The 56,222-nt window shown below is 61.2% G+C and carries 54 protein-coding genes and 1 tRNA gene (1 of these 55 running past the window's edge); 30 read left to right on the top strand and 25 right to left on the bottom strand.

Features of this window, described 5'->3' with window-relative positions; genetic code table 11:
* The 8 genes from yegQ to ACFC20_RS11935 form a co-directional block, all read left to right on the top strand.
* A protein-coding gene (yegQ, locus tag ACFC20_RS11970; RefSeq protein ID WP_375193204.1) for a tRNA 5-hydroxyuridine modification protein YegQ crosses the window boundary here: on the top strand, positions 1-1,013 show its 3' portion. It extends 319 nt beyond the left edge of the window; 1,013 of the gene's 1,332 nt are visible here — the last part of the coding sequence; the start codon falls outside the window, past its left edge; its stop codon occupies positions 1,011-1,013.
* Between the two features lie 492 nt (positions 1,014-1,505).
* Entirely contained in the window at positions 1,506-2,954 is a 1,449-nt protein-coding gene (sufB, locus tag ACFC20_RS11965) for a Fe-S cluster assembly protein SufB (RefSeq protein WP_375193203.1), read from the top strand.
* A gap of 209 nt (positions 2,955-3,163) precedes the next feature.
* On the top strand, positions 3,164-3,937 hold the full coding sequence (gene sufC, locus ACFC20_RS11960; RefSeq protein WP_375193202.1) for a Fe-S cluster assembly ATPase SufC: 774 nt from the start codon (positions 3,164-3,166) through the stop codon (positions 3,935-3,937).
* 13 nt (positions 3,938-3,950) lie between these two features.
* Positions 3,951-5,237, top strand: coding sequence for a Fe-S cluster assembly protein SufD (sufD, locus tag ACFC20_RS11955; protein WP_375193201.1), 1,287 nt, complete (start codon positions 3,951-3,953; stop codon positions 5,235-5,237).
* Positions 5,238-5,243: 6 nt separating this feature from the next.
* Positions 5,244-6,497 (top strand): aminotransferase class V-fold PLP-dependent enzyme, encoded by a 1,254-nt coding sequence (locus ACFC20_RS11950; RefSeq protein WP_375193200.1) that lies wholly within the window; start codon positions 5,244-5,246, stop codon positions 6,495-6,497.
* A 13-nt stretch (positions 6,498-6,510) separates the two neighbouring features.
* Complete coding sequence (locus ACFC20_RS11945) at positions 6,511-6,864, top strand: HesB/IscA family protein (protein ID WP_375193199.1); 354 nt, start codon at positions 6,511-6,513, stop codon at positions 6,862-6,864.
* An 80-nt stretch (positions 6,865-6,944) separates the two neighbouring features.
* The gene (gene sufT, locus ACFC20_RS11940; protein WP_375193198.1) at positions 6,945-7,487 is read left to right on the top strand and encodes a putative Fe-S cluster assembly protein SufT; all 543 of its coding nucleotides are present in this window, start codon (positions 6,945-6,947) and stop codon (positions 7,485-7,487) included.
* Positions 7,488-7,952: a SufE family protein gene (locus ACFC20_RS11935; protein WP_375193197.1), complete on the top strand. Its 465-nt coding sequence runs from the start codon at positions 7,488-7,490 to the stop codon at positions 7,950-7,952.
* A 60-nt stretch (positions 7,953-8,012) separates the two neighbouring features.
* Here ACFC20_RS11935 and ACFC20_RS11930 read toward each other — a convergent pair whose 3' ends face one another.
* Together ACFC20_RS11930 and ACFC20_RS11925 are read right to left on the bottom strand one after the other, a co-directional pair.
* A complete protein-coding gene (locus tag ACFC20_RS11930) occupies positions 8,013-9,227 on the bottom strand; it encodes a flagellar assembly protein T N-terminal domain-containing protein (protein ID WP_375193196.1) in 1,215 nt (404 codons plus the stop codon).
* A gap of 6 nt (positions 9,228-9,233) precedes the next feature.
* Positions 9,234-9,779 carry an LPP20 family lipoprotein gene (locus tag ACFC20_RS11925; RefSeq protein ID WP_375193195.1) on the bottom strand — a complete coding sequence of 182 codons (546 nt, stop codon included), beginning with the start codon at positions 9,777-9,779 and terminating at the stop codon, positions 9,234-9,236.
* A gap of 267 nt (positions 9,780-10,046) precedes the next feature.
* Here ACFC20_RS11925 and traF point away from each other — a divergent pair, with 267 nt between their 5' ends.
* From traF to trmL, 5 genes are all read left to right on the top strand, one after another.
* On the top strand, positions 10,047-11,306 hold the full coding sequence (traF, locus tag ACFC20_RS11920) for a conjugal transfer protein TraF (protein WP_375193194.1): 1,260 nt from the start codon (positions 10,047-10,049) through the stop codon (positions 11,304-11,306).
* A gap of 82 nt (positions 11,307-11,388) precedes the next feature.
* Complete coding sequence (locus tag ACFC20_RS11915) at positions 11,389-12,510, top strand: multifunctional CCA tRNA nucleotidyl transferase/2'3'-cyclic phosphodiesterase/2'nucleotidase/phosphatase (protein ID WP_375193193.1); 1,122 nt, start codon at positions 11,389-11,391, stop codon at positions 12,508-12,510.
* A gap of 9 nt (positions 12,511-12,519) precedes the next feature.
* A complete protein-coding gene (locus ACFC20_RS11910) occupies positions 12,520-13,266 on the top strand; it encodes a pteridine reductase (RefSeq protein WP_375193192.1) in 747 nt (248 codons plus the stop codon).
* A 107-nt stretch (positions 13,267-13,373) separates the two neighbouring features.
* On the top strand, positions 13,374-14,552 hold the full coding sequence (locus ACFC20_RS11905) for an acetyl-CoA C-acetyltransferase (protein ID WP_375193191.1): 1,179 nt from the start codon (positions 13,374-13,376) through the stop codon (positions 14,550-14,552).
* A gap of 5 nt (positions 14,553-14,557) precedes the next feature.
* A complete protein-coding gene (gene trmL, locus ACFC20_RS11900) occupies positions 14,558-15,022 on the top strand; it encodes a tRNA (uridine(34)/cytosine(34)/5-carboxymethylaminomethyluridine(34)-2'-O)-methyltransferase TrmL (protein WP_375193190.1) in 465 nt (154 codons plus the stop codon).
* Positions 15,023-15,088: 66 nt separating this feature from the next.
* On the opposite strand, the gene secB is transcribed toward trmL, so the two are convergent.
* Together secB and ACFC20_RS11890 are read right to left on the bottom strand one after the other, a co-directional pair.
* On the bottom strand, positions 15,089-15,592 hold the full coding sequence (gene secB / locus ACFC20_RS11895; protein WP_375193189.1) for a protein-export chaperone SecB: 504 nt from the start codon (positions 15,590-15,592) through the stop codon (positions 15,089-15,091).
* A 146-nt stretch (positions 15,593-15,738) separates the two neighbouring features.
* On the bottom strand, positions 15,739-16,155 hold the full coding sequence (locus ACFC20_RS11890; RefSeq protein ID WP_091987752.1) for a rhodanese-like domain-containing protein: 417 nt from the start codon (positions 16,153-16,155) through the stop codon (positions 15,739-15,741).
* 148 nt (positions 16,156-16,303) lie between these two features.
* On the opposite strand from ACFC20_RS11890, the gene gpmM reads away from it, so the two are divergent.
* From gpmM to ACFC20_RS11870, 4 genes are all read left to right on the top strand, one after another.
* Positions 16,304-17,851 (top strand): 2,3-bisphosphoglycerate-independent phosphoglycerate mutase, encoded by a 1,548-nt coding sequence (gene gpmM, locus ACFC20_RS11885; RefSeq protein ID WP_375193188.1) that lies wholly within the window; start codon positions 16,304-16,306, stop codon positions 17,849-17,851.
* A 20-nt stretch (positions 17,852-17,871) separates the two neighbouring features.
* Positions 17,872-19,005: a murein hydrolase activator EnvC family protein gene (locus tag ACFC20_RS11880; RefSeq protein WP_375193187.1), complete on the top strand. Its 1,134-nt coding sequence runs from the start codon at positions 17,872-17,874 to the stop codon at positions 19,003-19,005.
* 96 nt (positions 19,006-19,101) lie between these two features.
* The gene (locus ACFC20_RS11875) at positions 19,102-20,514 is read left to right on the top strand and encodes a S41 family peptidase (protein ID WP_375193186.1); all 1,413 of its coding nucleotides are present in this window, start codon (positions 19,102-19,104) and stop codon (positions 20,512-20,514) included.
* A 32-nt stretch (positions 20,515-20,546) separates the two neighbouring features.
* Entirely contained in the window at positions 20,547-21,326 is a 780-nt protein-coding gene (locus ACFC20_RS11870) for a divergent polysaccharide deacetylase family protein (protein WP_375193215.1), read from the top strand.
* Between the two features lie 2 nt (positions 21,327-21,328).
* On the opposite strand, the gene hisF is transcribed toward ACFC20_RS11870, so the two are convergent.
* The 5 genes from hisF to ACFC20_RS11845 form a co-directional block, all read right to left on the bottom strand.
* Entirely contained in the window at positions 21,329-22,102 is a 774-nt protein-coding gene (gene hisF, locus ACFC20_RS11865; protein ID WP_091987764.1) for an imidazole glycerol phosphate synthase subunit HisF, read from the bottom strand.
* Between the two features lie 7 nt (positions 22,103-22,109).
* Positions 22,110-22,847, bottom strand: coding sequence for a 1-(5-phosphoribosyl)-5-[(5-phosphoribosylamino)methylideneamino]imidazole-4-carboxamide isomerase (gene hisA / locus ACFC20_RS11860; protein WP_375193185.1), 738 nt, complete (start codon positions 22,845-22,847; stop codon positions 22,110-22,112).
* Positions 22,841-23,482, bottom strand: a complete 642-nt coding sequence (gene hisH / locus ACFC20_RS11855) for an imidazole glycerol phosphate synthase subunit HisH (protein ID WP_375193184.1) — start codon at positions 23,480-23,482, stop codon at positions 22,841-22,843. Before hisH ends, hisA begins: the two co-directional genes overlap by 7 nt.
* Before the next feature lie 71 nt (positions 23,483-23,553).
* Positions 23,554-24,147 (bottom strand): imidazoleglycerol-phosphate dehydratase HisB, encoded by a 594-nt coding sequence (gene hisB / locus ACFC20_RS11850; RefSeq protein WP_375193183.1) that lies wholly within the window; start codon positions 24,145-24,147, stop codon positions 23,554-23,556.
* A 125-nt stretch (positions 24,148-24,272) separates the two neighbouring features.
* Positions 24,273-24,734 carry an SRPBCC family protein gene (locus ACFC20_RS11845; protein WP_375193182.1) on the bottom strand — a complete coding sequence of 154 codons (462 nt, stop codon included), beginning with the start codon at positions 24,732-24,734 and terminating at the stop codon, positions 24,273-24,275.
* Positions 24,735-24,939: 205 nt separating this feature from the next.
* Between ACFC20_RS11845 and ACFC20_RS11840 the strand changes: the two genes are divergently transcribed.
* The 4 genes from ACFC20_RS11840 (at position 24,940) to ACFC20_RS11825 (ending at position 28,733) form a co-directional block, all read left to right on the top strand.
* The gene (locus ACFC20_RS11840) at positions 24,940-27,123 is read left to right on the top strand and encodes an AsmA family protein (RefSeq protein WP_375193181.1); all 2,184 of its coding nucleotides are present in this window, start codon (positions 24,940-24,942) and stop codon (positions 27,121-27,123) included.
* Positions 27,123-28,190, top strand: a complete 1,068-nt coding sequence (gene mutY, locus ACFC20_RS11835) for an A/G-specific adenine glycosylase (protein ID WP_375193180.1) — start codon at positions 27,123-27,125, stop codon at positions 28,188-28,190. Before ACFC20_RS11840 ends, mutY begins: the two co-directional genes overlap by 1 nt.
* A 73-nt stretch (positions 28,191-28,263) precedes the next feature.
* Complete coding sequence (locus tag ACFC20_RS11830) at positions 28,264-28,536, top strand: oxidative damage protection protein (RefSeq protein WP_375193179.1); 273 nt, start codon at positions 28,264-28,266, stop codon at positions 28,534-28,536.
* A gap of 121 nt (positions 28,537-28,657) precedes the next feature.
* Positions 28,658-28,733 (top strand) — tRNA-Phe (locus ACFC20_RS11825).
* A 64-nt stretch (positions 28,734-28,797) separates the two neighbouring features.
* On the opposite strand, the gene ACFC20_RS11820 is transcribed toward ACFC20_RS11825, so the two are convergent.
* Positions 28,798-28,986 (bottom strand): hypothetical protein, encoded by a 189-nt coding sequence (locus ACFC20_RS11820; protein ID WP_375193178.1) that lies wholly within the window; start codon positions 28,984-28,986, stop codon positions 28,798-28,800.
* Positions 28,987-29,245: 259 nt separating this feature from the next.
* Here ACFC20_RS11820 and ACFC20_RS11815 point away from each other — a divergent pair, with 259 nt between their 5' ends.
* Both ACFC20_RS11815 and rhtB read left to right on the top strand, forming a co-directional pair.
* The gene (locus ACFC20_RS11815) at positions 29,246-30,208 is read left to right on the top strand and encodes a calcium/sodium antiporter (RefSeq protein ID WP_375193177.1); all 963 of its coding nucleotides are present in this window, start codon (positions 29,246-29,248) and stop codon (positions 30,206-30,208) included.
* A 3-nt stretch (positions 30,209-30,211) separates the two neighbouring features.
* The gene (gene rhtB, locus ACFC20_RS11810) at positions 30,212-30,832 is read left to right on the top strand and encodes a homoserine/homoserine lactone efflux protein (RefSeq protein ID WP_375183441.1); all 621 of its coding nucleotides are present in this window, start codon (positions 30,212-30,214) and stop codon (positions 30,830-30,832) included.
* A 21-nt stretch (positions 30,833-30,853) separates the two neighbouring features.
* Here the strand turns inward: rhtB and ACFC20_RS11805 are convergent, their stop codons facing one another.
* The 8 genes from ACFC20_RS11805 to dctP form a co-directional block, all read right to left on the bottom strand.
* Positions 30,854-31,267 carry a DUF4124 domain-containing protein gene (locus ACFC20_RS11805; RefSeq protein WP_375183442.1) on the bottom strand — a complete coding sequence of 138 codons (414 nt, stop codon included), beginning with the start codon at positions 31,265-31,267 and terminating at the stop codon, positions 30,854-30,856.
* A gap of 143 nt (positions 31,268-31,410) precedes the next feature.
* Positions 31,411-32,619 carry a glycolate oxidase subunit GlcF gene (gene glcF / locus ACFC20_RS11800; RefSeq protein WP_375183443.1) on the bottom strand — a complete coding sequence of 403 codons (1,209 nt, stop codon included), beginning with the start codon at positions 32,617-32,619 and terminating at the stop codon, positions 31,411-31,413.
* Positions 32,620-32,621: 2 nt separating this feature from the next.
* Positions 32,622-33,689, bottom strand: a complete 1,068-nt coding sequence (glcE, locus tag ACFC20_RS11795; protein WP_375193176.1) for a glycolate oxidase subunit GlcE — start codon at positions 33,687-33,689, stop codon at positions 32,622-32,624.
* The gene (locus ACFC20_RS11790) at positions 33,682-35,154 is read right to left on the bottom strand and encodes an FAD-linked oxidase C-terminal domain-containing protein (protein ID WP_375193175.1); all 1,473 of its coding nucleotides are present in this window, start codon (positions 35,152-35,154) and stop codon (positions 33,682-33,684) included. The genes glcE and ACFC20_RS11790 overlap by 8 nt, the downstream gene beginning before the upstream one ends.
* Before the next feature lie 107 nt (positions 35,155-35,261).
* The gene (locus ACFC20_RS11785) at positions 35,262-35,687 is read right to left on the bottom strand and encodes a heme-binding protein (RefSeq protein ID WP_375193174.1); all 426 of its coding nucleotides are present in this window, start codon (positions 35,685-35,687) and stop codon (positions 35,262-35,264) included.
* An 18-nt stretch (positions 35,688-35,705) separates the two neighbouring features.
* A complete protein-coding gene (locus ACFC20_RS11780; RefSeq protein WP_375193173.1) occupies positions 35,706-37,241 on the bottom strand; it encodes a TRAP transporter large permease subunit in 1,536 nt (511 codons plus the stop codon).
* Entirely contained in the window at positions 37,238-37,948 is a 711-nt protein-coding gene (locus tag ACFC20_RS11775; RefSeq protein WP_375193172.1) for a TRAP transporter small permease subunit, read from the bottom strand. The genes ACFC20_RS11780 and ACFC20_RS11775 overlap by 4 nt, the downstream gene beginning before the upstream one ends.
* Before the next feature lie 101 nt (positions 37,949-38,049).
* The gene (dctP, locus tag ACFC20_RS11770) at positions 38,050-39,075 is read right to left on the bottom strand and encodes a TRAP transporter substrate-binding protein DctP (protein WP_375193214.1); all 1,026 of its coding nucleotides are present in this window, start codon (positions 39,073-39,075) and stop codon (positions 38,050-38,052) included.
* A 373-nt stretch (positions 39,076-39,448) separates the two neighbouring features.
* Between dctP and ACFC20_RS11765 the strand changes: the two genes are divergently transcribed.
* The 6 genes from ACFC20_RS11765 to astE all read left to right on the top strand — a co-directional run bounded on the left by ACFC20_RS11765 (position 39,449) and on the right by astE (position 44,695).
* On the top strand, positions 39,449-40,207 hold the full coding sequence (locus tag ACFC20_RS11765) for an FCD domain-containing protein (RefSeq protein ID WP_375193171.1): 759 nt from the start codon (positions 39,449-39,451) through the stop codon (positions 40,205-40,207).
* 154 nt (positions 40,208-40,361) lie between these two features.
* Complete coding sequence (locus tag ACFC20_RS11760) at positions 40,362-41,132, top strand: ABC transporter ATP-binding protein (RefSeq protein ID WP_375193170.1); 771 nt, start codon at positions 40,362-40,364, stop codon at positions 41,130-41,132.
* Positions 41,133-41,233: 101 nt separating this feature from the next.
* Positions 41,234-41,986, top strand: coding sequence for a transporter substrate-binding domain-containing protein (locus ACFC20_RS11755; RefSeq protein WP_375193169.1), 753 nt, complete (start codon positions 41,234-41,236; stop codon positions 41,984-41,986).
* A 50-nt stretch (positions 41,987-42,036) separates the two neighbouring features.
* Positions 42,037-42,741 (top strand): ABC transporter permease, encoded by a 705-nt coding sequence (locus ACFC20_RS11750; RefSeq protein WP_375193168.1) that lies wholly within the window; start codon positions 42,037-42,039, stop codon positions 42,739-42,741.
* 15 nt (positions 42,742-42,756) lie between these two features.
* A complete protein-coding gene (locus ACFC20_RS11745) occupies positions 42,757-43,479 on the top strand; it encodes an ABC transporter permease (protein WP_091990895.1) in 723 nt (240 codons plus the stop codon).
* Between the two features lie 160 nt (positions 43,480-43,639).
* Entirely contained in the window at positions 43,640-44,695 is a 1,056-nt protein-coding gene (astE, locus tag ACFC20_RS11740) for a succinylglutamate desuccinylase (protein WP_375193167.1), read from the top strand.
* A gap of 16 nt (positions 44,696-44,711) precedes the next feature.
* On the opposite strand, the gene ACFC20_RS11735 is transcribed toward astE, so the two are convergent.
* A complete protein-coding gene (locus tag ACFC20_RS11735; RefSeq protein WP_375193166.1) occupies positions 44,712-47,738 on the bottom strand; it encodes an efflux RND transporter permease subunit in 3,027 nt (1,008 codons plus the stop codon).
* Positions 47,738-48,916, bottom strand: coding sequence for an efflux RND transporter periplasmic adaptor subunit (locus ACFC20_RS11730; RefSeq protein WP_375183408.1), 1,179 nt, complete (start codon positions 48,914-48,916; stop codon positions 47,738-47,740). The genes ACFC20_RS11735 and ACFC20_RS11730 overlap by 1 nt, the downstream gene beginning before the upstream one ends.
* Positions 48,917-49,082: 166 nt before the next feature.
* Between ACFC20_RS11730 and ACFC20_RS11725 the strand changes: the two genes are divergently transcribed.
* A complete protein-coding gene (locus tag ACFC20_RS11725; protein ID WP_375193165.1) occupies positions 49,083-49,718 on the top strand; it encodes a TetR/AcrR family transcriptional regulator in 636 nt (211 codons plus the stop codon).
* A gap of 3 nt (positions 49,719-49,721) precedes the next feature.
* Here the strand turns inward: ACFC20_RS11725 and astB are convergent, their stop codons facing one another.
* From astB to ACFC20_RS11700, 5 genes are read right to left on the bottom strand one after another with little or no spacing between them, the layout of a single operon-like run.
* Positions 49,722-51,062, bottom strand: coding sequence for an N-succinylarginine dihydrolase (gene astB / locus ACFC20_RS11720; protein WP_375183397.1), 1,341 nt, complete (start codon positions 51,060-51,062; stop codon positions 49,722-49,724).
* 14 nt (positions 51,063-51,076) lie between these two features.
* The gene (astD, locus tag ACFC20_RS11715; protein WP_375183398.1) at positions 51,077-52,552 is read right to left on the bottom strand and encodes a succinylglutamate-semialdehyde dehydrogenase; all 1,476 of its coding nucleotides are present in this window, start codon (positions 52,550-52,552) and stop codon (positions 51,077-51,079) included.
* On the bottom strand, positions 52,540-53,643 hold the full coding sequence (astA, locus tag ACFC20_RS11710; RefSeq protein WP_375183399.1) for an arginine N-succinyltransferase: 1,104 nt from the start codon (positions 53,641-53,643) through the stop codon (positions 52,540-52,542). The genes astD and astA overlap by 13 nt, the downstream gene beginning before the upstream one ends.
* On the bottom strand, positions 53,640-54,659 hold the full coding sequence (locus tag ACFC20_RS11705; protein ID WP_375193164.1) for an arginine N-succinyltransferase: 1,020 nt from the start codon (positions 54,657-54,659) through the stop codon (positions 53,640-53,642). Before ACFC20_RS11705 ends, astA begins: the two co-directional genes overlap by 4 nt.
* Positions 54,660-54,668: 9 nt before the next feature.
* Positions 54,669-55,883 carry an aspartate aminotransferase family protein gene (locus ACFC20_RS11700; RefSeq protein WP_375193163.1) on the bottom strand — a complete coding sequence of 405 codons (1,215 nt, stop codon included), beginning with the start codon at positions 55,881-55,883 and terminating at the stop codon, positions 54,669-54,671.
* Between the last annotated feature and the right edge of the window lie 339 nt (positions 55,884-56,222).

Raw genomic sequence — 56,222 nt, 5'->3', positions numbered from 1 at the left:
AGCGCTGGCCGGACCAACCCATCCATCTGTCGGTGCAGGCCAACGCGGTGAACTGGGCCGCGGTTGAATTCTGGCGTCGGCAAGGCATCCAGCGAGTGATCCTCTCCCGGGAACTGGCCCTCGAGGAAATCCGCGACATCCGTGACCGGGTGCCGGCCATGGAGCTGGAAGTGTTCGTCCACGGCGCCCTGTGCATGGCCTATTCCGGCCGCTGCCTGCTGTCCGGCTACATGAACCACCGAGACGCCAACCAGGGCGCCTGCACCAACGCCTGCCGGTGGAACTACCAGCCAGTGGCGCACCAGCAGGACCAGACCGGCGACCTCATTGCCACCACCGGCGGCGGTGAAGCACAGGAAATCGCACCGAAAGAAATCCTGCTGCAGGAACCCAATCGCCCCGGTGGCTTCATTCCCGCCTACGAGGATGAGCACGGCACCTACATCATGAACTCGAAAGACCTGCGAGCGGTGCAGCATGTCGCCGAACTGGCAACAATCGGCGTGCACTCCCTGAAAATCGAAGGTCGCACGAAGAGCACCTACTACGTGGCCCGCACCACCCAGGTTTACCGCCGCGCCATCGACGAAGCCGTGCAGGGCAAACCCTTCGACATGGCCCTGATGGACGAACTGGAGGCTCTCTCAAACCGCGGCTACACCGAGGGTTTCCTCCGCCGCCACCCGCCGAAGGAGTACCAGAGCTACGAACAGGGCACGTCCTTCCTGGGCACCCAGCAGGTGGTGGGCACCATTGCGGACGCCGACGACCGCTGGCTGACCATCGACGTCAAAAACCGGTTCGCCCCTGGCGATTCCCTGGAACTGATCACCCCGACCGGCAACCTCCGGTTCTCGGCCAGTGTCATGGAAAACCGAAACGGCCAGGCCATGGCGTATGCGCCTGGCAGCGGACATGTTGTCCGTATACCGAAGCCGGAGCGCCTGCCCGAGTCTCTCGATTTCAGTTATCTGACCCGAATCGATTCCGAAGAGCCCCGCAGCCTGGCTTAGACCTTGGTCGCGAATAGCCGGAGGTTGGGCATGTAGGGCAGGGGGATTCTCCCAAAACCCTGTCTTGCCAGGGATGGCAAGACGGAGCCCCCAGGGATGGGTTTACGGCGTGTTTTGGGAGAATCCCCCTGCCCTGCATGCTTCGCCCGGGCGAAAATTTCTGCAGAACAAAGCTATCAGCACCATTGCCAGCCCCTTAGTGCCCCATGGACCGATTAAGGTATAATCAGCCCACGCGCAAATTAATACCTGACTAAAATACTCTGGTATTGTATAATCGCTCGCCAGAAGCAGACGGACCGGCTGTATTTATTATCGAAAGCCAGCGGCTTCCGTCATCCAAAAAGCGATTGCAGGGCGTACTCACCGGACGAGCGACCACTGCAACACCCGAACAGCTGATATCCGACCGGCGCCCGTCCCAAACGTGGCGAGGCAGCCGGCGAAACCAAGGGCCCAGGGCCCGCGATGAGAGAATACGGAGCGACGATCATGGCGACCACCGATAAAGAGGTGAACGAGCTGATCAAACGGGAATACGAGCACGGATTCGTGACCAACATCGAATCCGATACGTTCGAGCCCGGCCTGAATGAAGACGTTATCGCCCGCCTGTCCGGCATCAAGAAAGAACCGGAATGGATGCTGGAGTGGCGCCTGAAAGCCTACCGTCGCTGGCTCGAGATGGAAGAGCCGGACTGGGCCCACGTGGGCTACCCGAAAATCGACTACAACTCGATTTCCTACTATTCCGCGCCCAAGCGCAAGGAAGACATGCCCCAGAGCCTGGATGAAGTGGATCCGGAGCTGCTGAAAACCTATGAGAAGCTGGGCATCCCCCTGCACGAGCGTGAAAAGCTTGCCGGCGTGGCCGTTGATGCCGTGTTCGACTCCGTGTCTGTGGCTACCACCTTCAAGGAGCCGCTGGCCAAGGCCGGCGTGATTTTCTGCTCCATTTCCGAGGCCATCCGCGATTACCCGGAACTGGTACAGAAGTACCTGGGCTCCGTGGTTCCCCACGGCGACAATTTCTTCGCCGGCCTGAACTCCGCGGTGTTCTCCGACGGCACCTTTGTTTACGTGCCGAAGGGCGTGCGCTGCCCCATGGAGCTGTCCACCTACTTCCGCATCAACGCGGCCAACACTGGCCAGTTCGAGCGCACCCTGATCATCGCCGACGAAGGCAGCTACGTTAGCTACCTCGAGGGCTGCACCGCCCCGATGCGCGACGAAAACCAGCTGCACGCAGCGGTGGTTGAGCTGGTGGCCCTGGACGACGCCCAGATCAAGTACTCCACGGTACAGAACTGGTACCCGGGCGATGAGGAAGGCAAAGGCGGCATCTTCAACTTCGTTACCAAACGCGGCGCCGCCATCGGCAAGAACTCCAAGATCTCCTGGACCCAGGTTGAGACCGGCTCTGCGGTTACCTGGAAGTACCCCAGCTGTGTGCTGCGGGGCGAGAACAGCGTGGGTGAGTTCTACTCGGTGGCGCTGACCAACAACTTCCAGCAGGCCGACACCGGCACCAAGATGATCCACCTGGGCAAGAACACCTCCAGCACGATCATCTCCAAGGGTATTTCCGCCGGAAAGAGCTCCAACGCCTACCGCGGTCTGGTGAAGTTCGGTCCCGGCGCGGAAGGCGCGCGTAACTTTACCCAGTGCGATTCGCTGCTGATCGGCGACCGCTGCGGCGCGCACACCTTCCCGTACATCGAGAGCAAGAACAAGTCGGCCATCGTCGAGCACGAGGCAACTACCTCCAAGGTCAGCGACGAGCAGATGTTCCTCTGCCGCCAGCGCGGTATCGACCCGGAACAGGCGGTTTCCATGATCGTGAACGGCTTCTGTAAGGAAGTGTTCAAGGAGCTGCCCATGGAGTTCGCGGTCGAGGCCGGCAAACTGCTCGAGGTCAGCCTCGAAGGCTCTGTCGGTTAACAGAACGGCAAGCGCAAAAGCATAGCGGAAGCCGCCGGGCAGGCCCTTCCGGGATCGTCGAAATCAGGGATGATTTCGTCGAGCGTACAGGGACGTATCCACAGCGTATCCCGGAAGGGCCTGCCCGGTGGCTGACTCACCCGATCAAGCGGTCAGCAAGGCCAGGGTGAACATCAGAATTCAACGGTTAAACGAGAGAGAAGCGACAAATGCTGAGCATCAAAAACCTGCACGCCTCCGTTGAGGGCAAAGAAATCCTCAAGGGCATCAACCTGGAAATCAAGGCCGGGGAAGTTCACGCCATCATGGGCCCCAACGGCTCTGGCAAGAGCACCCTGTCCCAGGTGCTGGCAGGCAACGAGGCATTTGAAGTGACCGAGGGCGAAATCAGCCTGAATGGCGAGAACTTGCTGGAACTGGAAACCGAAGAGCGCGCCCGCGAAGGCATCTTCCTGGCGTTCCAGTACCCGGTGGAGATTCCCGGCGTCAGCAACCTGCAGTTCCTGCGCACCGCTGTGAACGCCATGCGTCACCACCGCGGTGAGGAAGAAATGAACGCGGCCGAATTCATGAAGCTGGCCCGGGAAGTGTCCAAGCAGGTCGACCTGGACCCGTCCTTCCTCAAGCGTGGCGTGAACGAAGGCTTCTCCGGTGGTGAGAAGAAGCGCAACGAGATCCTGCAGGCCCTGTTGCTCCAGCCGAAGCTGGCCATTCTCGACGAAACCGACTCCGGCCTCGACATCGACGCCCTGAAAGTCGTGTCCGACGGCGTGAACGCCCTGCGTTCCGAAGACCGTGCCATCCTCATGGTGACCCACTACCAGCGCCTGCTGAACCACATTGTGCCGGATCACGTGCACGTGCTGGCAGGCGGCAAAATCATCAAGTCCGGCGGCCGGGAACTGGCCCTGGAACTGGAAGAGCGTGGTTACGGCTGGCTTGGCATCAAGGACGAGGAACCGGCCGAGAGCGCGGGCAACTAAGGGAGGTCGCGGAATGAAACCAGCACCAACGCTTTCGACGGCTTTCCTGCATCCCACTGGTCAATCCCTGCCGGAGCCCTTCCAGGCCCTGCGCAAGCAGCGCGGCACGGCCCTGGTGGACATGCCCCTGCCGACCCGGAAAACCGAGAACTGGAAGTACTCCAGCAAGTATCTCAAGCTAACCGACGAGATGGCCCTGTCGCTGCCGGCGGAGGGCAAGACTGGCAGCAGCCTGGCCGTTCCGGGCTACAAGGTGGTGTTCCTGAACGGGGTATTGATCCCCGAGGCCAGCGAATATCCGGATCTGGACGGCATCCGCATCCAGAGCTTCGATGACATGGACAACGACGAGGCTGCGGCCCTGGCTGACCGGCTCGACAGCACCCTCGATAACAAGGCTGTGCAGATGGCGCGGCTGAACTCGGCCCGCTTTGAAGACGGCCTGCTGGTGCGCCTGAAGCCCGGCGCGGTGCTCGACCAGCCGCTGTTCATCGTGCACGAAGTGAGCGCTGATGCGAGTGGCTCGGCCTACCCCAGAATCTACGTAGACGCCGGTGCCAACAGCCAGATCACGCTTGTTGAGGAATACATCTCCAGCGGTTCTGAACCGGTGATGGTCAACACCGTCACTGAATTCGCCCTGGCCGAGGGCGCCAACGTCACCAGCGTGCGCCTCAATATGGAAGGCGATAACGTGCAGCACATCGGCGCCACCGGTGTGCGCCAGCAGCGCAGTTCCCGCTTCGAAAGCCACTGCGTCGGCTTCGGCGGCCCGCTGCGCCGGCACGACCTTCAGGTGCGGCTGGAAGGCGAAGGCGCCGAATGCAAACTCAACGGTGTGGTGGTTACCCAGGGCAAACAGCACTACGACAACCACACCACCATCGAGCATGTAGCGGCCCACTGCAACAGCGAGGAGACCTACCGCAACATCGCGGCAGACCAGTCCCACGCCATCTTCAACGGCCGCATTCATATCCACCAGGATGCCCAGAAGTCCAACGCGGATATGAACAACAAGAACCTGTTGCTGTCCAACGGGGCAGAGATAGACACCAAGCCGGAGCTGGAAATTTACGCCGATGACGTCAAGTGCGCCCATGGCGCTACTATTGGTCAGCTCGACGAGATTTCCCTGTTCTACCTGGTTTCCCGGGGCATCGGCCGGCGCGAAGCGAACGTGCTGCTGACCATGGCCTTTATTAACGAGCTGGTGGAACAGATTCCGGTCGAAGCGGTGCGGGAAACGGCCCAGGGCCGCCTGAACCACTTCTTTGAAGAGACATTCCAGGAGGCATAACCGGTCATGACCGATCTCTCCGTGGCACAGACCGCCAATCGCCCCACCTTCAACGTGGAGGCCATACGCCGGGACTTCCCGATCCTGTCCCAACAGGTGAACGGCAAGCCCCTGGTGTATCTGGACAACGGCGCCTCCGCGCAGAAGCCGGAAGCGGTGCTGGGCGCCATGGATCGTTATTACCGGGAAATGCATTCCAACGTACACCGGGGCGCCCACACCCTTGGCGATCGGGCAACCGCCGCCTTCGAAGGGGCGCGGGAGACCGTGCGCGCGTTCATCAACGCGGAAAGCACCCGGGAGATCATCTGGACCCGGGGCACCACCGAGGCCATCAACCTGGTGGCCAACGGTCTGGCAGCACGCCTCAAGCCCGGCGACGAGATCCTGGTCAGCCACATGGAGCATCACGCCAACATCGTGCCCTGGCAGATGGTGGCCGAGCGCACCGGCGCAAAAGTGGTACCGGTACAGGTCACACCGGACGGCGAGCTGGACCTGGATTCGTTCACCAGCCTGCTGAACGAGAAAACCCGCGTACTGGCGCTCACCCACGTGTCCAACGTGCTTGGCACCGTGAACCCGGTAGCGGCACTGGTTGAGCAGGCCAAGGCCCACGGCGTCATTACCCTGCTGGACGGCGCCCAGGCGGTGCCCCACTTCCAGCCGGATGTGCAGGCGCTGGGCTGCGATTTCTACGTGTTCTCCTCCCACAAGCTGTTCGGCCCCACCGGCATCGGTGTGCTCTATGGCAAGACCCAGCTGCTGGAGGAAATACCGCCCTACCAGGGTGGCGGCGAGATGATCGAGCGGGTGTCGTTCGAGCGCACCACCTGGAATACCCTGCCCTACAAGTTTGAGGCAGGTACCCCGCCGATTGCCGAGGCCGTGGGCCTGGCCGCAGCCATTGATTACCTGAATGGCCTGGACCGTACGGCGATGGAAGCGGCGGAAGCGGCGCTGCTGGCCCGCGCCAACCAGCTGGTGGAAACCGTGCCCGGCATGGAAATCATCGGTACGGCGAAACAGAAAGTGCCGGTGATGTCCTTTAAAATTGCCGGTTTGCACCCCAGTGATATAGGCACGCTGCTGGACCAGCAGGGTATTGCGATCCGCACCGGCCACCACTGTGCCATGCCGCTGATGGATTTCTATGGAGTTCCCGGTACTGCCCGGGCCTCCTTTGCGTTCTACAATACACTGGACGAGGTGGAAACATTCTTTACCGCCCTGCAGAAAGTCCAGCGCCTGTTTGCCTGATGGAGGTGGAATCATGACAGCTGAAGTCTTCACCCCGAGCGTCGCCGTCACCATGACCCCGAGCGCGGTCAAGCACGTGCGCAAGCAGCTTGACAAGAAGCCCGACGCACGCGGTATCCGGCTGGCCATCAAGAAAAGTGGCTGCTCCGGCTTCAAGTACGAAACCCAGTGGGTGGAGGAAGCTGCCACCGACGACAAGGTGTTTCACATCGACGGCGTGGATGTGTTCGTGAAGGAAGAGCATCTGCCACTGGTGAACGGCATCGAGATTGATTTCGTGACGGAAGGCGTGAACTCCATGTTCCAGTTCCGCAACCCGAACGCCACCGCCGAGTGCGGTTGCGGCGAGAGCTTCACCGTCGCGTAACCCCTCACTGAACGTGTAGGTCGGATTAGCAAAGCGCAATCCGACACCAAAGATTGGAAAAAAGCGAGGCCCGAACCGGCATGCAAGAACGCGAAGTGGTCCTGACAAAACGCGAGGTGGAAGCCCGCCTTGTTCCCTCCGGAACCGAGATCATGATTCCGTCGGACACCTTTGTGACCATTACGCAGTCGCTCGGTGGTACCTTCACCGTCGCGGTGAACGGTAACCTCGCCCGGGTTGAAGGCCACAACGCCGATGCGCTCGGCAAAAAGCCCCTGGAAAGCAGTTTTGAAACGCCGGCAGACGGCACCGTCAATGAAAATCAGGTCTGGGAAGCCATGCGCAACTGCTACGACCCGGAAATTCCGGTAAACGTGGTGGATCTGGGCCTGATTTACGAGTGCAAGATCGAGAATGGCACCGAGGACGGCAATCACGTCTACGTTCTGATGACGCTGACCGCCGCCGGCTGCGGTATGGGCCCGGTGATTACCGAGGATGTGAAGACAAAACTCGAGCACGTGCCCAATGTGGACAAGGTAACCGTTGAGCTGACCTTCGATCCGCCCTGGAGCAACGACATGCTCACCGACGAAGCCAAGCTTGAACTGGGGATGCTGTAAATGACCGCCAGCGAACAGGACTTTCTGAACAACCCCCTGGGTAAAGACACCACCCTGGACGATGTGCTGGATGGCTTCGAACTGCTGGACGACTGGGAAGAGCGCTACGCGTTCATCATCGACCTGGGCAAGCAGCTTCCGGCGTTTCCGGAAGATGCCCGGGTGGAAGAAAACTACGTGCACGGCTGCCAGAGCCAGGTCTGGCTCATCCATCATTACGATGACAGCACCGGTCGGCTCTACCTGCTGATTGATTCCGACGCCATGATCGTGCGCGGCCTGGCCGCCATCATTCTGGTGGCACTGAACGGAAAGACTCCGCGGGACCTGCTGGCCACCGACATCGACGAGCTGTTCGAACAGCTGGATCTGTTCCGCCACATCTCCCCGACTCGCGGCAACGGCCTGCGCGCCATGGTCGGCAAGATCCGCGACATCGCCGCCGCCGAAGCCGCCAGCGCCTGAGGCGCACTGCCCTCAACGATTCATACGGGGCTGCCACTGTCGTGGCCAGCCCCGCCTTCCTCACCAGAGAATGGCGATGTCGTCCCTCTGGATGTTCACCATCACCCCGGGCTGGGGCATGGTACCCCGGCTTTCCCTTGGCTGGACCCGATCAATGGTGACCGAAACCCCGGCATCGTGGAGTTCCGGAGTAGCCTCTGGCGCCTCCAGGTACCTCTTGCTCCGGTAGAGTTTCAGCTCGTCCCCGGGCCGAAGTCCCGCTGTTGAGCCGGACTCCAGGGTCACCCCGTGGCCGTCGACTCTCGCCACCCGTGTCATGAAAGGCTGGCAGGCCAGAGCCTCGGACACCGCCCCCGCCATCTCGCCGATCAGCGCCTGCACAGACTGGCCGTAAGCCGTTTTCTGGAAGCCGGCGGAGCCGAAGCCTGTCGAGCTTCCGGGGCCGGCATTCCATTCTGCGGCAGTTTCAAACCGCTGCTGGTACACCGGCGCGCCACTGAATCCGTCAAACACCACCAGATCGACCGCAAACCTCCGGCTCTGGTCAACGGTGCCCAATCCACGCTGCAGCCCATCGAGTACGGATGTGCCCCAGGCTGACGGATCAGCAACCCCCAGGTCGCGGATGACACCGGTTACCACAAACTGGGCGTCCAGTTCCCGCGCCAGCTGGGACATGTTGCTCAACCGATTGTCACCCGCCTGCACGGTGGGCGCATTCAGCAGGTCACCGAACAGCCGTGAGGTGGTGGCGGCAAAAACCTGAAAGCCGCCCCGCTCCACCAGTCGCCGCTGGAGCTGTTGCGGCAAGATTTCGCCGGCGTCGTCCAGGCGGCCCACCCGGGCTTGGTCCGGGTACAGCAGGGGAAAACCGGTGATGGCCACCCGCTTTCTCAATCTCCCGGCGTCGCCGGCGGCACACTGGCCGGCGCCAGCGCTGACATCCCCCTGAACCGTCACTCGTAACAGGTTGCCATTGCGGTATTCGTCAATGATGCGCACGTTGCGCGCGTTCACCGCCGAGGCCAGATGGGTACGGGATTCCGTGAGCACGCCGTTTTCCATGGTATCCCGGGTGCTTACCCTGGCCTCGTACTGCAGCGAGAGATCGCGCATCGCAGCTTTGCGGGCTTCTGCCCGGGCGGCTTCCAGATCCCCGTTATGGATGTTGGCATGGCCCACACCTTCCAGCACCACGGCCCGTGCACCGGCGGCAAAGGTCAACGCCAGCAGCATCAGCCAGGTTGCAACGGAACGGGTCGAACATCTCATCATGGCCGGTTACTCGAGGTAGTACAGGGAATCAACGCCCCTGCTCTGAACGTCGCCAATACTGTCGTTGTCCTGGGGCATGGGAATCGGGCAAAGATCCTGCACCTGGTCGTCGGCAACCTTGGCGACACAGGCCCGGAACCTGGGCTCGAGCTTCAGCTCCATGACCGTCTCGAAAACCCCATCGCTGTGTTCGTTTACCGCCACCAGCTTGGCACCCCGGATGTAACTGTCCACGTACGTCCGGAACATGTCATTGCGCAGCACAAAGTCGTTCACCGTGGAGCTTCCATAAACCACCGTGCCGTATACCCGCTCCACCAGATTGCGGTAGGCGTCCAGCTGTGAGGCGCGGCGCGCCAGCAAGCGTTTGCGGCTGTCCGTTCGGTCGGAGGCGGCGTCGGCGTAGGTACCCAGACCGCTGACACGCACGGTGATAGGCTCCAGATCGGTATCCCGCAGGGACTGGTCACCGTCGCCGCGGAAGCCGCCGGTAGGGGCGCAGGCGGCAAGGCCGAAGGCCAGCACAGGGATGAGTATCCAGCGAAGGATCATTGCAGTTCTCCAAAGTACGTCCTGACAGGTTTGCCATGCCCCATGAAAAAAGTGCGCCAGTTTTTCCAGGCTACTGATATTTCGAGCAAAGGCACGGGCGGCGCCGGGTAATCGGCGGTGAAGCGGCAAAATTCTGCCTCCGTTTACAGTTCTGGAACAAACGGTTACCCCAAGCGTCGTGTCCACCGCCGGCTTCTGCATTACCCTCTGAGGATCGCATATCTGTTTTGCCTTTTAACAACCAGGTTACTGCCAACGAGATCCACTATGACCGAATACCGTATGACCCGACTTGCCCTGGCCGTCGGGCTGTCACTGGCCACCACCGCCACCCTCGCCAGCCCGCAATCATTCAAGTCTGCCCGCTCCTTCGCCATGGCGGGAACCGGCGTGGCCGTCGCGACCCCCGCCGATGCCCTGGTGGCCAACCCGGCCATGCTGGCCGCTGACCATCACAGCTGGAACGACGACTTCGGTCTGCAGCTGATTTCAGTGAACGCTCGGCTGGCCGACGAAGAAGACACCATCGACCAGGTCGACCGCATCCAGGACACCATCGAAAATCTGGAACAGGCAGTGGACAACCTGAACCAGACCGAAGCCCAGAACCAGGCCGGTATCCTGCGGGACCAGCTCCAGGCCTTTGATCGCGACACCATGCGCGCTGACATCGGCCTGGGCCTGGGATTGGCGGTACCTTCCCAGGGATTGTCTGTGGGTGTCTTTACCAATGGCAACCTGACCGCCACGGTGCGAGGCGAGTATGCCGCCAGCGATGACGCGCTGCTGGCCGGTCTGGAAAACGGCTCTGTGCCGGCAACCTCTGGCGTCACCGACGGCCTGGAATCCCGGGGCAAGATCCTCGCCTCCGCCGTTGCCGAGCTGGGGGTGACCTTCGCCCGCGCCATCGAACTGAGCAACGGCCAACGGCTGCAGTTGGGGCTGTCTCCCAAGTACGTGAATCTGCAGACCTTCCAGTACACCGAGACCGTCTCCGGCTTTGAAGACGACGACTTCGACAGCGAGCAATACCAGACTGACAAGAGCGGCTTCAACCTCGACCTCGGTGCCGCCTACGCCTTCGGCTCAGAGCAGCAGTGGAACGCCGGCGCATCCGTGCGGAACCTGATTCCCATGGAACTCGATTCCGCCGCCAGCCGTCCGCTGCTGGGCGAGGAAGTTCGCACCCTGGAACTCGACCCCATGGTAACCGTGGGCCTGGCGCACCGGGGCGATTATCACGTGATCACCGCCGAGCTGGACCTGACCAAGAAGAAAGCCTTCGGCTACGAGGACGATACCCAGTGGCTGGCGGTGGGCGCCGAGTTTGATGCCTTCCGTTATGCCCAGCTTCGCATCGGTGCCCGGCAGAACCTGGCGAGCAACGACGACAACGACGGCATTGAAGAGAAGACCCAGTTCACCGCTGGCCTGGGGCTGAACATCCTGGGTGCCCGCGTCGATCTGGCGGGTCTGGTCAGCGATGCCGATGTGGGCGCGGCCATCGAAGTGGGTGCGGCCTTCTGACCGGCCTCCGCCTCTGATTTGCGAACGGCACCCGCTCACCGGATAATCCGGCACACATTCCCTGAAAAGAATCAGACATGTGATGCAAGCCTATCTGGTGGGTGGTGCTGTTCGCGACGAACTGCTCGGTCTCGAGGTTAAAGACCGGGACTGGGTGGTGGTAGGCGCCACCCCGGAAGACATGCTGGCCAAGGGGTTCAAGCAGGTGGGCGCGGACTTTCCGGTGTTCCTGCACCCGGCAACCCGGGAGGAATACGCCCTGGCCAGGACCGAGCGCAAGCAGGGCCGCGGTTACCACGGTTTTACCGTATACAGCGCGCCGGATGTCACCCTCGAGCAGGACCTCCAGCGCCGCGATCTCACCATCAACGCCATGGCGAAAACCGAGGATGGCGAGCTGGTGGATCCCTTCCAGGGCCAGGCCGATATCCGCAATCGCACCCTTCGCCACGTATCGGAAGCCTTTGCCGAAGACCCCTTGCGAATTCTTCGCACCGCCCGATTCGCTGCGCGTTTCCAGCCCCTGGGGTTTACCGTCTGCCACCAGACCCAGGCACTCATGCAACACATGGTACGCGACGGCGAAGTAGAACACCTGGTGCCAGAACGAGTCTGGCAGGAACTGCAGCGAGCCCTCCACGAACGGTCACCGGAGACGTTTTTCTCCGTGTTGCGGAGCTGCGGGGCGCTGACGGTACTGATTCCGGAACTCGACCCTCAGGCATCGTTCGATGCAGCGATGGCGGCTCTTGGCTGTATTCAGACCATGCCCGACACCGCCACCGAAGAGCGTTTCGCTGCAATGCTGTCGCCCCTTTCCGAAGCGCAGGCACTCGACAGGGCCCGCGCCCTCAAGGCCCCCAGGGACAGCCAGAATCTGGCGCGTCTGGGCACCGCACTGAAAACGGAACTTACCGCACTTGACCCATCGGCCCCGGACAGCGCTGTTCTGCTGGATCTTCTGGACAGAGCCGACCTGTGGCGCCGATCCGAACGCTTCGAACAGCTGCTGCGGGTGCTCGACTGCGCGCTGCCCGACGCAGCCCGGGCTGTTGATCTGCTGCGCCGGGCGTCCCGGGCCGCCAGCGGGGTTGATCCGGCCGAGCTGCTGGCCCAAGGTTACAAGGGCAAAGCCCTGGGCGAGGCCATCCGGCAGGAGCGCCAGCGGCGAATCGACCTGGCGATTGCCACCCACCAACCATAGGGAGTTCCGATGTCTGACAACACCCCCGTAGCCCTGGTAACCGGCTCGGCCCATCGTCTTGGAGCCCACACCGCCCGAACCCTCCACCGCCGGGGCTGGAACCTTGTGATTCATTACCGGGGCCGGGAAGACGAGGCCGAGGCTCTGGTGTACGACCTGAACCGGCAGCGGACGGATTCCGCCTGCGCGCTGCAGGCCGACCTCGCCCGGGATGAAGACATCAACCGGCTGGCCGGCGACACCATTGCCCGCTGGGGACGGCTGGACGCACTGGTCAACAACGCCTCCGTGTTCTATCCCACGCCCACCGCCCGGGCCACCGGAGACGACTGGGACACCATCATGAACGCCAATCTGCGGGCGCCTTTCTTTCTGTTGCAGGCCTGCCTTCCCGCACTGAAGGCATCCCGGGGCTCAGTGGTGAACATGATCGACATCTACAGCGAAAAGCCCATCGCCGACCACCCACTTTACTGCGCCAGTAAGGCCGGCCTTGCCGCCCTGACCCGCTCCTGGGCGAAAGACCTCGCGCCCGAGGTGCGGGTGAACGGCGTGTCGCCAGGCGCCATTCTCTGGCCGGAAGGCGAGGCTGCCATGGACGAATCGGCGCAGCAGGCCATTCTGGACAAGACCCCGCTGGCACGTACCGGTGACCCGGACGACATCGCCGGCACCATTGCCTTCCTGATCTGCGACGCCCCCTTCATTACCGGGCAGATACTGGCCGTGGACGGCGGTCGAAGCCTGAACATGTAGCCTGCCGGCTTTGGCCAAGGGCGGCTTTCCGGATACAATGCCGGCAGCTTTCAATCCTGCGTGTCCCGGGCTGCGCCCCGGGCGTCCCTACGATCCGGAGAATCCCCATGAGAGATGTCGTTATTGTTGCCGCCCGTCGTACCGCCATCGGAACCTTTGGCGGAGGTCTCTCCAGCCTGCGTGCCGACCAGCTCGGCACCGCCGTCATCAAGGCGATCCTGGAGCAAACCGGCGTGCCAGGAGACCAGGTGAACGAAGTGGTACTGGGCCAGGTACTGACCGCCGGCTGCGGCCAGAACCCGGCTCGCCAGTCGGCCATCAACGCCGGCATCCCGGCTTCCGTGCCCGCCATGACCATCAACAAGGTCTGTGGCTCGGGCCTGAAGGCGGTGCACATGGCGGTGCAGGCCATTCGCTGTGGCGACGCCGAGCTGATGATTGCCGGTGGCCAGGAGAGCATGAGCCAGGCCCCTCACGTTCTGCCCAACAGCCGTAATGGCCAGCGCATGGGCGACTGGAACCTGGTCGATACCATGATCAAGGACGGCCTCTGGGACGCCTTCAACGACTACCACATGGGCATCACTGCCGAGAACATCGTCGAGAAATACGGCATCAGCCGGCAGGAGCAGGACGAATTCGCTGCCGCTTCCCAGCAGAAAGCCGCCGCGGCCCGTGCCGCTGGTTATTTCGATGACCAGATCGTGCCGGTCACCATTCCCCAGCGCAAAGGCGACCCCATCGTGGTCGACCGCGACGAAGGCCCCCGTGACGGCGTTACCGCCGAAGGCCTGGCCAACCTGCGTGCCGCCTTCAAGAAGGACGGCACGGTAACCGCAGGCAACGCCTCCTCGCTGAACGACGGCGCAGCTGCCGTTATGGTGTGCAGCGCCGAGAAAGCCAGGGAGCTGGGGCTGACGCCGCTGGCCACCATCAAGGCCCACGCCAACGCCGGCGTAGACCCCACCATCATGGGCACCGGCCCGATTCCCGCCAGCCAGCGCTGCCTGCAGCGGGCCGGCTGGAGCGTCGACGAGCTCGACCTGGTAGAGGCCAATGAGGCCTTCGCCGCTCAGGCCATTTCGGTGAACCGGGACATGGGCTGGGACACCAGCAAGGTAAACGTGAACGGCGGCGCCATTGCCCTGGGCCACCCCATCGGCGCCTCTGGCTGCCGGATTCTCGTCTCCCTGCTGCATGAGATGGTTCGCCGCGATGCCCACAAGGGCCTGGCGACCCTGTGCATCGGCGGTGGCATGGGCGTGGCCCTGGCGGTTGAGCGCTGAGCTGCATGCTCCACGTGGTGCTGTACGAGCCGGAGATACCGCCGAATACCGGTAACATCATCCGGCTGTGCGCCAACACCGGCTGCCAGCTGCATCTGATCGAACCGCTGGGTTTTAACCTGGAGGACAAGCAGATGCGGCGGGCCGGCCTCGATTACAGCGAATACGCCTCGGTCAAAGTCCACAGGAACTATCACGAGTTCCTGGCCAGCGAGCAGCCTGAACGCCTGTTCGGGCTGACCACCAAAGGCCACACCCATTACCATCAGGTGAGTTTTCAGGACGGCGACTACCTGATGTTCGGTCCGGAAACCCGGGGCCTGCCCGTGGAGATCCGGGAATCCCTGCCGCCAGAGCGGCGACTGCGGGTACCCATGCGCCCGGAGAGCCGGAGCCTCAACCTCTCCAATACCGCCGCGCTGGTGGTTTACGAGGCCTGGCGGCAACTGGGCTTCCAGGGTGCGGTCTAGACCAGAAACCGTGCAGGCACAAAAAAACCGGCCAGGGCCGGTTTTTTCTTTTCCAGAGAGCGGCGATCAGTGCGCCTGCTGCTCTTCCTTCGCCTCGCCAGCGGCCTCTTCCTGCTTGCGCTTGAGGGCCTGGGCGTAGATGGCATCGAAGTTCACCGGCGCCAGCATCAGGGCCGGGAAGCTGCCCTTGTTGACCACGCCATCAATGGCTTCTCGGGCATAGGGGAACAGAATGGTCGGGCAGTAGGCGCCAAGCATCTGGCCCAGCTGCTGACCTTCAATACCCTGCACCAGGAACACGCCGCCCTGCTGAATCTCAACGATGTAGGCGACTTTCTCTCCCACCTTCGCGGTGACGGTCAGGGAAAGTACAACCTCGTACTGGTTGTCACTGACCTTGTTGTGGGAGGTGTTCAGGTCCAGGTTCACCTGCGGCTTCCACTGCTCCTGAAAAACCAGCGGAGAGTTGGGTGATTCGAAAGACAGGTCCTTCACATAGATGCGCTGAAGGGCAAACTGCGGTTGGTTCTGGTTGTCACCGCCTGCGGCGGCTTGCTGGTTCTCAGCCATGTTCAATCCTTTCGTTCTCAATCGTGGGGCACGGAGCCCCTTTATTGTGGGGTGTTATCTGGTCTGCTGCCGAAGCATTCTACGTCGGCGCCCGGCCGGCTAATGTGAAACAGTGCGGCAGATTGGGTTTCAGATCAAGGCCGGCTCTATTTCTTCACCAGCGGCAGATTGCTGGCTTTCCAGTCAGCGATACCCCCATTGAGCCGCGACACGTTGCTGAAGCCCTCGGCATTCAGCTGTTTTACCGCCATGGCTGAATGCTGGCCCATCTTGTCGGCCACAATGATCTGCTTGTCCTTGAATTTACTCAGCTCGTTGACCCGGCTTTTCAGGCTGTTCAGCGGAATGTTGATGGAACCGGTAATACGGCCCTCACCAAACTCCTTGCGGTCCCGGATGTCCACCACCACGGCTTCGTCTTTATTGATGAGGTTGACCGCGCCCTGGGCCGAGATCTTGGCACCACCGCGACGGGACTCCAGAATAAGGATCGCCACCAGAAATGCCACAAACAGCGACACCAGAATGTAGTGGTTAACGACAAATTCAAACAACCGGTCCATGCACTTACCCTGATAGTGAGTTTGGCCGGATTATACACAGCCTGGTTGCCGGACAGAAGGTGACGAAACTGGTCAGTAAATGCGAAAATAGATAAACTGCCTTTTCGTTTTAGTAAATTTACTAACATTTTTACTTTCGGACTGAATGATGACTGCAATGCGCAAGCCGACCGCACTGATTATTCTGGACGGCTGGGGCCACCGCGACCCGGCCGAGGACAACGCCATCAGCAACGCCAATACCCCTTTCTGGGACAAGCTCTGGCAGGATCAGCCCAAGACCCTGATCAACACCTCGGGCATGTTTGTGGGCCTGCCACAGGGGCAGATGGGCAACTCCGAAGTCGGCCACATGAACCTCGGCGCTGGCCGCGTGGTGTACCAGAGCCTGACCCGCATCGACAAAGACCTTGAAGACGGCACCTTCCAGGAAAACCCGGTGCTGTGTGCCGCCATCGACAAGGCCGTACAGAGCGGCCGCGCGGTACACCTGATGGGCCTTATGTCCCCCGGTGGCGTACACAGCCACGAAGATCACATTCTGGCCGCCGCCGAACTGGCTGCCGCCCGCGGAGCGAAGGAAGTTTACGTACATGCGTTTCTCGACGGCCGCGACATGCCGCCCCGCAGCGCCAAGGCCTCGCTGGAAAAAGCCGCTGCCAAACTGAAAAGCCTCGGGGTTGGCCGGGTAGCCTCCCTGGTTGGCCGCTACTACGCCATGGACCGCGACAACCGCTGGGATCGCATCGAGGCCGCCTACAACCTGATGACCCAGGGCACCGCCGAATTTGTTGCCAAGGACCCGGTCTCCGGCCTGGAGCAGGCCTACGAGCGCGGTGAGAACGACGAGTTCGTATCCCCCACCCGGATCCAGGCGCCCGGCGAGTCCGAAGGCACCATCAATGACGGCGACAGCGTTCTGTTCATGAACTTCCGGGCCGACCGCGCCCGGGAAATGACCCGCACCTTCGTGGAGAAGGATTTCGATGGCTTCCAGCGCCAGAAATATCCGGAACTGGCGGATTTTGTGATGCTGACCGAGTACGCGGCCGACATCAAAACCTCCTGCGCCTACCCGCCGGAACAGCTGACCAACGGGCTCGGCGAGTACATGGCCAAGCAGGGCAAGACCCAGCTGCGCATTGCCGAAACCGAGAAGTACGCGCACGTGACCTTCTTCTTTAACGGCGGCCTGGAAACGCCGTTCGACGGCGAGGATCGCATCCTGGTGCCCTCCCCCAAGGTCGCCACCTACGACCTTCAGCCGGAGATGAGCGCCCCCGAGGTCACCGACAAGCTGGTTGAAGCCATCAAGAGCGGCAAGTACGATCTGGTGGTCTGCAACTACGCCAACGGCGACATGGTCGGCCACACCGGCAAACTGGACGCCGCCATCAAGGCTGCAGAATGCCTCGACGAGTGCGTAAAGCGCGTTGTCGAAGCCCTCGACGAGGTGGGCGGCGAAGCCCTGATCACCGCCGATCACGGCAACTGCGAGCAGATGACCGACCCCAACTCCGGGCAGGTCCACACCGCGCACACCATCGGCCCGGTACCGCTGGTCTACACCGGCCATCGCCGGGTGAACCTCCGGGACGACGGCAGCCTGAGCGATGTCGCGCCCACTCTCCTCGCCCTGATGGGACTGGAACAACCGAAGGAAATGACCGGGCACAGCCTGGTTGAGCTCGGTTGATCAGACAGCGGATATTCGCCGTGCGATCAGCCGCACTGCTGGCGCTCGCCCTTGGCCTGGGCGCAGCGCCGGCTCTCGCCCAGCAGGACGTTACACCAGCCCAGATCGAGGAACTCAAGGAACAGATTGAGGATATCGATGAGTGGCTGGCCGACGCCGAAGAAGACCGCTCTGCCCTGGAGCGGCAACTGGCCGAAACTGAAAAAACCATCAGCCGCCTGACCCGCGAACGCCGGTCCCTGCGCGATCAGGCCGAACAACAGAAGCAGCGGCTGGACCAACTTGAGGACGAGGAAAGGGAGTTGTCCCGCACCCTCGACCGCCAGCGGGAAAGCCTCAAGAGCCAGATTCGCGCCGCCTGGATGGAAGGGGATGCGCCGGCGGTCAAGGTGCTGCTCAATGAGATTGATCCGGACCGGATTGCCCGCACCCTCACCTACTACGAGTACCTGAGCAAACACACAGTCACACGCCTTGAAGCCTTCCGCGCAAGCCTGGAAGAGCTCCGGACCACTCAGGCCGCGGTTGAAGCCACCCGGGTTGAGCTGGCCAACACCGAAAAAGGTCTGGCCCAGCGTCAGCAGGCGTTGGCGCAGTCGCGACAGGAACGGCAACAGACCCTCGCCTCCCTAAATGCCGACATTCAGAACCGCCGCAGCGAACGCCAGGAGCTGGAAGCAGACCGCAAGCGCCTTGAAAAACTGCTGGAAGAAGTCCAGCAGGCCATCAATAACATTCCGTCCCCGAACGAATCCAAGCCCTTTGCCTCACTTCGCAACCGGCTGCCCTGGCCGGTAGAGGGCCAGGTCCTGAGTGGCTTTGGCGATCGCTACGCCGACGGCAAGCTGCGCCGCACCGGCCTGCTGATCCGAACCGGGGAAGAAGCGGAAATCCGCGCCATACACCACGGCCGTGTGGTTTTCGCCAACTGGCTGCGGGGCTTTGGCCTGATCACCATCATTGATCACGGCGATGGCTACATGACACTCTATGGCCACAGCAGCAGCCTCTTCACCAGCCCCGGCGACTGGGTTACAGCCGGGGAGTCCATCGCCATAGCAGGACAGACCGGCGGCACCGATACGCCAGCCCTGTATTTTGAAGTTCGACACAACGGCAAGCCTGACAATCCCCGCCGCTGGCTGGCAAACTGACGTCTCCGCCAAGGGCTGACAAACGGCCCGGGTGGCGCCATACTGTCCGGAGCCGGGGAACGGGTCCAACTATCGGAATCAAAACAGGATATGGGAATGAAACGGGTCAGAAGTACACTCCATGCCACGCCTTTACGCACACTTGTGATCGCTACCTGTTTTGCCACCGCCTCCGGGCTTGCCCTGGCGCAGGACCCGGCATCGGAAACCGAACAGCTACTGGAAGGCATCCAGAACGGTGAGCGCGTCCAGATCAGCCTGCCCGACCCGGAAAAACAGCTTCCCCTGGAGGATCTGCGCAAGTTCACCGAGGTGTTCAGCCGCATCAAGGACGCCTACGTTGAGGAGGTGAGCGACCGGAAGCTGCTGGAAAGCGCCATCAAGGGCATGCTCTCGGACCTGGACCCGCATTCCACCTACCTGGCGCCCAAGGACTACGAAGAGCTGGAGGAAAGCACCTCAGGCGAATTCGGGGGCCTGGGCATCGAAGTGGGTATGGAAAATGGCTTTGTGAAAGTCATTGCCCCGATTGACGACACCCCCGCCCAGAAAGCCGGGGTACAGGCCGGCGACCTGATCATCAAGCTGGACGAAAAGCCGGTGAAAGGGATGAGCCTGGAGGAAGCCGTCAAACTGATGCGCGGCAAACCGGGCACCATCGTCACCCTGACCATCATGCGTGAGGGAGAGAGCGCGCCGATCGAGATTGACGTTGAGCGCGATGTGATCAAGGTAACCAGCGTGAAATCCCGCATGCTGGAAAACGGCTATGGCTATGTCCGGATCACCCAGTTCCAGGCCGACACCGGCAGCCAGTTCAAGGACGCTCTGGTAGGCCTTGAGGAAGAATTGGGCCGGGACCTGGATGGCCTGATCATCGACCTGCGAAATAATCCGGGCGGCGTGCTCCAGGCAGCGGTGGAATCGGCCGACGCGCTGCTGGATGAAGGCCTGATTGTTTACACCGAGGGCCGTATCCAGAGCTCGCGCCTGCGTTTCAGTGCCCGGGAAGGGGACGTGATGGAAGGCACCCCGATTGTGGTTCTGATCAACGGCGGCTCGGCGTCCGCTTCCGAAATTCTGGCAGGCGCGCTGCAGGACCACGAAAGAGCCGTGGTGATGGGCACCCAGTCGTTCGGCAAGGGCAGCGTTCAAACCGTGATTCCGCTGGATGAAACCCATGCCATCAAGATGACCACCGCCCGGTACTACACCCCGGACGGCCGCTCCATCCAGGCTACCGGCATCAAGCCCGACATCGTTGTGCGCCCGGCTGAGCTGAAGGAGCTGGACAGCAAACCCTTCTTTACCGAGGCAGACCTGAGCGGGCACCTGGAAGGACAGAACGAGAAGGAACAGGAGCAGGAGAAAGCCGACCGTCCTGAAGAGGCTGATTCGGTATCGCTGGCAGAGCGCGACTACCAGCTTCGCTCGGCCCTGAACCTGCTCAAAGGGATCCATATCCTGAACCCGAAGACCAGGGGCATGACGAAAGGAAACAGTCAGTGAAAGCAGCTGTCACACTGCTGGTGCTGGTTCTCATGACCAGCGCCGGCGTGGCTTCCGCGGAACCCGGTAACCGGACGCTGCCACCCACCATCGCGATCATCATCGACGACATGGGCCACGACCTGGCCGAGGGTGAGCGTCTGGCCATGATGGACCAGCCCCTGACCCTGGCGTTCCTGCCCTACCGCCGCCACACCGACACCCTGGCCCGACTCGCCCATCGCCAGAACAAGGAAATCATGCTCCACGCGCCCATGGCCAACACCCGCAATTTCGGGCTCGGCCCCGGCGGCCTGACGCCGGACATGGACGAACAAAGCATGGCAACAACCCTTCGCCGCGCCCTGCAGTCCATTCCCCATGTTCGCGGGGTCAACAACCACATGGGCAGCCTGCTCACCCAGCAGCTGCAGCCCATGGACTGGATCATGAAGGAGCTGTTCCGTTACCCGGTGTACTTCGTCGACAGCCGCACCATCGCTTCCACGGTTGCTGGCGATGTGGCCGAAGCCTACCGGATTCCGACCCTGGCACGGGATGTCTTCCTCGATCACGAGCAGACTGAAGAGTTCATTGATCGCCAGTTCAAGCTGCTGATCAAGCGCGCCCGCGAGAACGGAAGCGCCATTGGTATTGGCCATCCTCACAAGGTCACCGTGGATTATCTGGAAAAGCACCTGCCAGAACTGGACCGCCAGGGCATCGCCATTGCTACGGTCAGCGGGCTGTGGGCCATGCGCAATGGCAATCGCGAGATGTTTGCAGAAGGCGAAAAGCAGGCCATCCGACCTGCCCTTGCGCAGAAGAAGTAGGATCAGTCCCGGACTTCGATGCCCTGGGCCTTCATGAAGGCCTTGGCTTCCGGGATGGTGTGCTGGCCGAAATGGAAAATGGAGGCCGCCAGCACCGCGTCGGCCCCACCCTGGGTAACACCGTCAGCCAGGTGTTGCAGTTCGCCCACGCCCCCCGAAGCAATCACCGGCACGATCACCGCGTCACTCACGGCCCTGGTCAGGCCAAGATCAAACCCGATCTTGGTGCCGTCCCGGTCCATGCTGGTAAGCAGCAACTCGCCGGCGCCCATGTCCACCATCTTGCGGGCCCACTCGACTGCATCCAGGCCGGTTGGCTTGCGGCCACCGTGAGTGAAGATCTCCCAGCGGGGCGCTTCATCCTCGGCACTGACCCGCTTGGCATCAATGGCCACCACAATGCACTGGCTCCCGAAACGCTCGGCCGCTTCCCGCACGAACTCCGGGTTGAACACGGCAGCGGTGTTGATGGAGACCTTGTCGGCACCGGCATTCAGCAGTTTGCGAATGTCGTCCACGGTGCGCACGCCGCCACCCACGGTCAACGGGATAAACACTTCCGCCGCCATCCGTTCGACGGTCTCGTAGGTGGTGTCGCGACTTTCGTGGCTGGCGGTGATATCCAGGAAGGTGATTTCATCGGCGCCCTGCTCGTTGTAGCGACGGGCCACTTCCACCGGATCGCCGGCATCGCGGATATCCACGAAATTCACGCCTTTGACCACTCGTCCCTTGTCGACATCAAGGCAGGGAATGATGCGTTTCGCCAATGCCATGGTTTGCTTACCCCTTCAGGCTGTCACAGAAGGCCTGGGCTTCGGCCACATCGAGGGTGCCCTCGTAGATGGCCCGACCGGTGATGGCGCCGAGAATGCCTTTGTCGGCGACGGTGGCCAGGCGCTTGAGGTCGTCCATGTTGGTCACCCCACCGGAGGCAATCACCGGGATACCGCCTTCTTCGGCCAGTGCCGCTGTGGCTTCCACGTTCACGCCCTGCATCATGCCGTCACGGCTGATGTCGGTGTAGACGATGGACTCAACGCCGTCATTGGCAAAGCGTTTGGCCAGATCGGTGGCCATCACTTCGGAGACTTCGGCCCAGCCGTCGGTGGCAACGCGTCCGTCTTTGGCGTCGAGACCAACAATGATGTGGCCCGGGAATTTCCTGCACATTTCCGTCACGAACTCGGGCTCCTTCACGGCTTTGGTGCCGATGATGACCCACTGTACGCCAGCCTTGAGGTAGGCTTCGATGGTTTCCGCCGAGCGGATACCGCCGCCAATCTGGATGGGCAGGTCCGGGTATTTGCGGGCGATGGCCTGGACAATCTCGCCGTTTACCGGCTCACCGGCGAAGGCGCCGTTCAGATCAACCAGGTGCAAACGACGGGCGCCGGCTTCCACCCACCGGGTGGCCATGTCGACCGGGTCGTCGCCAAATACCGTGGAGTCGTCCATACGGCCCTGACGCAAGCGAACGCATTTGCCGTCTTTGAGGTCGATCGCGGGAATTATCAGCATTTTCCAGTCCAGTCTGTGAAATTTTTCAGAAGCTGCAAACCCGCCCGGGCACTTTTCTCCGGGTGGAATTGCACGGCAAAGATATTGTCCCTGGCAACCGCGGCAGCCAGGTCCACGCCGTAATGGGTTCGGCCTGCCATGTCGGCATTGCCCTCGGCCTCGGCGTAATAGCTGTGCACGAAGTAGAAGCGGTCGCCATCCGGGATGTTGTGCCAAAGGGGGTGATCAACCGACGGGTACACCTGGTTCCAGCCCATGTGCGGCACTTTCAGTCGTTCGCCGTTCTCGGTCAGGTGGTCGCCGAAGTAGCGTACTTGCGAGGGAAACAGGCCGATGCAGTCAACGCCCCGGTTTTCCTCGCTGCGGGACATCAGGGCCTGCATGCCAACGCAGATGCCCAGGAACGGACGATCCTGCGAGACTTCGCGAACCAGCTCGACAACACCCAGGCGCTGCATTTCGGCCATGCAATCGCGGATGGCGCCCACGCCCGGGAGGATAACGCGGTCAGCTTCGCGGATTTTCCGGGCGTTGTCGGTGACCAGTACGGTGGTATCCGGAGCAACGTGCTCCACCGCCTTTTTGGCAGAGTGAAGGTTGCCCATGCCGTAGTCGATGATGGCAACGGTTTTCATGGTTGTTGCGGTGTCCTTGATTGACCGGCCAGGAATGGCCGGCAACAGCGAGTCTTTCCGGAACGATCGGGTTACAGTGAACCCTTGGTGGACGGGGTGATGCCCGCCATGCGCTCGTCCATTTCAATGGCCATGCGCAATGCACGGCCGAAGGCCTTGAATACGGTCTCGATCTGGTGATGGGTGTTCTTGCCCTTCAGGTTATCGATGTGCAGGGTCACCATGGAGTGGTTCACAAAGCCGTGGAAGAACTCCTCGAACAGATCCACATCGAAGCCGCCAACGGCTCCACGGGTGTAGGGTACATCCATCATCAGGCCAGGACGGCCGGAGAGGTCGATCACCACGCGGGAAAGGGCTTCGTCCAGCGGCACGTAGGCGTGACCGTAGCGGCGGATGCCCTTCTTGTCGCCAACGGCCTGTTTGAAGGCCTGACCGAGGGTAATGCCGATGTCTTCCACGGTGTGGTGGTCGTCAATATGCAGGTCACCGTTGGCAACAATGTTCAGATCCACCAGCCCGTGGCGGGCGATCTGGTCCATCATGTGCTCCAGGAACGGCACGCCGGTGTCGAAACTGGACTTGCCGGTACCGTCGAGATCAATCTCTACGGTGATCTGGGTTTCAAGGGTATTTCGTTCTACCCGAGCCTTGCGTTCGGCCATGGGGACTCCGTAACGATCCATAAAAAAGGGCGTCAGTGCGCCGGAAGTATTATACCGGGCGATTATACCTTTTCTGTTGGCCGGAGTCCCGCAAACGGTTCAATTGAGCCGATAGTCGCGCTCGCTTAAAACGCCTTCTTGAGATTGTTCATGTAGGTGTCCACGAGGCTGTTGAACTCGTGCTTGATCACCGGACTGATCGCCAGCTTGAGCAGGCTCGGCAGAGGGACGGTTAGCTCGGCACTGGTCTGGAATTTTACCGCGGTGGCCTTGTCGCCCTTGGCCTTCAGGGTCCAGGAGCCGCGCACCACGCCGTTGCCCTCGCCTTTTACCGGCTCCCAGGTGATCTTGCCGGCGTTTTTGTCTGCGTGGTACTTGCAGGCGTACACAGACTGGATTGCGTGCTTGTCCACGCCCACCTTCTCCATTTCCCAGCGATACGCATTGTCGCCCAGATCAGTGAGCTTATGAACTTTCGGAAAATGGCTGGCAGAGCGTGGCACATCCGCCAGCAGCTCGAAAACCTCATCGTAGCTTCCCGGTATTTCGAGTTCCCGGTTCAGCTCAATCGAAACGGTAATTGCCACGGTCTACTCCTTTTTATGTTTGTTGGTGCTCTTACTGCTACAACTGTAGCCAGAAATTAAGGACGTGTATTTTGGCCCAACACTACCGCATTGTCATACTCCTGCGCTGTTAATTTGTTAACCCTGCGTTATCCTTTGGGTTATTACCAACAGAGTTCTCCCGGAATCTCTACACGCTCCCAACATGAGGAAGGAAGCCCGAATCATGAAAGCCGTCCGTTATGTGCTGATCGCCATCGTTGCGCTGATCGTTCTTGCCGTGGCTGCGGTTGCCATTGCCATGGCCGTTATCAACCCGAACGACTACAAGCCACAGATTGAGAAGGCCGTCGAAGATGCGACCAATCTGGATCTTGTTCTGGAAGGCGATATTGGCTGGTCTTTCATTCCCCTTGGCCTGGAGCTTAACGCAGTTGAGGCCAATCTGGATGGCGAGCGTTTCGTGGCCCTGGAGCAACTGGTTGCCCAGGTAGACTTCTGGTCACTCATTGCCATGTCGCCGCGGGTAAACACCTTCGTGCTCAACGGCCTCGACGCGCGACTGGTTGTTAATGAGCAGGGCGAGGGTAACTGGACCCGCATCATGCCGGAGAAAACTGAGGGCGCGGCCTCCGAACAGACCGCAGGCGCACAGGATGAGCAGGCCCAGGACGTCCAACAGGCCGGCGGTGAGCCCCTTAATTTCAACGTCGAAAATGTCCAGATCGGCAATGCACAGGTGCGTTACACCGACCAGAGCACCGGCCAGTCCGTCACTCTCGAAAACTTCACCGTAAACGCCAGCAGCATTACCCTCGGCTCCGAATTTCCCCTGGAGATCGGTTTTCGGGTTGCCACCGCGAAACCGGCCCTTGAGGTGGACGGCAGCATCAGTGCCCGCCTGGCGGCCAACGAGGCGCTGAACCAGTTCGCGGTCTCGGGCCTGAAGGCGGTGTTCGACATGACCGGCGAGCCGTTTGGCGGCAAAAGCGTTACCGCAGAGCTCGGCGGCTCCGCCAGCGCGAACCTGGAAAACGAAACCGCCAGCCTGAGCGGCTTCTCCGCCTCCCTGGCCAACCTCAGCCTGAACACCGATCTCGAAGTTAAAGGGTTTGGAGACTCGCCCGCCCTGAACGGCAAGGTTTCAATCGCCGAGTTCTCCCTGAAGAAGCTGCTGGACAATCTTGGCCAGCCGGCGGTGGAGACCCGCGATCCCGACGTACTCAAGGCCATCGCCTTTTCAACAGGCATCGGCGGCCCCGCCGGCAAGGTGGAACTGAGCGACCTGAACATCCGCCTGGATGAAACTACCTTCAAGGGCTCCGGCAGCTACAGCCTCGCCAACAGCGGTATCGTGTTCAATCTCCAGGGCGACAAACTCAACGCCGACCGCTACCTGCCCCCGGAGGCAGAGGCAGAAGCCGCCAGCGGTGGCAACGAAACCGCGTCCTCCGGTACCTCGCAGGCTACCGGCAGCAGCCCCGAGAGCGACCTGCTGCCCCTTGAGACCCTGCGCAGCCTGTTGCTGGATGTTGATTTCGGTCTTGGCCAGTTGATCGTCAGCAACCTGACCATCAATGAGATCAAGGCCAGCACAACCGCCAAAGATGGACTGCTGAAGATGGATGAATTCAGCGGGAAACTTTACGAAGGCAGCTTCGGCGCAAATGTTACCCTGGACGCCCGCAGCGACAATCCGAAGTGGGCAGTGAACTCGGACGTGAGCAACGTGCAGACCCTGCCCCTGCTCACCGATCTGGCCGAACTTGAGATGCTCAGCGGTGGCGCCAACCTGAAAGTGAATGCCACCACCACGGGCAACCGGATCTCGGCCCTGCGCAGCAACGCCGACGGTCAGATCACGTTCAACCTGGCCAAGGGTGAATTCCGTCAGATGAACCTGACCCGTATGGCCTGCCAGGGCATCGCCCTGGCCAATCAGGACCAGTTGACCACGTCCGACTGGGGCACCACCACGCCGTTCAACGACATGAGCGGCACCCTGGAGATCAACGGCAACACCCTCAATAACACCAACCTGGTTGCCGCCCTCGCTGGCATGCGCCTGGAGGGTAACGGCACCGTGGACATGGCCCAGTCCATGCTCGATTACGAGCTGGGGCTGCGCGTGGTTGGTGAAATCCACCGGGACAACGCCTGCCGGGTAACAGAGTATGTGAAGAACGCGGTGATCCCCGTTGAATGCCGCGGCAACTTCTCCGAAAACCCGGGCGGACTCTGCTCGTTTGATGGCTCCCGCTTCCGGGACACCCTGAAAACCATTGCCGAAAACGCCGCCAAAGCCAAGGTCAAGGAAGAGGTCGACAAGGCCAAGGCCAAGGCAGAAGAGAAGGTGCAGGAAAAGATTCAGGAGAAGGTGGGCGACAAGCTCAAGGGGCTGTTCAACTGATGGCGGACAGCTTTGCCGACCGGCTGTTGCACTGGTACGACCGTCACGGCAGGCACGACCTGCCGTGGCACCATAACAGGAACGCCTATCGGGTCTGGGTGTCGGAGATCATGCTCCAGCAGACCCAGGTAACCACGGTCATTCCCTATTTCGAAGCCTTCATGGCGCGCTTTCCAGATGTTGAGGCGCTCGCCACCGCGCCGGTGGATGACGTACTCAGCCACTGGTCCGGCCTTGGCTATTACGCCCGGGCCCGCAACCTCCAAAAAGCCGCGCAAACGGTGGTTGAGGCGTTTGGTGGCGAGTTTCCACAAAGCCAGGAACTGCTGGAGTCCCTCACCGGCATCGGCCGCTCCACCGCCGCAGCCATTCTGGCCCAGGCCCACGGCATTCGCGCGGCCATCCTGGACGGTAACGTGAAACGGGTGCTGGCGCGCTACCACGCCATCCCCGGGTGGCCGGGCCAGACTCGGGTGCTGCACCAGCTATGGGAGCGCGCAGAAGAACACACCCCCGAACAGAGGGTGCGCGACTACACCCAGGCCATTATGGATCTGGGCGCCATGGTCTGCACCCGCAACCGACCGGCCTGCGACGGCTGCCCTCTTCAGCAAGACTGCACCGCTTACGCGGCCGGTGAAACCGCGCTCTATCCGGGCTCCAAACCGAAAAAAACGAAGCCCGAAAAAAATACCTGGATGGTTATCCTCGAGGACCACGATGGCAGAATCCTGCTTGAGCGGCGACCGCCCAGCGGCATCTGGGGTGGCCTCTGGAGCCTTCCGGAGCTGGACCCGGCCTTCGGAGCGGATGAACTGCAGGAAGCCTGCGAACGGCATCTGGGGCTGGATTGCAGCGAGCCAGAGCTTATCAGCGGTTTCCGGCACACCTTCTCCCACTACCATCTGCACATTCAACCCGCCCGGCTGACGGTTGCTGGAGGCAAGAACGCGTTGGCCGACCGGGATAACCTGAAATGGCTGCACCGGCATGAAGCCCTCGGCCTGGGACTGCCGGCGCCCATCCGCACGCTACTGACCGAGCCCGAGCAGGTGGCCCTGCTCTGAGCCGAGGCCGCCCACCTACCAGCTCTCCGATCTGTTATCATCTGCGCCAAAACATTTGCCTACAGGAGCCACCATGAGCCGCACCGTGTTCTGCCGCAAATACCAGAAAGAAATGGAAGGCCTGGACTTCCCGCCCATGCCCGGCGCCAAGGGCCAGGACATCTTCGAGAATGTGTCCAAACAGGCCTGGGAGGAATGGCAGGCCCAGCAGACCATGCTGATCAACGAGAAACACCTGAGCCTGATGGACCCGAACACCCGCAAATACCTGCAGGCCCAGATGGAACATTTCTTCAACAACGAGCCCTTCGACAAGGCCGAAGGCTATGTTCCCCCGGAGCAGTGAAACCGCGCTGGTCAAAGCCTGAGCAACCCTGAAAAGATTGCGAAATTTTTCCGGCGCAGCCTTGACTCAATACATCGAAACCGGTTTAATAGCGCCCCGTTGCACAGCAGACGCGCAACATGCCCGGATAGCTCAGTTGGTAGAGCAGGGGATTGAAAATCCCCGTGTCGGTGGTTCGATTCCGCCTCCGGGCACCATCAAGATTCCAGACAAAGCCCGCCTTGTGCGGGCTTTGTTGTTTCTGGAGCACGCTCACTGGCGTCAAGCTGGCAAGCTCTGCGCCAGCCTGTTCCTCGGATCCAGGCGCTCTTCCATCAGCCGGCGCGCACGTAATGCCTGTCTGAGTGCCGAGTAATTCGTGGGGCTCGGATTATCCTCGTACCGCTGTTGGGCCATCCTTGCCTCATCACACTTGTCGAGCCACTTATCAATAATCTCTTCTGTCTTCATCGGACATCTCCCCTGCTTGAATTGACACATTCAGCATAAGTCGCACGGAAACAGACATCTTGATGACTTAAGGCATGAAAAATGGCAGAAAATGTCTGCGCTGATGAACGGAAGAACGCCCGCTTATCCCGGGTTTTGAGAGACAACGCGCACGGTGGCGAGATAAGGCCGGCTGATGAACTTGTACCTATTGTGGCATTCTGTGGCACCGTAGATTCTTTCTTCGCCGAGACGGCAACTGACTTGAGGAGTATCCAACATGCTGATGGCCATCGGGGCGATCATTGCGGGTCTGGTTCTACTGGTGTGGAGCGCGGACAAGTTTGTGGAAGGGTCGGCGACAACGGCCAATCATTTTGGCATGCCACCCCTGCTGATTGGCATGGTGGTGGTCGGTTTTGGCACCTCAGCGCCGGAAATGGCGGTGTCGGCGCTGGCCGCGACCCAGGGTAACCCCGGCCTGGCCCTGGGTAACGCCTACGGCTCGAACATTACCAACATCGCCCTGATCCTCGGCATTACTGCCCTGATGGCCCCGGTGGCGGTGCATTCGCAGGTCATGCGCAAGGAGCTCCCCATCCTCCTGCTGGTGACGGCCTTTGCCGGCTGGCAGCTGTGGGATGGTGCCCTGAGCCGCATGGACGCCATTGGCCTGATGGTGGTTTTCGCCGGCCTGCTTGGCTGGAGTATCTATCAGGGCATGCGCCAGCCCCGGGATGCCCTGGCTGAAGACATGGCCGGTGAAATCCACGCCATGCCCCTGAAAAAAGCCCTGCTGTGGCTCGGGCTCGGCCTGTTACTGCTGATCGTCAGTTCGCGGATACTGGTCTGGGGTGCGGTCGATCTGGCCACGGCGTTCGGCATCAGCGATCTGGTGATCGGGCTGACGATTGTGGCCGTGGGCACGTCGCTGCCGGAGCTGGCGTCATCAATCATTGCCGCCCGTAAAGGCGAACACGATCTGGCGCTGGGCAATATTCTCGGCTCCAACCTGTTCAATACCCTGGCGGTGGTGGGTATTGCCGGAATGATTGCGCCCATGACAGTAGCACCGGAAGTCCTCACCCGGGACCTGCCGGTCATGGCCGCTTTAACCCTGGCGCTGTTTGTACTGGGCTACGGTTTCCGTGGTCCGGGCCGGATCACTCGGTTTGAGGGCGGCGCCCTGCTGCTTGCCTTCGTGGCCTACACGGTGTATCTCTTGGCATTTTCAGGAGCGTAAATCATGTCACTTGCCGCCTGGCTCACGTTTTTGGTTGCTGCCGTGCTGATCAGTGTTTCCCCCGGCGCCGGGGCCATCAATACCATGAGTAACGGCATGCGTTATGGCGTGCGCCGCTCCCTGCCCGCCATCATGGGCCTGCAGCTGGGCTTTGGCCTCCAGATCCTGCTGGTGGGCGCCGGGCTGGGCGCGATCATCGCCTCCTCCAACCTCGCCCTGTCGATCATCAAGTGGCTGGGCGTCGCCTATCTGGTCTGGCTTGGCATCTCCAAGTGGCGGGAACCGGTGATGGAATCCATGGACGACGACCGCCAGCCGGTGAGTGGCCACAAGCGGTTCTGGAACGCGGTATTCGTGAATCTGACCAACCCCAAGGCCACCGTGTTCCTGGTCGCCCTGTTCCCCCAGTTCCTGGTGGCGGGCGCCCCGCACGGGCCACAGCTGCTGACCATGGGCGTTACCCTGATCCTGGTGGACTGCCTGGTAATGTTGGGCTATGCCCTGCTCGCCAGCCAGCTGTTCCGGTTCATGACCACCGCACGACGCCAGCGCCAGATGAACCGGGTCTTTGGTGGCCTGTTCGTGACTGCCGCCGTGGCCCTGGCCAGCTTCAAGCGGGCCTGATCTGGTTTCCTGCCGGCCCCCTCAGCGCAGGATGCATTCCCGGCTGAGTTTCTGGCTCAAGGTGCGACGCTGCTGTCTGAGGGTATTGCCCCGGTCGTTGCTATAGCCGGCCCGAAGCTTTGACTGAATCCTTTCCAGCTTGCGCCGGTAGCCGGCGCAGGTTTTCTCGAGTTTTGCCTCTGCCCGTTCCCGGGCGCCGGTGGCTGGACCATCTGGCCGACCTGAAGCCAGCAGACCATCCACTTCCCTGCGAATATCGGAAATCCGTTCGCCCTGCTCCAGGTTCTCTGCCATGGGTACCGTCGTGGGCGGCTTCACGCGGATCTGTCGGTGGGGAATCTCACCCGGCGGGTAATCGGAAAAATGCGCCACGCCCTGGCTGTCAATCCAGGTGTAAACGTCGGCCGAGGCCACTGGCACCAGTAAAAAAGACAAAACAACACCCGCCATCATCCTTGGCATACGGTTCCACTCCCTGTGGTTGCGTTATCGGGTCGGGCAGTATAACGAAAAAAAGGGTCAGATGATGGACTCATCTGACCCTTTATCAAACCGCTATCAAACCGCGGGTTCGAGCCTTACTGATCCAGCAGCTCGATCCAGTGCTGCACCGGCACCGGAGATTTGGTCTCCAGGTGCATCTGGCAGCCGATATTGGCGGTCACGATGCGGTCCGGATTGTCGACGGTCAGAGCTTTGAGCTTGTTGCTCAGCAGTTTCTGGCTCATCTCCGGCTGGGTGACCGAGTAGGTACCGGCTGAGCCGCAGCAGAGATGCTTGTCCTTTGTGGCCGCCAGGTTCACGCCCGCGCGGGTCAGCACCTGCTCCACAACGCCATTCTGCTTCATGGCGTGTTGCAGCGTGCAGGGACAGTGGAACGCCACCTTGCCCGGATCCTGGCGCACCTTGAGCGACTCCAGGTCCTGCTGGAGCAGGAAGGCGCCCAGATCGATGCACAGCTCGCTGACCTTTTGCGCCTTGGCGGCGTACACCGGGTCATCCTTGAGCAGGTGCCCGTAATCCTGAACCATGGCGCCACAGCCGGATGCCGTCATGATGATGGCCTCGGCGCCGGATTCGATCGCCGGCCACCAGGCATCGATGTTCTGGCGCATCCGCTCCAGACCTTTTTCATGCTCGGAAAGGTGATAATTCACCGCGCCACAACAGCCAGCCTCGGGGGCCTCTACCATGGTAATTCCGAGCCGGTCCAGAACCCGCGCGGCCGCCGCGTTGGTGTTGGGCGTGGCCGAGGGCTGCACACAGCCAGCCAGAGCAAGAACCACCCGGCTGTGACTGGCGGCAGGCCAGGGGCTGGCCTGCTTTCTGGGCGGTACCTTGGTGCGCAGTTTCTCCGGCAGCACCGGGCGGAAGCTCTGGCCGAGGCGCAGCAGAAAGCCGAACAACTGACGGTTGGGCACAACCCGGGCCAGGCCCCAGCGCAGCCACTTGTCCTTCGGCTTGCGCGGCAGTTCTTTCTCGATCAGGCCACGGCTGATATCCACCAGCCGGCCGTACTGCACGCCGGACGGGCAGGTGGTCTCACAGCTGCGGCAGGTAAGACACCGATCGAGATGCTCCCGGGTTTTCTCGGTCACTTCGGCGCCTTCCAGGAACATCTTCATCAGGTAGATCCGGCCCCGGGGGCCGTCCCGCTCGTCGTTCAGTTCCTGATAGGTGGGGCAGGTGGCGGTACAGAAACCGCAGTGCACACAGGCGCGCAGTATCGACTCGGCCTCCTGCCCTTCCTTGGTATTGGCAAATTGTTGAACCAGATTCGTTTGCATAATTACAACCAGCTGTATAAACGTCCGGGATTGAAAATATTGTCCGGATCAAACGCGTTCTTGATGCGACGCTGAATACCTTTCAGGGCCTCCGGCTGGTGGTGCATCACCTCGCCCGAGCGGTCTCCGCCCCGGAACAGGCTCACCTGGCCGCCCGCCGCCCGCGCCGCGGGCTCCAGGTCCTTCAGCTCGCCTGCACCCCGGAACCAGCGTTGTGAGCCGGCCCAGTCGATAAACCAGTGGCCCTCGAGGTCCGGGGTCCGGGCGGTTGAGCCCACCGAGAAACGCCAGAGGGGCACGTCGTTACCGGCAAAAAAGTCGTGTTGCAGGTCCTGAACCTGACGCCAGAACTGGTCGCCATTCTCCAGTACTTCTCCGGACCACTTGTCCGCAGTGGCCTCCACCGCTGACTTTGCACCGGAAAGCCGCAGGTATACCTTGCCGTCCACCCAGCAGGCTGCAGTGATCGGCTTGGGCTCGGCGGCCCGGCTGTTCATGTAGTGAACCACCTCGTCCATGGCCATCTCCTGGACCAGGGTGACGGAGGCCGCCGGCCCGGGCATCACTTTCATACTGATTTCGGTGATGACACCAAGGGTGCCCAGGGCTCCGGCCTGAAGCCGGGAAACGTCGTAACCGGCCACGTTCTTCATCACCTGACCACCGAACCGCAAGTGTTCGCCCTTGCCGTTCAGCAGGCGAATGCCCAGCACCTGGTCGCGCACCGAGCCTGCCCAGGGGCGTCCCGGGCCGGAAAGGTTACAGGCCAGGGTGCCACCGATGGTGGAAGCCGCACCAAAATGCGGGGGCTCAAAATGCAGGCACTGACCCTCTTCGGCCAGGGTGGCCTCTATTTCGATCAGTGGCGTTCCGGCGCGTACGGTCAGCACCAGCTCCACCGGGTGATAATCAACGATGCCGGTGTGCTCGCCCACGCTGAGGGTTCCGGCGTCTGGATCGGCTTCCCGGCCCATGAAGGCCTTGGTACCGCCGCCAACGATATTCAGTTTGTGCCCGCTGTCCCGGGCCTGGAGCACCTGCTCCTTGAGTTGTTGGGAAATATCAGCCATGGGCGGCTTCCGTATGCTCGTGCGTGTGTTGTTTGTGCTCAAGGGAACGGTATTCCTGACAGAACCGCAGGGCAGGTACGCCCTTGCCGGGGTTCAGGATACCGGCGGGGTCAAACGCCGCTTTCACGTCGTGGAACTGCTGCAGCTCCTCATCGTTGAACTGCACGGCCATCTGGCGGATCTTCTCCACGCCCACACCGTGTTCGCCGGTGATGCAGCCGCCCACTTCCACACACAATTCAAGAATCCGGGACCCGAACGCTTCGGTGCGCTCGAATTCGCCGGGCACGTTGGCGTCAAAGAGGATCAGCGGGTGCAGGTTACCGTCGCCGGCATGGAACACGTTGGCCACGCGCAGACCAAACTCGTCCGACATCTTTTCCATTTCGGTGAGCACATGGGCAATCTCACGGCGGGGAATGGTGCCGTCCATGCAGTAATAATCGGGAGAGATCCGGCCCACCGCCGGGAAGGCGGACTTGCGCCCTTTCCAGAGCAGGGCGCGCTCTTCCTCGCTGCGGGAAGTGCGTACCGAGGTGGCTCCAAGCTTGCGGAACACTTCCTCCGCCTGGGCGATGTGCTCATCCACCTCTTCTTCGGTGCCATCCACCTCGCACAACAGCAGCGCCTTGGCATCGCGGGGGTAACCGGCCCGGGCGAAATCATCCGCCGCCACAATTGCGTGGCCGTCCATCATTTCCAGACCACCCGGAATGATGCCATGGGCGATAATCCCGCCAACGGCATCGCCGCCTTTCTGAACATCATCAAAACCGGCCATGACCACCCTGGCCACTTCCGGTTTGGGCAGCAGTTTTACCTTCACTTCCGTGACCACGCCCAGCAGGCCCTCCGAGCCGGTCATCAGGGCCAGAAGATCCATGCCACAGCTGTCCAGGCCGTCGCTGCCGACGGTGACCACATCACCCTCGGCCGTCACCATCTCAACGCTGAGGATGTTGTGAACCGTCAGGCCGTACTTGAGGCAGTGCACGCCGCCGGAGTTTTCCGCCACGTTGCCGCCGATGGTGCAGGCAATCTGGGACGAAGGATCCGGACCGTAGTACAGGCCGTACTGCGCAGCCTCCTCGCTGATGGCAAGATTGCGAACGCCCGGCTGCAGGCGCGCCGTGCGGGCCAGCGGGTCGATTTCAACAATGCGATTGAACTTGGCCAGCGACAGTACCACGCCCTCCTTGTTGGGCATGGCGCCGGCGCTGAGACCGGTTCCCGCGCCCCGGGCCACCACCGGAATCCCGTGCTCATTGCAGATGCGCATAACCCGCTGCACCTGCTCGACGGTCTCTGGCAGCACCACCAGCAAAGGCATCTCGCAGTACATCGACATGCCATCGCATTCGTAGGGCTTCATGGTTTCGTCATCGGTGATGACAAAGGCCGGGTCGATAAACGCCCGGAACTGCTCAGCCAGCTCGCCTTTGCTGACTTTCGGCTTGGTATTCATGACACTCACTAACCTTTGAGCTCAGGGCCCAGGCTGAAGTTCAGGCCCGGAGACCGGGCTTCGGGCCTGAATGACGCTGGATTTGGATGACTTCTATGTGACAGCCATTAACCGCGTTTGGTTTCAAAGTGGTCCAGTCCGGCCTGCGCGCAGTCCATATCCTGCTGCGGCGTGCCGGAACTGATACCGATACCACCTACAACCTCGCCGTTGACAATCACCGGCAGACCACCGCCCACGGAGCTGATGCGCCCGCCCACTTCGGTATGGATACCGAACGCCAGGCTGCCAGGCACGTTCACCTTGTTGTAGTCGTGGGTGGCCTTCTTCGCGGCCGCCGCCGTGAACGCCTTGTCCTGCGCGATGGTCACGCTGGTGATCTTGCCACCATCCATGCGCTCGAAGGCGATCAGGTTGCCGGATTCGTCCACCACGGCGATGCACATGGGCACACCGATGTCGCGGGCCTTTTCGGCGGCGCCTTCAATAAGGATGCGGGCATCCGCCAGGTCCAACCGATTGATTGTCAACATTGCGTTTCCTCCTGAAAATTAACCGTAAGCGAGATTTGGCAGCCACGTGGTGATGGCCGGGAACAGGATGCAGAGGAATACCCCGAGAGCCTGGATCGCAAGGAATACCAGGGACGACTTGAAGATCGTGCCCATGGTGATCTCCGGCGGGCACACGCCGCGGATGTAGAACAGCGCATAACCGAAGGGCGGGCTCAGGAACGACATCTGCATGTTCACCAGATACAGCACCCCGAACCAGAGCACCACATCGTCGCCCTCCACGCCGGGCAGGCCGAACAGACCCGGGAATTCCAGCGCCTCGACAATAGGAATGAAGATGGGTACTGCCAATAGCAGGATACCGACCCAGTCGAGGAACATACCGAGCACCACCAGCAGGATCATGAGCAGGAGCAGAATGCCATAGGCACTCAGGCCGGTGCCGAGGATGGATTCGGTAATGAAGTCCTGACCACCCTGAAGGATATAGAAGCCCACGAACACCGACGCACCGAACATGATCCAGAGCACCATGGCAGACGCCTTGGCGGTAGTGATTGACGCGTCCCGGAGCGTGGCGATGGAGAAAACCTTGTGCTTCATCGCCACCAGGATGGCGCCAAAGGAGCCAATGCCTGCGGCCTCAACCGGCGTCGCGATACCACCAAACAGCAGACCGAGCACCAGGAACACCAGTACCAGCGGTGCAATCAGGTCCTTGAGCAGCAGGAGCTTGTCCTTGAGTCCGATACGCTCTTCCTCGGGAATGGGTGGTCCCAGGTCCGGATTGATCTTGGCGCGCATCCACACATAGAACACGTACAGGCTCGACAGCAGAATGCCCGGGATGACCGACCCGAGATAGAGCTCACCCACCGACTGCTGGGCCACAACCGCGTACAGGATCGCCAGGATCGAGGGTGGTATCAGGATACCCAGGGTGCCACCGGCCATGATCGAGCCGAGGGCAATCTTGTGGTCGTAATTGCGTTTGAGCATCGCCGGCAGCGCAATGATACCCATGGTAACTACGGCGGCACCGATAACGCCGACCATGGCGGCCAGCAGCGTGGAGGCGACGATGGTTGCAATGGCCAGGCCACCGCCAACACCACCCATCCACTTGTAGACCACGTTGAACATTTCCTCGATCAGCCCTGCCCGTTCGAGCATGGCGGCCATGAAAATGAACAACGGAATCGCTGCCAGATCCGAGTTGGTCATCATCGGGAAAATCCGGCTCGGGATGATGTTCAGCATCAGCGAATCACCCACGAGATAGATGAACACGACCCCGAGGCCACCGGTCACGAACGCCAGCGGCAGGCCCATCATCAAAGCGATGAGCAGGGACCCGAACATCAGGTAGGTCAGCGGCCCGATTTTTACATCGGACAGAACACCCGCCAGCTTGAACAGGAATTTTTCGTCACTGAACGGGTCGTAGAACAGGATGTTGATGAACTCAACACACATTACAAAGGCTAGGGCTACCGTGGCGATGATCATCAGCCAGGTGCCGAGCTTGCCCTTGAGGTTAGAGGAGTTTTGACTGGTCACGGTAGTACTCATGCGTGTTGCTCCCGGCCGAGCCTGACGAACAGGGCAATGTCCTTGATCAGTTTGGACAGACCCGCCAGGGTGATCAGAACGGCGCCCAGCAGCATCATGGCCTTGACCGGCCAGTACTGGATGCCCCAGGTTTCCACGGTGCGCTCATCCATGGAGTAGGAATTCTGGAAGAACGTCCAGGAAGTGATGATCAGTGCCACCGAGAAGATGAAAAAGAACATGGAAGTGAAGATGTCCATACCCACCCGGCCACGGACCGGCAGCAGGTTATAGACCACATCCACCCGCACGTGGGCACCGTGCAGGAAGGCGAAGGCGCCCGCCAGGAGGTACTGCATGCCGAACAGCAGGAAGCTGGCCTCATGCACCCATATGGTGGGCATGTTGAAGATGTAACGCATGACCACTTCGAAGAAATAGAACACCACGGCATTCACCGTCCAGAAGGAAATGAACACCCCGGATTTCTCGCTGATCCAGTCGACGACGCGGGTAAACCAGTTCTCGTAGTCGGACTCGATCTTCTTGGACATCTCAGCTTCAATCTGCTGAAGCTTTTCATTGGCCTCGGCGTTCTTGTCGACAGCCTGCACGCCACGCCCGCTGGACCACCGGTCCCAGGCCATCATCAGAAGCGGCATGATGGCCAGCCAGCCCCAGTAGAACCAGTGCGGCAGCACGAAGCCGAAATTGCTCAGATCAGACATAGTGTCTTCACCTCAGTCACAGCGCGGGGAAGGGAGAAAGCGCCTTGCCCAAGGCGCTCCCTGCCCTTCCCCGCTATTGAGTTGTTGTTGGATGAATTTTGTTATTTGACGCCAGCGGCCTTGAGGTCTTCCTCGTCCACGTAGCCTACGGTTTCGTTCATCATGTACTCGAGCTGCATGTCGAAGATGGCTTTCGCGTCTTCGTTCTTGTTAGCCCAGTTGTACCAGATGGGAATCGCAGCCCGACGGAACTCCTCCAGATCAGCCTGGCTCAGGCGGGTAACCTGGTCGCCATCGGCCTTGAACTTCTCCATGGCTTCGATGTTGCGCTTCTGGATGGTCAGGTAGTGCTTCTGGGAATAGTTGCGCACTTCGTCCTCAACCAGCTGCTGCAGTTTCGGATCCAGAGCTTTCCAGGCCCGCAGGTTCACGGTCAGGTCCATCAGGTCAACAGGCTGGTAGATGGACATTACGCCGGGAGGTCCGAAGATGATGTAGTCGGTCACCTGGGAGAAGCCGAGCTCATAGTTCACAGCCGGGCCAACGTAGTCGGCAGCGTCAATGGTGCCCTTTTCCAGCGCCGGGAAAATATCCGAGCCAGGCAGGCTCACGGTGGATACGCCGAACTGCTGGAACACTTCCGCAACCATGCCACCCGGAACGCGGATCTTCATGCCCTTTAGATCGTCAAGGCTGTTTACCGGCTTCTTGGAGTGGATGATGTTGGCGTCGTGCTGAATCGGGCCAACGTAGAACAAGCCGTACTTTTCGTAGATTTCGCGGGTCTTTTCCAGCATGCCCATGGAGTAGAACATGGTGTCCCACTGGTGGGGCTGGTCAGGACCGGCGGGGTAGGAAGACAGGAACACGGAGGCCGGGATCTTGCCGGACCAGTAAAGGGTGAACGGGTTCATACCCTGCAGTACGCCGTTGCGCACGGCATCGAACAGGGCGTTGTTGTCCGCTGCTACTGCCTTGGCAGGGTACGGCTTGAAGATCAGTTCGCCGTTGGACTTCTCTTCAATGCTGTTGCACCACTCCTCGAACAGGTCGTAGCCGACTGTACCGGCATCCCACACGGACTGGATCTTCCAGGTGGTGGCGGCCTGGGCCTGGCCCGCGCCCATCAGCATCGCACCGGCAAACGCCGCGCCTACCGCTGCAGTCTTGAGGAAATTCCTGCGAGGTGGGGTCTCGCCGGTGTCACAGTTATTCCGGATATTATTCTTCGAATTCATCGAAACGTCTCCGTTGGCTTTGTTGTTATGAGCTTCATAGCAACGCCGACCAAAGCCGGCATTAGACAGATATTCGTAGCCAATCCGGTTTTAGTCCAGTTCGGGAGCCACTGGTCTGACCAGTTTTTCAAGTATTAAAAATGGACGAAATCCGCCGAATCGGCCATATTTAACGGGCTTGGACGCAAATCTGTAGGCAATCGGATCAACAGGAAAGCACACCACCAACTGGTCAGACCACAACACACAGACAGGCATCCAAATGGCGATTTCCCAGGAAATTTCATATCGGCTTGAGCGTCTCATCCTCGACGGCGGGCTGGCTCCCGAGCAAAAAATCCCTTCGGAACGCCAGTTGGCGACCCGACTGGGCGTGTCCCGGGCGGTAATTCGAGAAGCCCTGCACGAACTCCAGGGGCGCGGGGTCATCGAGACCCGGCATGGCAAGGGTTCCTTCGTGGCGAGCATCGTTCCGGGCGCCAGCGAGCTGGGAGAACAAAGTCCTTTAATGCATCTTTTCGAAGGCCATCCGCGCACCCTGTTCGATCTGCTGGAAGTTCGCGAACAGCTGGAGGGTCAGGCAGCCTACCTTGCCGCCCAACGGGCGACGCGCATGGACCGACACCGCATCACCAAGGCCTTCCAGGCCCTGGAGGAGACCGACCCGCTGAGCAACGCCAAACCAGACCACGGCTTCCACCTGGCCATTGTCGAGGCCTCTCATAACCCGGTGCTGGTGCATGTTCTGAACAGCCTGAAGAATATGATGCTGCTGACGGTCCAGGCATCCGTGGCCAACCTGAACCCGCGGGAGGAGATGCGCAAGAAGATCGTGCGCCAGCACCGGCAGCTATACGAGGCAGTGATCTCTGCCAAGCCTGCCGCTGCCCAGAAAGTGGCCATGGCCCACGTGCGGTTTGTCAGCGAGGCCATGAGGGATATGGAAAAGCAGGGCAGTACGCTGATCCGGCTGCCACTGGCCGACGAATCCTCCGCCCGGCTGGCCCGTGCCGGCAGTTGAGAATGGCAAAACGCTTGCATTGATCACCTGTTGCACCACAATGACAGCCAGCGAACGGGTGTGGCGGAAGGCGAGCCCCGTGAACGGGGTATTGATTTCCACCGCCACAGTCCGTAAAACATGCGCCTTTGAATGACAGCCTCAGGAGCCACCCATGGCGGACCAAGCGCCGTTGATCTGCAGGGATATTCACAAAACCTTTGATCAGCTTGAAGTACTCAAAGGTATTTCGCTGGAAACCCGCAAAGGCGACGTCGTTTCCCTGATCGGCAGCTCGGGTTCGGGCAAGAGCACGTTCCTGCGCTGCATCAACCTCCTGGAAACGCCCACCTCCGGCGACATTATCGTGCACGGCGACCCAATACGGTTCACCACCAACCGCAGGGGCGAGCGCATTCCCGCCGATAACAAACAGGTGGAGCTGATCCGCGCCAAGCTGTCCATGGTATTCCAGAGCTTCAATCTCTGGTCGCACATGACGGTTCTGGAGAACATCATCGAAGCCCCGGTTCACGTGCTCAAGGTACCAAAGAAAGAAGCCATTGAGCGCGCAGAGGCCTACCTGAACAAGGTCGGTATTTACGAGCGCAAGGACTACTACCCGGCGCAGATGTCGGGGGGGCAGCAGCAACGGGCCGCCATTGCCCGCGCCCTGGCTATGGAGCCGGAGGTGATGCTGTTTGATGAACCCACCTCGGCGCTCGACCCCGAGCTGGTGGGCGAGGTGCTGAAAGTCATGCAGAGTCTGGCCGAGGAAGGCCGCACCATGATCGTGGTCACCCACGAGATGGCGTTTGCAAGGGATGTGTCCACTCAGGTCCTGTTTTTGCATCAGGGCGTGATCGAGGAACAGGGTACGCCCCAGAAAGTGTTCGAGAACCCGGATTCGGAACGGATGAAACAGTTCCTGGCTCCAAAGTTCTGATACGCGGTGCTATCTTGAACCGGTGAAGAAATAAAAAGAATGGAACCAAAAGTTTCCGTCAAAAATAAAGCCCAAAAGGCAAACCACTGGAGAAGTGACACATGAAAAAACTGATTGTTGCAGCCAGCTGTGCCCTCGCCCTGGTGACAGGCGCGACCCAGGCCCAGGAGCGCGATCTGCGCATTGCCTTCGACGTGCCTTACGAGCCGTTTGAATACAAGAATGAAAATGGCGAGCTGATCGGCTTCGAAGTGGAGCTGGCCGAAGCCATGTGCGAGGAAATGAACGCCAACTGCGAATTTGTCATCCAGGCATGGGACGGCATGATCCCGGGTCTGCTGGCACGAAAGTTCGATCTGATCATGTCTTCCATGTCGATCACCCCGGAGCGCGCCGAGCGGGTGCTGTTCTCCGAGCCTTACTACAACACCCCAGGCGGCTGGTTCGCCCGCGAAGGTTTCAGCACCGACGTCACCGACAGGGACGCCATGAAGGGTAAGATTGTCGGCGTTCAGCGCGGCACCACCATGGATACCCACGTTACCGAGAACATGGGCGGTATCGTTACCATCAAGCGTTACACCACCGCCGACGACATGGTGCTGGACCTTGAAGGTCAGCGTCTGGATGTAGTCTTCGTGGACTACCCGGTCGGCGAGCAGACCATTCTCACCAAGGAAGGCTTCAAGGAAGTCGGTGAGCCGGTCAAGCTGGGTGAAGGCGTTGGCGTTGCCATGCGCAAGCGCGATGCCGATCTGGCAGAGGAAGTGAACGCTGCCCTCGCCACGTTGAAGGAAGACGGCACTTACGATGCCATCATGAAGAAGTACTTCAACTACGACATCAAGATGTAAATCTGAGTCAGGGCGGCCCGCCGGGCCGCCCTCTCTGACCGGACGTTTTCATGCTCGATCTCAAAGGCTACGGCCCGGCCCTGATGGACGGCGCGGTAGTCACCATTGAACTGGCTTTTCTCTCGCTTGCGCTGTCAGTGGCTCTCGGGCTTCTTGGTGCCTCGGCCAAACTGTCCCAGAGCCGGGTCGCGAAGGGGATTGCAACCACGTACACCACCCTGATCCGGGGCGTTCCGGATCTGGTCATGATGCTGCTGTTCTATTACGGCGGCCAGGTGGCTGTGAACATGCTCTCGGATTATCTTTGGGCCACCTACGACATCGATTTTTTTTTCCAGTTCGATCCGTTCATCTCCGGTGTGGTTACCATCGGCCTGATTTTCGGCGCCTACATGACGGAAACCTTCCGGGGCGCCTTCCTGGCGGTGGAATCCGGACAGATCGAGGCGGCGCGGGCCTATGGCTTCACCCGCCTGCATACGTTCCGCCGCATCATGCTGCCCCAGATGCTGCGCCACGCCCTGCCGGGCCTGGGTAACAACTGGCAGGTTCTGCTGAAAACCACCGCTCTGGTTTCCATTATCGGCCTGACAGACATGGTGCGGGTGGCCGAAGAAGCGGCCAAGGCCGAGCGCATGCCGTTCCATTTCTTCATCCCGGTGGCGTTTGTTTACCTGGCCCTCACAGCCGGGTCTGAACTGTTTATCAAGTGGCTCGATAAGCGGGCCAACGTCGGCGTGGTTCAGGGAGGATAAGTTATGCCGGAATTCATCCCTGATTTTATCGTGCAGTGGCTGAACCAGAACGAAATTTTCACAGCCATGACCATCATGGAATACTGGAAGGGCCTGGTGAATACGGTTCAACTGGTTTTCCTGTCGCTGGTGATCGGGCTGTTGTTTGCCGTTCCGCTGGCGATCCTGCGGACGGTGAAGAACCCGCTGGTTTCGGGGCCAGTGTGGCTTTACACCTATCTGTTCCGCGGCACACCGCTGCTGATCCAGCTATACATCATCTATTACGGCATTGCGCAGATTCCCGGTATCCAGGAGACCTTCTGGTGGGAGATTTTCCGGGAGCCGTTCTACCCTGCCCTGCTGGCCTTTGCCCTGAATACCTGCGCCTACACCACCGAGATTATCCGGGGCGCCATTGTGTCGACGCCCCACGGTGAAATTGAAGCGGCCAAGGCCTATGGCATGAACTGGGCGATGCGCATGCGGCGCATCATTCTGCCCAGCGCCGCACGGCGGGCGGTGCAGGCCTATTCCAATGAGGTGATCTTCATGCTGCACGCCAGCGCCATTGCCAGCGTGGTGACCATTGTGGATCTCACCGGGGCAGCCCGGAACATCTATTCGCGGTTCTATGCGCCGTTTGATGCGTTTATCTTCGTGGCGCTTTGCTACATGGCGCTCACCTTTATTCTGGTGTTCGCGTTCCGCAAGCTGGAAAACCACCTGTTGCGGCATCAGCGGCCGGTTACCAGCTGAGCCCGTCACAAATTTTTCCCTTGTGCCCGGGCAGGCAGGGTATTGCCTCCCGGGAAACGCTACGAGCACATCCATGTGCGCTTGACTGAAGCCATCCATGGCTTCAGACATTCCCGGGAGGCAATACCCTGCCCGCCCCCAGACCTGGTTCGGGGATTCTATGTCGGTAAAACAGGACCTTTTCGGAACGCACTCTGACTGGCTTACACACACCCTCAACAACGCCGTAGCCGGACTTCCGGAAACCAAAACCTATCTCCCCGATGGCACCCGCATCATCCGCAAGGCCGTTGGTGTTCTGGACATCACGCCGCCCGCTGGCCGAGCGAACCCGAATTCCGAGGCACTCATCGTCTCCGCCGGTGTTCATGGCAATGAAACTGCACCCATTGAGGTGTTGAACGGGCTGGTTTCCGAGCTGATTGACGGGGCCTGGACGCTGGCATGCCCGGTTCTGCTGATCCAGGGCAATCCGCAGGCGATGGTGGCCGGGGAGCGCTTTCTGGAGGTGAACCTGAACCGGCTGTTCGATGGCGCCCATCAACGGAGCGAGTACGATGGGCTTGCCGAGGCGGCGCGGGCGAAGTTCCTCGAGGGGGCCTGCCGACAGTTCGCCACCGCCCATCCGCAGGCGCTGTACCACTACGATCTGCACACGGCGATTCGTCCGTCCCATCGGGAGCGGTTTGCGCTGTATCCGTTTGTTGAGGGGCGTACTGTGCCAGCCGACCAGTGCGATTTTCTGCTGGAGGCGGAGGTGGAAACTCTGCTGCTGCAGCACAAGGCGGGTACGACGTTTTCGTCGTTCTCGTCGTCGCAGCTGAATGCCGAGAGTTTTACCGTGGAGCTGGGTAAGGTGCGGCCATTTGGCCAGAACGATCTGCAGCGTTTTTCAGGCATCCGGGATGCGCTGCGCCGGCGGTTCCGGGGGCAGGCGGCGCCCTCGCCTCAGCCCCCGTTCGATCAGTTGACGGTGTTCAAGGTGGTGCATGAGATTCTGAACACCGGCAGAAACTTCCGCTTCCACGTGCCCGACAATGTCGCCAACTTTACCGAATACGCGCCCGGCACGGTGATCTGGGAGGATGACGCTACCGAGTACCGGGTCGGTGATTCAGCGGAGGCCATCGTGTTTCCCAATCCGCAGGTGCCCGTCGGCCACAGGGTTGGCTTGATGATCCGTCCCAAAACGGGGTCAGATGAAAACCTCATCTGACCCCAATTTCAGCAGTTCAGGCCGGGGCGTTCTCCGGCTCCGGGACACTCACCTTAATGAGGCGGGTGCAGACCGCCGGAATCACCAACAGGGTCAGTACGGTGGACGCCAGCAGCCCAGAGATGATAGCCCAGGCCATGGGCGGCCAGAGGGTGGAGCTGGAGAAGGCCAGCGGCAGCAACCCGGCCACGGTGGTGGCGGTGGTCAGCAGGATCGGCCGGGTGCGCTGTTCGACCGCAGCACGCACCGCCTCCAGGATGTCCTTACCCTTTTCCAGTTCCCGGTCCATGACGTCCAGCAGGACGATAGCGTTGTTCACCACAATACCCACCAGGGCAATCACGCCCAGCAGCGACTGGAAGCCGAACGGCGATCCGGACAGCACCAGGCCAGGGAAGATACCCACCGTCGCCAGCGGCACCGTCAGCAGGATAATGCCCACCCGCCGGAACGAGTTGAACTGCAGCAGCAGGAAGAACAGCAGCAACAGCATGCCAATGGGTGCGGCCGTCAGCAGCGCCGAGTTGGCGTCGCCAGAGCCTTCGGCGTCACCGCCCATGGCCAGGCGGGTGCCCGGCGGCAGCGGGTTTTCCTCAAGCCCCGCGTACAGGCCGTCCAGGGCCTGGCTGAAGCTGTAGCCGGTTTCCAGGTTGGCGGTCACCGTGTTCATCCGCACACCATCACGCAGGTAACGGGCCGCGGGCTCCCAGCTGGTATCCACGGTCGCCACCGCCGAGAGCGGCACGGCATCGCCGCGGTCGTTGTAGATGTTGACCGATAGCAGGCGGGACAGTGACAGGGACGTGCCCTCCCGGGAACGCAGCACCAGCGGGATGGGGTCGTCCTCCTGCCGGTAGCGCTCGGCCACCACACCAAAGCTCTGGCCGTAGAGGCTCTGGGCAACGTCTGCCCGGGTCAGGCCGTAGCGGGCGGCGGTGGCATCGTCCACGTTGATGGCAATGCTGGGCACTCCGATGTCCAGATCATGGCGCACGTCCACGGTACCCTCGACATCCCGCAGTATGCGGTAAATCTGTTCCACCGCTGCAACGCGGGTGTCATCGCTGGCATGGTAAACGCGAACTTCCACCGGTGCAGCCCTGGGCGGCCCCTGGCCGAGAATGCCAACGGTCACGTCCAGCTCGGGCATTTCGTCCTTCACATGGGCCCGGATCCAGCGAATCATGCCGGTGGTGTCTTCCAGTGTCGGGGTGGTGACCACCAGCCGCGCCCTGTTCGGAGCCTGGGGCGCGCGCTGGAGGTTGTAATAGAACGACGGCCCGGTGAAGCCAACGAACCGGTGCACCTCAAGTGCATCCGGCTGTGAGCGGATCATTCTCTCCAGCTGTTCCGCCGCCTCGGCGGTACGCGCCTGGTCCGTGCCCTCCGGCAGGTACACTTCCACGATGACCCGGGGTCGGTCGGCGTTGGGGAAAAACTGCTGGGCCATGAAGGGCGTCATGGCCAGGCTGACGATTACCAGTAAGGCACCGGCAGCTATCAGGCGGCCAGGGTATTGGGACACCAGTCGCCCGAGAAACCTGGCCAGCCCGAGCAGCCGGTCCTTGCCGGCCTTTCGACGCGGTTTCAGGAACCGGGCCGCGAGCAGCGGAACGGCGGAGATCGCCAGCAGGTAACTGACCGACAGGGTCAGCATGATCATCACCGGCACGCCCCGGGTGAAATCAGCGGCGCCGCCCTTGGCCAGCAGCAGGGGGGCGAAGGCCGCCAGCGTGGTGCCGGTGGAGGCGCCAAGCGGTCCGGCCAGCTCTCCCACTGCCTTTTTCAGGGCATCCAGGCGCCGCACGCCATCGTCAAGATGGCCCTGTATGTTCTCGACTATCACGATGGCGTTATCGATCAGGATGCCCAGGGAGATGACCATGCCAATCACTGCAATCTGGTGCAGTACGCCGCCACCCAGGTCGTACAGTCCCACGCTGATCAGCGCCACCATGGGCAGGATCGAGGCCACCAGCAGGCCCATGCGAATGCCCATGCCCGTGAACACCACGGCCACGATAATCAGCACCGACAACACCAGGCTCCAGGCCAGGTTGTCCAGGCGCTCCTCGACCTTGTCCGGCTGGAAGAACATTTCCCGGATCTCGTAGGGGTCAAAGTCCGGGCGGATCTGCGCCATGCGCTCCCGTACCCGTTGCCCGAACCGGATGGCATCGGTATTGCCCTCTTCCATGATGATCGACACCAGCACCACCCGCTCACCGTTGTACCAGGTTTCCGGTTGGCGCGGTTCCGCCGGGCCACGCCAGACCTCGGCGGCAGCGGCCAGCGGCACCTGGGAGCCATCGGGCAGCTCGATGGGCGTGGCGCGGATGGCGTCAATGTCGGCGAACTCACTGTTCGGCAGCACAGACAGGCGGCGGCCATCCACCACCACAAAGCCTCCGGGAATTGTCTGGTTGCGGCGGGCCAGGGTGTCGAGCACCCGGGCCGGCGAAATGCCAAGCCGGTACAGGGCGGCATCGTCCAGGGCCAGCGTGATCTGCTCGTCGGCGTCGCCCTCCAGCTCAATGCGGGAGACCCCGGGCAAGTCCGAAAGGTTCTGTTTCAGGCGTTCCGCCACAGTGGACAATTCGGTCACCGAGGGGGAACCGCCCACGGCCAGGACAATCGCCGGAATATCAATCAGGCGGTCATCAAGCGCCATTTGCCCGACGTCGTCCGGGAAGTCCTGCCGGGCCCTGTCCATGGCCTGGCGTACCCGGTCCCAGGCCGGGTCTGTGTCGTAGATATCGTCGTTCAGGCGCAGCCGCACCAGCGCCACGCCGGTGCGGGCCGTGGACTGGGTGAAGTCCACCTCTTCCACCTGCCGAAGTTCGTCCACCAAAGGCCGCAGCACCAGTCTCTCGACCGCATCGGCGCTGGCACCCGGGTAATTGACGCTGATCAGCCCGGCCCGATAGGGAAAGGACGGGTCCTCTTGCCGGGGCATGGTGCTGTACGCGGCCACCCCCAGAAGGCACAGCATGGTCACCACCATGCCCAGCAGGCGCTGGCAGTTCAGCAGCCGGTGGGTCATCAGCGCACCTCCACGGCATCACCGTCTGCGAGGCGTGTCATGCCCGCGTAGACCACCTGATCCCCCGGGTTCAGTTCGCCTGAACGAATCACCACCCGCTCGCCAACCACCCGGTCCACCTCAACGGCCACCCGGCGGGCCTGCTTGTCACGAACGCGGTAGACACTGGTACCGTCGGCGTGACGCACCACGGACAACAGGGGTACCGTGAGGCCCGACGGCCGCACCGGGGTGATGCCCACCTCAACGGGCTCGCCGGGCTCCAGGGTATTAACCGGCAGGCTCACCAGAACCGGATGCAGCTCCCCTCGAACCGCGCCGGCCTGGGCAATCTCAACCACGGAGCCGGTCTGGGGCGGCTGGCTGCGGTCCTGCACCGACCAGACCGGCAGGGTTTGCTCCAGGCTGACATGGTCCAGCAGATAGGCCGGCACCCTTACCTCCACTTCACGACCCTCGGGTGAGGACAGCCGCATCACCGGCTGACCGGCCGCCACGAATTCGTCTCGCTCCACCAGCAGGGCTTCGACCCGGCCGGAAAATGGCGCCCGCAGGCTGCTCTCCTCGAGCAATCGGGTCGCCTCGGCCAGCGCCGCCTTGGCGGTGGCCACGCTGGCCTCCAGTGCATCCCGACGGGCCGCCAGTTGCTCTAGGCCCTGCTCAGAAACCACCCCACGCTCGTGCAGACGACTGGAACGCTCCCACTCGCGCTCCGCCTGGCGGTACTGGGTGCGGAGCTCTTCAAGACGGGCCAGTGCCGAGTCCCGGGCAGGTTCGAGGGCCGGATTGTAAACCCGCGCCAGCACCTCGCCAGCCTGGACCTTCTGCCCCAGCTCAACCGCGCGTTCCCGGAGGGTACCGCTGACCTGGAACGTCAGGGTTGCCCTCTGGGTGGCACGCACAATTCCCGAGAAACGCAGGGGCAGGTCACGGTTCTCTCCACCAGTAGCCCCACCGGTAGCCCCACCAGTAACCCCACCGGTAACCTCGGCTACACGTACCGCAACCGCAGGCTCCTGGGCCTCGGACGACACGTCGCTGACCTTGCAGCCGGCCAACAGGAGCGGGATGACCGCCAGGGCAAGGACAAGAGCTTTGAGTCCGGGCCGGAGGCCGGGATCCTGGCGAGAGGAGAGCGGAGGGACTGGCGTTGAGAGATCGGTAGAGAGAGGTGTCATGATTGGTCCTTCCATCCGTGTTCGGGTGATTGGCCGGGGACCTGTCCATAGCAAACCCGGCGACCTTTCTCGACATAATGTCACTCTTTGACATTTTGTCAATAATCGGGTTTGATTCAACTTCAGGTATCATGACCAGGCCGATACCACCTAACCGGATGATGGAATGAGTGAACCGCTGAAAACCCGCCGGGAGCGGGAGAAACAGGCACGCTACGACACAATTCTCGACGCTGCCGAACTGGTCTTTGCGGAAAAAGGCTACGAACGCACGTCCATGGATGACATCGCCCGCACGGCCAGCCTCAGCCGCGCGCTGCTCTATGTGTACTTCAAGGACAAAGCCGCCATCCAGAGAGGCATCATGCTTCGCGCCGGGCACAGCCTGTTCCGGCGGTTTGAGGAAGCCCGACAGACCGCCGATACCGGCCTGGCACAGATTCGGGCCATGGGTGAGTCGTACTATCGCTTCTATCTGGAAGAGCCGGACTATTTCTCAGCGCTTACCAAGGCTTCCACAGCCATGGCCGAGGCCGATGAGAGCCAGGCCGAAGAAATGCTCTGCTCCAAATCCGATCTGATGGCGCTGATGGTGGGGGCGATTGAACTGGGGCTGGAAGACGGCACCATGAACCGGCAGCGCATCTCTGATCCGGTACAGACGGCACTCTATCTGCGAGGTGCCCTGCACGGCGTGATCCTGCTGTGCCAGGCGGAGATGGGCGAAGGCAATCCGCAGTTTCCCGGCGATCAGCTGATCCGCCACACCATGGATATGCTGACCTCGTCCATCACCGCCTGAGACCTACAACTGGAAGTCGTAGATCGAACCCAGTCCCATGATGCCGGTCAGCTCGTCCAGTGCCTTGCGCACCTCGTCCAGGAGCATGGGGTCGGCCAGGTCCTCCTGGCTGAGCTGGTCCCGGTAGTGGGCCTCGACCCAGAGGGTCAGGCGATCGTAAAGCTCGTCGGTGAGAATCACGCCCCGGTTGATGGCACCGAGTTCATCGTCATTGAGCACCACCCGTAGCCGGAGACAGGCCGGCCCACCGCCGTTGCGCATGGACTGCTTGACGTCGAACACCTCTACCGAGGTAATGGGCCCACCCGACTTAACCAACTCATCCAGGTAACGGCTGACAGACGCCACCTCCCGGCATTCTCCGGGCACGGCCAGCAGCATGCCGTCCGGCGTGTTCAGCAACTGACTGTTGAACAGGTACGACGCCACCGCATCCTCGATTGGAACGTCGGCGCTGGTGACCCGGATGGCTTCCAGCTCGGCGCCGGTCAGCCGCTCACGGATATCCGCCAGCACCCGCTCCTCATCCAGAAACGCCATCTCGTGGAAGAACAGGGTGTTGCCGTTACCCACGGCGATTACGTCGTTGTGGAACACACCCGCATCGATGGCGGCGGGGTTCTGCTGGGCAAACACCGCGTTCTGGTCCCTCAGGCCATGGAGCCGCGCCACCGCCTGTGAGGCCTCGAGGGTTTGCCTGGCCGGGTACTTTTCCGGCGCGGGCGCCTGCTCGTTGAAGGCGATCTGCCCGTACACGAACAGCTCGACACCGGGCTCACCGTAACCGGCGCACAAGCGGGTGTGGTTGGCGGCGCCCTCGTCGCCAAAATGGCTGACCGACGGCAGCGCCGGATGATGGGCAAACCGGGTCTCATCAGCAAAAATCGACTTGAGCGCCCGCCCAGTCACCGCGTGCTCAATGGAGCGGTGGAACTTGGCACTCAGATTGGCCGGGGTGAAATGCACCCGATGGTCCGAGGTGTCGGCACTGGGCGATACCGTGGCCGCGTTGGCGGTCCACATGGGCGACGCCGACGACACCGCTGCCAGTATGGACGGACAGGATTTGGCCGCCTGTTCCAGCACCCGGGCGTCCGGCCCCTGGAAACCCAGGGCCCTCAGGGTAGGAATGTGAGGCCTCTCATGGGGCGGCAGAACACCCTGCACATAACCCCGGTCCGCCAGTCGCTTCATCTTCGCGAGCCCCTGCAGGGCGGCTTCCCGGGGATTGGAAACGGCATGAACGTTGGACTTCGAGGCCACGTTCCCCCAGGACAGCCCGGCGTAGTTGTGGGTTGGCCCCACCAGGCCGTCGAAATTGGCTTCTACCGCGTGTTTTGCCATGGCAGTCGGTTCCGTCAGTCAAAGTTCAGGCCGGGCGCGAGACTCTCCGGCAACTCGCTCTTGCCGGCCTCCAGGGAAGCCATGGGCCAGGCACAGTAGTCGGCGGCGTAGTAGGCGCTGGGGCGGTGATTGCCGCTGGCACCCACGCCACCGAAGGGCGCCGCACTGCTGGCCCCTGTCAATGGCCGGTTCCAGTTCACAATACCGGCGCGCACCTCTTCCACCAGCCGGTCGTAAAGCTTGCGATCGTCGGTCAGGATACCGGCTGAAAGCCCATAGCGTGTGTTGTTGGCCAGTTCCAGGGCGTCGTCGAAGCTCTTGTAGCGATAGACCGTGAGCAGCGGCCCGAAGAACTCTTCGTCCACTGTCTCGACCCCCGTGGCATCAATAATGCCCGGGGACAGCAGGCCGGTATCCGGCTTCAACTGCTTCATCTCGAGCAGCGACTGACCACCCTTTTCAAGCAGGCTCGATTGGGCCGCCAGAAGCTTTTGCGCCGCTTCCGGCGAAATCACCGACCCCATGAACGGCTGGGGATCGGCATCAAACTCGCCCACCTGGATCCGGGAAGACACTTCCACCAGGCGATCCAGGAAGGCATCGCCCTTCTTCCCCTTGGGCACCAGCAGACGCCTGGCGCAGGTGCAGCGCTGGCCGGCCGACAGGAACGCCGACTGCAGGGCGTGATGGACGGCACCATCAATGTCGTCAACATCCTGCACGATCAGCGGGTTGTTACCGCCCATTTCCAGCGCCAGGATTTTCTCGGGCTGACCGCCAAACCGCTGGTGCAGCAGATGGCCCACGGTGGAACTGCCGGTAAAGAAAAGACCGTCAATCGAGGGATGACTGGCCAGGGATTTACCGGTTGCCGAGGCGCCCTGCACCAGGTTGATAACACCGTCCGGAATGCCGGCTTTTTCCCACAGGCGCACCGTCATCTCGGCAACGCCGGGCGTCAGCTCGCTGGGTTTGAAAACCACGGTGTTACCAGCCAGCAGGGCCGGCACTATGTGGCCGTTGGGCAGGTGGCCGGGAAAGTTGTACGGGCCGAACACGGCCACTACACCATGGGGACGGTGCCGCAACACCGCGTGACCACCCGCCACATCCGACTCGGATGTACCAGTACGGTCGTTGTAGGCCTTCACGGAAATACCGATCTTGCCAATCATGGCGGCCACTTCGGTGCGGGATTCCCAGAGCGGTTTGCCGGTTTCAAGCCCTATCTGGTGGGCCAGTTCCTCCTTGTGGGTTTCCAGCAGTTGACCGAAGGCCTCCACCACTGCCTGGCGCTCTGCGAAACTCTTGCGCTGCCACTTCAGAAAGGCGTTGCGGGCCTCACGAACCGCCGCGTCGACATCCTCCAGGTTGGCGCTTTCGCCGTCCCAGAGGGTCTCACCAGTGACAGGCTGGACCGATTCGAATACCGGGCCGTGGCCCTGGAGCCAGAGCCCGTCAATAAACAGTTCGCCGGTCAGTTTTGCCATTTCGATCCACCTCCCTGAAAAGAGCCTTTATGAATGTGTTTGGGCAGCGGCCCTGAATCTTTCAAGGGTGCAAGCCGCACCGGATTGCCCGACTCTATCTGCAGCGCTTCGGCCACCTCCGGCGGCAAACTCACGGTATCCGGGCCGATGCACTCCAGCGGGATGGTGGTCACCCGGAAATCCCGGACGGAGCGGTTCGAAACCATGGCCCGCTCACCGGCCGGCACGTCCAGATTCACCGGTTTGCGAGTGATCATCGCATGACGATTCACGGCCTCCCGCACGGTGCGAATGTTGTCGATAAACGCCTCCACGACAGGGCCACCGTCGAAAATGTCCACCATCCCGTTAAAATTGAAACCCTCTGCCTGAAGCATCTTCAGCGCCGGCGCGGTGTTCTCGTGTACGCGCCCGATGACTGCACGGGCCGATTCCGGCAGCATCGGCAGGTAGATGGGGTATTTCGGCATCAGCTCGGCGATGAAGGATTTGTTGCCGAGGCCGGAGAGCATGTCGGCCTCGGTAAACTCCATATCGAAAAACTTGCTGCCCAGTGCATCCCACAGCGGGCTTCGCCCCCCGGCATCGGAAACACCGCGCATCTCGGCGAATATCTTCTCCGAGAAGTGCTTGCGGAACTCATCCAGATACATGAATCGGCACCGGGACAGCAGCAAACCGCTGCCGCCGCCCTTGTAACCGTCGGACAGCAGGAGGGAGCAGATCTCGGTGTTGTCCGTCATGTCGTTCGACAGGTGCAGGGTGGGCGTTCGCACGTGCACGCCCAGCTCCCGGGAGGCGTTCACGGTGACGCTCAGGCGGTAGTTGTAGAAGACTTCCTCAAGACCCACCCGAGCCTGTATGCCGCTGATGCCCACGGTCTTTTTCCGCTCTGTGTCTTCCAGCGCAAAAAGATAGAGGCCCGCTTCCGGGGCACAGCGCTGGCTGAAGGTATCCCGGGCGTGATTGATTTTTTTCTGCAGCAGGTCCCGGTCTGCCGGTAGCGTAGTCAGGCCCTTGCCGGCGTTCTGTGCCATGGCGTACAGATCGTCCAGGTCGTTCTCCTGCAACGGGCGAATAAGCAGCGTCATAACGGTGCGATCCTTACCCGGTCTCCCGAGGTTCGCTCCAGCCGCTTCCAGGTGCTCACGGGCACCTTCACGGCACCATCCAGTGTTTCCGACAGGTTGCTCAACGTGCATCGGAACGCTTCGCCTTCACCACCGGCGATAAGGCAGGTTTCTCCCGAGTCGTCGTTGGCGCCGTGCAGCTCGGCCTGATGGCTGGTTACCAGGGTTCTCAGGCTATCGGTGCGCGCCTCCAGCACCGGACCGGCATCGAAGATGTCCAGGTAGCAACCGGCCTGGAAACCCTCGCGTTGAAGCAGCTCGAAATTGCCCACCGTCACCGGGTGCGGCTGGCCCATGGCGGCCTGGGCGTCCTCACTGAGCAGGGTGACGTAGATCGGATTGGGCGGCATCAGTTCGGCAATGAAGGTCTTGCTCAGCTGCCCCGAATACTGATCGGCGGTTTCGAAATCCATGTCGAAAAAGTGCCGGCCCAGACTGTCCCAGAATGGCACGCTGCCATCGTCGCTCTGTACGCCCTGAATCTCCACCGCCACCCGATGGGTAAACCAGTCCCGGTGTTCGGCAATAAACAGGATCCGGGCCCGGGACAGCAGCTCAAAAGCATCGCTGCCGCGCAACTCCGGTCGAATGGAGAACGAACACAGCAGGGTGGTGTCGGTCAGCGAATGGGACGGGTACAGCACCTCAACCCGACGTGAAACCCCGAGCTCATGGGAGGCATGAATCAGGGCATCACGGCGGTAGTTGTAAAAAGGCTGACCGTTACCGGCGCGGGCGTCGATACCGGCAGTGCCGGCAATCTCGCCGCTCTCGGTGTTTTCCAGCACAAACAGGAACCGGGGCGGATCGTCGTCGATACCGATGCGCCCGGCAAACGAAGCCTGGGAGTGCTCGATCTTGTAGGCCAAGGCGTCGCCCTGCCGGGGCAGAGTGGAGGAAAGGCGGGCGCCCTGGGCACCCGCAATGTCGAGAATCCGGTCCAGATCATCCGGCTTTGCCGGACGCACCAGCCACATAGGAACTCCTTAGGCTGTGAGTTTCTTTACCGCTGCTTCAAACCGCTGCAGAGCTTCGTCCAGATCCGACTCGGGAATGATCAGCGATGGCGCCAGACGGATCACATTGGCACCGGCCACCAGCACCATCACGCCCTCGTCGAGGCCGGCGTTCAGGAACTCCTTGGCCTTGCCCTGCCACTGTTCGGTGAGCACGCAACCCAGCAGCAGGCCACCGCCTCGAACCTCACTGAACACACCGTAGCGTTCGCCGATGTCCATCATGCCTTTGCGCAGCTTGTCAGACCTCGCCTTGACGCCCTTGAGAATCTCCGGCTGGCTCACGATTTCCACTACCCGTTGGGCAACGGCGCAGGCCAGGGCGTTACCGCCATAGGTACTGCCGTGGGTACCCACCCCCAGGCTGGCCGCCACCCTGGCCGTGGTCAGCATGGCTGCCACCGGGAAGCCACCACCCAGTGCCTTGGCGCTGGAGAGAATGTCCGGCTCCACGCCGTACATCTGATAGGCATAGAGGTGGCCGGTCCGACCCACGCCAGACTGCACCTCATCGAACACCAGCAGCGCATTGTTGTCGTCGCAGAGCTGGCGCAGCCCCTCGAGGAACGCAGGGTCAGCGGGCATGACACCGCCCTCACCCTGGATCGGCTCGACCACCACCGCGCAGGTCTTTTCTTTGGAGATCAGCTTTTTCACCGATTCCAGATCGTTGAACGTGGCGTGGTGAATACCGCCCGGTGCCGGCTCAAAGCCTTCCAGGTACTTGGGCTGGCCACCCACGCTCACGGTAAACAGGGTGCGGCCGTGAAACGAGTTGGTAAAGGAGATGATTTCATTTTTCTCCGGGCCGTAGTGTTCCCAGGCGTAGCGACGGGCCAGCTTGAAAGCGGCCTCGTTGGCCTCGGCACCGGAGTTGGCAAAAAACACCCGCTCGGCAAAGGTCAGGTCGCACAGGGTTTTCGCCAGGCGCAGGGCCGGCTCGTTGGTCATCACGTTGGACAGGTGCCAGATCTTTTCGGCCTGATCCTGCAAGGCGCCCACCAGTCCCGGATGGGAATGGCCAAGACAGGTCACCGCGATGCCACCCTGCAGATCGATATACTCGCGCCCTTCCTGATCCCAGATACGGGAGCCCTCGCCCCTTACCGGAATGATCGCCCCGGGGGCATAGTTGGGCACCATGACTTCATCAAACAGGGAGCGGCTGACGGGTTCTCTATTCATAGATCTCTCTCGGCGAAGCGGCTAAACGTATAAACATAGACGAGTGACCGCACCGGACAAGTAAGTAGGTGTGCGGACCAAAGCTTTGCCTTCATGATACGCCAGTCCAGACACGGGCACACCCTGAAGCGGCACCGGGATTAGGACGCTGGCCAGGCGCTGGAGCCCGACACTGTATTTTTTAATGCCAAGATACTGAAACCCGACAAACGCTGATCTATTCTTTCTTTCAACAACACTCGAATATTTGTTTGGACATAAAGTTACCTATTCCAACCGGTAGTGGAGTTATGGTGATTTCTGGTGTATGGAAGCAGGTTGAAGGGGTGGCGTATCCTG

The sequence above is a fragment of the Marinobacter sp. genome (assembly GCF_041984545.1).
Lineage (GTDB): Bacteria > Pseudomonadota > Gammaproteobacteria > Pseudomonadales > Oleiphilaceae > Marinobacter.
The sequence above is the reverse complement of the archived record's forward strand: the minus strand, read 5'-3'. Positions and strand labels throughout refer to the sequence as shown.

Coding starts and splice junctions, on each gene's coding strand:
- ACFC20_RS11935 (WP_375193197.1), top strand. CDS start 7,488: ATGACCGCCAGCGAACAGGACTTTCTGAACAACCCCCTGGGTAAAGAC.
- ACFC20_RS11700 (WP_375193163.1), bottom strand. CDS start 55,883: ATGAATAGAGAACCCGTCAGCCGCTCCCTGTTTGATGAAGTCATGGTG.
- ACFC20_RS11930 (WP_375193196.1), bottom strand. CDS start 9,227: ATGATGAGATGTTCGACCCGTTCCGTTGCAACCTGGCTGATGCTGCTG.
- ACFC20_RS11780 (WP_375193173.1), bottom strand. CDS start 37,241: ATGAGTACTACCGTGACCAGTCAAAACTCCTCTAACCTCAAGGGCAAG.
- sufD (WP_375193201.1), top strand. CDS start 3,951: ATGAAACCAGCACCAACGCTTTCGACGGCTTTCCTGCATCCCACTGGT.
- astD (WP_375183398.1), bottom strand. CDS start 52,552: ATGGCAAAACTGACCGGCGAACTGTTTATTGACGGGCTCTGGCTCCAG.
- ACFC20_RS11750 (WP_375193168.1), top strand. CDS start 42,037: ATGCTCGATCTCAAAGGCTACGGCCCGGCCCTGATGGACGGCGCGGTA.
- ACFC20_RS11925 (WP_375193195.1), bottom strand. CDS start 9,779: ATGATCCTTCGCTGGATACTCATCCCTGTGCTGGCCTTCGGCCTTGCC.
- ACFC20_RS11735 (WP_375193166.1), bottom strand. CDS start 47,738: ATGACCCACCGGCTGCTGAACTGCCAGCGCCTGCTGGGCATGGTGGTG.
- trmL (WP_375193190.1), top strand. CDS start 14,558: ATGCTCCACGTGGTGCTGTACGAGCCGGAGATACCGCCGAATACCGGT.
- ACFC20_RS11765 (WP_375193171.1), top strand. CDS start 39,449: ATGGCGATTTCCCAGGAAATTTCATATCGGCTTGAGCGTCTCATCCTC.
- dctP (WP_375193214.1), bottom strand. CDS start 39,075: ATGGGCGCGGGCCAGGCCCAGGCCGCCACCACCTGGAAGATCCAGTCC.
- ACFC20_RS11775 (WP_375193172.1), bottom strand. CDS start 37,948: ATGTCTGATCTGAGCAATTTCGGCTTCGTGCTGCCGCACTGGTTCTAC.
- sufC (WP_375193202.1), top strand. CDS start 3,164: ATGCTGAGCATCAAAAACCTGCACGCCTCCGTTGAGGGCAAAGAAATC.
- ACFC20_RS11870 (WP_375193215.1), top strand. CDS start 20,547: ATGACCAGCGCCGGCGTGGCTTCCGCGGAACCCGGTAACCGGACGCTG.
- astA (WP_375183399.1), bottom strand. CDS start 53,643: ATGACGCTGCTTATTCGCCCGTTGCAGGAGAACGACCTGGACGATCTG.
- hisB (WP_375193183.1), bottom strand. CDS start 24,147: ATGGCCGAACGCAAGGCTCGGGTAGAACGAAATACCCTTGAAACCCAG.
- sufT (WP_375193198.1), top strand. CDS start 6,945: ATGCAAGAACGCGAAGTGGTCCTGACAAAACGCGAGGTGGAAGCCCGC.
- ACFC20_RS11730 (WP_375183408.1), bottom strand. CDS start 48,916: ATGACACCTCTCTCTACCGATCTCTCAACGCCAGTCCCTCCGCTCTCC.
- hisH (WP_375193184.1), bottom strand. CDS start 23,482: ATGAAAACCGTTGCCATCATCGACTACGGCATGGGCAACCTTCACTCT.
- rhtB (WP_375183441.1), top strand. CDS start 30,212: ATGTCACTTGCCGCCTGGCTCACGTTTTTGGTTGCTGCCGTGCTGATC.
- hisF (WP_091987764.1), bottom strand. CDS start 22,102: ATGGCATTGGCGAAACGCATCATTCCCTGCCTTGATGTCGACAAGGGA.
- secB (WP_375193189.1), bottom strand. CDS start 15,592: ATGGCTGAGAACCAGCAAGCCGCCGCAGGCGGTGACAACCAGAACCAA.
- ACFC20_RS11945 (WP_375193199.1), top strand. CDS start 6,511: ATGACAGCTGAAGTCTTCACCCCGAGCGTCGCCGTCACCATGACCCCG.
- traF (WP_375193194.1), top strand. CDS start 10,047: ATGACCGAATACCGTATGACCCGACTTGCCCTGGCCGTCGGGCTGTCA.
- gpmM (WP_375193188.1), top strand. CDS start 16,304: ATGACTGCAATGCGCAAGCCGACCGCACTGATTATTCTGGACGGCTGG.
- ACFC20_RS11910 (WP_375193192.1), top strand. CDS start 12,520: ATGTCTGACAACACCCCCGTAGCCCTGGTAACCGGCTCGGCCCATCGT.
- ACFC20_RS11915 (WP_375193193.1), top strand. CDS start 11,389: ATGCAAGCCTATCTGGTGGGTGGTGCTGTTCGCGACGAACTGCTCGGT.
- ACFC20_RS11790 (WP_375193175.1), bottom strand. CDS start 35,154: ATGAATACCAAGCCGAAAGTCAGCAAAGGCGAGCTGGCTGAGCAGTTC.
- ACFC20_RS11815 (WP_375193177.1), top strand. CDS start 29,246: ATGCTGATGGCCATCGGGGCGATCATTGCGGGTCTGGTTCTACTGGTG.
- mutY (WP_375193180.1), top strand. CDS start 27,123: ATGGCGGACAGCTTTGCCGACCGGCTGTTGCACTGGTACGACCGTCAC.
- sufB (WP_375193203.1), top strand. CDS start 1,506: ATGGCGACCACCGATAAAGAGGTGAACGAGCTGATCAAACGGGAATAC.
- ACFC20_RS11760 (WP_375193170.1), top strand. CDS start 40,362: ATGGCGGACCAAGCGCCGTTGATCTGCAGGGATATTCACAAAACCTTT.
- ACFC20_RS11705 (WP_375193164.1), bottom strand. CDS start 54,659: ATGTGGCTGGTGCGTCCGGCAAAGCCGGATGATCTGGACCGGATTCTC.
- ACFC20_RS11830 (WP_375193179.1), top strand. CDS start 28,264: ATGAGCCGCACCGTGTTCTGCCGCAAATACCAGAAAGAAATGGAAGGC.
- astB (WP_375183397.1), bottom strand. CDS start 51,062: ATGGCAAAACACGCGGTAGAAGCCAATTTCGACGGCCTGGTGGGGCCA.
- ACFC20_RS11725 (WP_375193165.1), top strand. CDS start 49,083: ATGAGTGAACCGCTGAAAACCCGCCGGGAGCGGGAGAAACAGGCACGC.
- astE (WP_375193167.1), top strand. CDS start 43,640: ATGTCGGTAAAACAGGACCTTTTCGGAACGCACTCTGACTGGCTTACA.
- glcF (WP_375183443.1), bottom strand. CDS start 32,619: ATGCAAACGAATCTGGTTCAACAATTTGCCAATACCAAGGAAGGGCAG.
- ACFC20_RS11755 (WP_375193169.1), top strand. CDS start 41,234: ATGAAAAAACTGATTGTTGCAGCCAGCTGTGCCCTCGCCCTGGTGACA.
- ACFC20_RS11875 (WP_375193186.1), top strand. CDS start 19,102: ATGAAACGGGTCAGAAGTACACTCCATGCCACGCCTTTACGCACACTT.
- ACFC20_RS11785 (WP_375193174.1), bottom strand. CDS start 35,687: ATGTTGACAATCAATCGGTTGGACCTGGCGGATGCCCGCATCCTTATT.
- hisA (WP_375193185.1), bottom strand. CDS start 22,847: ATGCTGATAATTCCCGCGATCGACCTCAAAGACGGCAAATGCGTTCGC.
- ACFC20_RS11950 (WP_375193200.1), top strand. CDS start 5,244: ATGACCGATCTCTCCGTGGCACAGACCGCCAATCGCCCCACCTTCAAC.
- ACFC20_RS11840 (WP_375193181.1), top strand. CDS start 24,940: ATGAAAGCCGTCCGTTATGTGCTGATCGCCATCGTTGCGCTGATCGTT.
- ACFC20_RS11905 (WP_375193191.1), top strand. CDS start 13,374: ATGAGAGATGTCGTTATTGTTGCCGCCCGTCGTACCGCCATCGGAACC.
- ACFC20_RS11820 (WP_375193178.1), bottom strand. CDS start 28,986: ATGAAGACAGAAGAGATTATTGATAAGTGGCTCGACAAGTGTGATGAG.
- ACFC20_RS11890 (WP_091987752.1), bottom strand. CDS start 16,155: ATGGACCGGTTGTTTGAATTTGTCGTTAACCACTACATTCTGGTGTCG.
- glcE (WP_375193176.1), bottom strand. CDS start 33,689: ATGGCTGATATTTCCCAACAACTCAAGGAGCAGGTGCTCCAGGCCCGG.